At 65.5% G+C, this 57086-nt stretch carries 51 protein-coding genes (2 of these 51 only partly in view); 13 read left to right on the forward strand and 38 right to left on the reverse strand.

The window, feature by feature from the left end; all coding sequences use genetic code 11:
- Both F6X37_RS01970 and F6X37_RS01975 read left to right on the forward strand, forming a co-directional pair.
- Positions 1-449, forward strand: partial view of an ATP-binding protein gene (locus F6X37_RS01970; RefSeq protein WP_090804732.1) — the final stretch only. It extends 901 nt beyond the left edge of the window; only the last 449 of its 1350 coding nucleotides appear in the window; its start codon lies off the left edge, out of view; its stop codon occupies positions 447-449.
- 76 nt (positions 450-525) lie between these two features.
- Positions 526-1074 carry a peroxiredoxin gene (locus F6X37_RS01975; protein WP_090804730.1) on the forward strand — a complete coding sequence of 183 codons (549 nt, stop codon included), beginning with the start codon at positions 526-528 and terminating at the stop codon, positions 1072-1074.
- 34 nt (positions 1075-1108) lie between these two features.
- Here the strand turns inward: F6X37_RS01975 and ispF are convergent, their stop codons facing one another.
- Both ispF and ispD read right to left on the reverse strand, forming a co-directional pair.
- Complete coding sequence (gene ispF, locus F6X37_RS01980; protein WP_018432029.1) at positions 1109-1588, reverse strand: 2-C-methyl-D-erythritol 2,4-cyclodiphosphate synthase; 480 nt, start codon at positions 1586-1588, stop codon at positions 1109-1111.
- Positions 1589-1670: 82 nt separating this feature from the next.
- Positions 1671-2384, reverse strand: a complete 714-nt coding sequence (gene ispD, locus F6X37_RS01985) for a 2-C-methyl-D-erythritol 4-phosphate cytidylyltransferase (RefSeq protein ID WP_187610123.1) — start codon at positions 2382-2384, stop codon at positions 1671-1673.
- A gap of 121 nt (positions 2385-2505) precedes the next feature.
- On the opposite strand from ispD, the gene mfd reads away from it, so the two are divergent.
- The 4 genes from mfd (at position 2506) to mscL (ending at position 9059) form a co-directional block, all read left to right on the forward strand.
- A complete protein-coding gene (mfd, locus tag F6X37_RS01990; RefSeq protein ID WP_187610124.1) occupies positions 2506-5985 on the forward strand; it encodes a transcription-repair coupling factor in 3480 nt (1159 codons plus the stop codon).
- Between the two features lie 171 nt (positions 5986-6156).
- Positions 6157-7389: an acetylornithine deacetylase gene (gene argE, locus F6X37_RS01995; protein ID WP_187610125.1), complete on the forward strand. Its 1233-nt coding sequence runs from the start codon at positions 6157-6159 to the stop codon at positions 7387-7389.
- Between the two features lie 89 nt (positions 7390-7478).
- The gene (locus tag F6X37_RS02000) at positions 7479-8513 is read left to right on the forward strand and encodes a threonine/serine dehydratase (RefSeq protein ID WP_090804696.1); all 1035 of its coding nucleotides are present in this window, start codon (positions 7479-7481) and stop codon (positions 8511-8513) included.
- Positions 8514-8612: 99 nt separating this feature from the next.
- The gene (mscL, locus tag F6X37_RS02005) at positions 8613-9059 is read left to right on the forward strand and encodes a large conductance mechanosensitive channel protein MscL (protein ID WP_187610126.1); all 447 of its coding nucleotides are present in this window, start codon (positions 8613-8615) and stop codon (positions 9057-9059) included.
- A 123-nt stretch (positions 9060-9182) separates the two neighbouring features.
- Here mscL and F6X37_RS02010 read toward each other — a convergent pair whose 3' ends face one another.
- The 4 genes from F6X37_RS02010 to F6X37_RS02025 all read right to left on the reverse strand — a co-directional run bounded on the left by F6X37_RS02010 (position 9183) and on the right by F6X37_RS02025 (position 13715).
- Positions 9183-11156, reverse strand: coding sequence for a response regulator (locus F6X37_RS02010; RefSeq protein WP_187610127.1), 1974 nt, complete (start codon positions 11154-11156; stop codon positions 9183-9185).
- Positions 11157-11215: 59 nt separating this feature from the next.
- Positions 11216-11707, reverse strand: a complete 492-nt coding sequence (locus tag F6X37_RS02015; protein WP_187610128.1) for a response regulator — start codon at positions 11705-11707, stop codon at positions 11216-11218.
- A gap of 80 nt (positions 11708-11787) precedes the next feature.
- Positions 11788-13398: a sensor histidine kinase gene (locus tag F6X37_RS02020; RefSeq protein ID WP_187610129.1), complete on the reverse strand. Its 1611-nt coding sequence runs from the start codon at positions 13396-13398 to the stop codon at positions 11788-11790.
- Positions 13395-13715, reverse strand: a complete 321-nt coding sequence (locus F6X37_RS02025) for a hypothetical protein (protein ID WP_187610130.1) — start codon at positions 13713-13715, stop codon at positions 13395-13397. The genes F6X37_RS02020 and F6X37_RS02025 overlap by 4 nt, the downstream gene beginning before the upstream one ends.
- Before the next feature lie 68 nt (positions 13716-13783).
- Between F6X37_RS02025 and F6X37_RS02030 the strand changes: the two genes are divergently transcribed.
- Positions 13784-14275, forward strand: coding sequence for a hypothetical protein (locus F6X37_RS02030; protein ID WP_090804689.1), 492 nt, complete (start codon positions 13784-13786; stop codon positions 14273-14275).
- A gap of 149 nt (positions 14276-14424) precedes the next feature.
- Here F6X37_RS02030 and F6X37_RS02035 read toward each other — a convergent pair whose 3' ends face one another.
- Positions 14425-16908, reverse strand: coding sequence for an AsmA family protein (locus F6X37_RS02035; RefSeq protein ID WP_187610131.1), 2484 nt, complete (start codon positions 16906-16908; stop codon positions 14425-14427).
- Between the two features lie 170 nt (positions 16909-17078).
- On the opposite strand from F6X37_RS02035, the gene F6X37_RS02040 reads away from it, so the two are divergent.
- Positions 17079-17819, forward strand: a complete 741-nt coding sequence (locus F6X37_RS02040; RefSeq protein ID WP_187610132.1) for an ATP-binding cassette domain-containing protein — start codon at positions 17079-17081, stop codon at positions 17817-17819.
- Positions 17816-18622 (forward strand): ABC transporter permease, encoded by an 807-nt coding sequence (locus F6X37_RS02045; protein ID WP_187610133.1) that lies wholly within the window; start codon positions 17816-17818, stop codon positions 18620-18622. The genes F6X37_RS02040 and F6X37_RS02045 overlap by 4 nt, the downstream gene beginning before the upstream one ends.
- Positions 18623-18691: 69 nt before the next feature.
- On the opposite strand, the gene F6X37_RS02050 is transcribed toward F6X37_RS02045, so the two are convergent.
- Together F6X37_RS02050 and F6X37_RS02055 are read right to left on the reverse strand one after the other, a co-directional pair.
- Positions 18692-19240, reverse strand: coding sequence for a DUF6013 family protein (locus F6X37_RS02050; RefSeq protein WP_090804681.1), 549 nt, complete (start codon positions 19238-19240; stop codon positions 18692-18694).
- Between the two features lie 233 nt (positions 19241-19473).
- Positions 19474-20490 carry a zinc-binding alcohol dehydrogenase family protein gene (locus tag F6X37_RS02055; RefSeq protein WP_187610134.1) on the reverse strand — a complete coding sequence of 339 codons (1017 nt, stop codon included), beginning with the start codon at positions 20488-20490 and terminating at the stop codon, positions 19474-19476.
- A 111-nt stretch (positions 20491-20601) separates the two neighbouring features.
- Between F6X37_RS02055 and F6X37_RS02060 the strand changes: the two genes are divergently transcribed.
- Entirely contained in the window at positions 20602-21570 is a 969-nt protein-coding gene (locus F6X37_RS02060) for a LysR family transcriptional regulator (RefSeq protein WP_187610135.1), read from the forward strand.
- A gap of 22 nt (positions 21571-21592) precedes the next feature.
- Here F6X37_RS02060 and F6X37_RS02065 read toward each other — a convergent pair whose 3' ends face one another.
- From F6X37_RS02065 to F6X37_RS02080, 4 genes are all read right to left on the reverse strand, one after another.
- Positions 21593-21895, reverse strand: coding sequence for a hypothetical protein (locus F6X37_RS02065; RefSeq protein ID WP_187610136.1), 303 nt, complete (start codon positions 21893-21895; stop codon positions 21593-21595).
- An 87-nt stretch (positions 21896-21982) separates the two neighbouring features.
- Positions 21983-24799 (reverse strand): DNA ligase D, encoded by a 2817-nt coding sequence (ligD, locus tag F6X37_RS02070; RefSeq protein WP_187610137.1) that lies wholly within the window; start codon positions 24797-24799, stop codon positions 21983-21985.
- Between the two features lie 48 nt (positions 24800-24847).
- On the reverse strand, positions 24848-25858 hold the full coding sequence (locus F6X37_RS02075) for a Ku protein (RefSeq protein WP_187610138.1): 1011 nt from the start codon (positions 25856-25858) through the stop codon (positions 24848-24850).
- A gap of 201 nt (positions 25859-26059) precedes the next feature.
- Positions 26060-27295 (reverse strand): cytochrome P450, encoded by a 1236-nt coding sequence (locus tag F6X37_RS02080; protein ID WP_187610139.1) that lies wholly within the window; start codon positions 27293-27295, stop codon positions 26060-26062.
- Between the two features lie 217 nt (positions 27296-27512).
- Here F6X37_RS02080 and serB point away from each other — a divergent pair, with 217 nt between their 5' ends.
- Positions 27513-28352, forward strand: a complete 840-nt coding sequence (gene serB, locus F6X37_RS02085) for a phosphoserine phosphatase SerB (RefSeq protein WP_187610140.1) — start codon at positions 27513-27515, stop codon at positions 28350-28352.
- A gap of 78 nt (positions 28353-28430) precedes the next feature.
- Here the strand turns inward: serB and F6X37_RS36590 are convergent, their stop codons facing one another.
- From F6X37_RS36590 to F6X37_RS02150, 14 genes are all read right to left on the reverse strand, one after another.
- On the reverse strand, positions 28431-28562 hold the full coding sequence (locus F6X37_RS36590; protein ID WP_260321381.1) for a hypothetical protein: 132 nt from the start codon (positions 28560-28562) through the stop codon (positions 28431-28433).
- 51 nt (positions 28563-28613) lie between these two features.
- Complete coding sequence (locus F6X37_RS36595) at positions 28614-29063, reverse strand: hypothetical protein (protein ID WP_262419775.1); 450 nt, start codon at positions 29061-29063, stop codon at positions 28614-28616.
- Positions 29064-29245: 182 nt separating this feature from the next.
- A complete protein-coding gene (locus tag F6X37_RS02095) occupies positions 29246-30430 on the reverse strand; it encodes a cystathionine beta-lyase (RefSeq protein ID WP_187610141.1) in 1185 nt (394 codons plus the stop codon).
- An 84-nt stretch (positions 30431-30514) separates the two neighbouring features.
- Positions 30515-31192, reverse strand: a complete 678-nt coding sequence (locus F6X37_RS02100) for a hypothetical protein (RefSeq protein ID WP_187610142.1) — start codon at positions 31190-31192, stop codon at positions 30515-30517.
- A 63-nt stretch (positions 31193-31255) separates the two neighbouring features.
- Positions 31256-32440, reverse strand: a complete 1185-nt coding sequence (bktB, locus tag F6X37_RS02105; RefSeq protein WP_187610143.1) for a beta-ketothiolase BktB — start codon at positions 32438-32440, stop codon at positions 31256-31258.
- Positions 32441-32527: 87 nt separating this feature from the next.
- Entirely contained in the window at positions 32528-33478 is a 951-nt protein-coding gene (locus F6X37_RS02110; protein WP_090804664.1) for a sugar kinase, read from the reverse strand.
- Between the two features lie 3 nt (positions 33479-33481).
- Positions 33482-34876: a 30S ribosomal protein S12 methylthiotransferase RimO gene (gene rimO, locus F6X37_RS02115; RefSeq protein ID WP_187610144.1), complete on the reverse strand. Its 1395-nt coding sequence runs from the start codon at positions 34874-34876 to the stop codon at positions 33482-33484.
- 87 nt (positions 34877-34963) lie between these two features.
- On the reverse strand, positions 34964-36007 hold the full coding sequence (locus tag F6X37_RS02120; RefSeq protein WP_187610145.1) for a tRNA dihydrouridine synthase: 1044 nt from the start codon (positions 36005-36007) through the stop codon (positions 34964-34966).
- 273 nt (positions 36008-36280) lie between these two features.
- Positions 36281-36907 (reverse strand): polyhydroxyalkanoate synthesis repressor PhaR, encoded by a 627-nt coding sequence (gene phaR / locus F6X37_RS02125; RefSeq protein WP_187610146.1) that lies wholly within the window; start codon positions 36905-36907, stop codon positions 36281-36283.
- Positions 36908-37044: 137 nt separating this feature from the next.
- Positions 37045-37785 (reverse strand): 3-ketoacyl-ACP reductase, encoded by a 741-nt coding sequence (locus F6X37_RS02130; protein WP_184003457.1) that lies wholly within the window; start codon positions 37783-37785, stop codon positions 37045-37047.
- 225 nt (positions 37786-38010) lie between these two features.
- Positions 38011-39192, reverse strand: coding sequence for an acetyl-CoA C-acetyltransferase (locus F6X37_RS02135; RefSeq protein WP_184043870.1), 1182 nt, complete (start codon positions 39190-39192; stop codon positions 38011-38013).
- Between the two features lie 196 nt (positions 39193-39388).
- Entirely contained in the window at positions 39389-41203 is a 1815-nt protein-coding gene (gene phaC / locus F6X37_RS02140; protein ID WP_187610164.1) for a class I poly(R)-hydroxyalkanoic acid synthase, read from the reverse strand.
- A 606-nt stretch (positions 41204-41809) separates the two neighbouring features.
- Positions 41810-42673: a peptidoglycan editing factor PgeF gene (gene pgeF / locus F6X37_RS02145; protein WP_187610147.1), complete on the reverse strand. Its 864-nt coding sequence runs from the start codon at positions 42671-42673 to the stop codon at positions 41810-41812.
- The gene (locus tag F6X37_RS02150; protein ID WP_187610148.1) at positions 42670-43920 is read right to left on the reverse strand and encodes an RluA family pseudouridine synthase; all 1251 of its coding nucleotides are present in this window, start codon (positions 43918-43920) and stop codon (positions 42670-42672) included. Before F6X37_RS02150 ends, pgeF begins: the two co-directional genes overlap by 4 nt.
- A 38-nt stretch (positions 43921-43958) precedes the next feature.
- Here F6X37_RS02150 and F6X37_RS02155 point away from each other — a divergent pair, with 38 nt between their 5' ends.
- Entirely contained in the window at positions 43959-44819 is an 861-nt protein-coding gene (locus F6X37_RS02155; RefSeq protein ID WP_090804648.1) for an outer membrane protein assembly factor BamD, read from the forward strand.
- A gap of 93 nt (positions 44820-44912) precedes the next feature.
- On the opposite strand, the gene rlmD is transcribed toward F6X37_RS02155, so the two are convergent.
- The 6 genes from rlmD to surE all read right to left on the reverse strand — a co-directional run bounded on the left by rlmD (position 44913) and on the right by surE (position 51296).
- A complete protein-coding gene (gene rlmD, locus F6X37_RS02160) occupies positions 44913-46343 on the reverse strand; it encodes a 23S rRNA (uracil(1939)-C(5))-methyltransferase RlmD (protein WP_187610149.1) in 1431 nt (476 codons plus the stop codon).
- Between the two features lie 149 nt (positions 46344-46492).
- Positions 46493-47269, reverse strand: a complete 777-nt coding sequence (locus F6X37_RS02165; protein ID WP_187610150.1) for a 3'-5' exonuclease — start codon at positions 47267-47269, stop codon at positions 46493-46495.
- 4 nt (positions 47270-47273) lie between these two features.
- A complete protein-coding gene (gene rpoS, locus F6X37_RS02170) occupies positions 47274-48362 on the reverse strand; it encodes an RNA polymerase sigma factor RpoS (protein ID WP_187610151.1) in 1089 nt (362 codons plus the stop codon).
- Between the two features lie 11 nt (positions 48363-48373).
- Positions 48374-49324 (reverse strand): peptidoglycan DD-metalloendopeptidase family protein, encoded by a 951-nt coding sequence (locus tag F6X37_RS02175; RefSeq protein ID WP_090804640.1) that lies wholly within the window; start codon positions 49322-49324, stop codon positions 48374-48376.
- Positions 49325-49329: 5 nt separating this feature from the next.
- Positions 49330-50541 carry a protein-L-isoaspartate(D-aspartate) O-methyltransferase gene (locus F6X37_RS02180; RefSeq protein ID WP_187610152.1) on the reverse strand — a complete coding sequence of 404 codons (1212 nt, stop codon included), beginning with the start codon at positions 50539-50541 and terminating at the stop codon, positions 49330-49332.
- Positions 50538-51296, reverse strand: coding sequence for a 5'/3'-nucleotidase SurE (gene surE / locus F6X37_RS02185; protein ID WP_184063695.1), 759 nt, complete (start codon positions 51294-51296; stop codon positions 50538-50540). Before surE ends, F6X37_RS02180 begins: the two co-directional genes overlap by 4 nt.
- Positions 51297-51639: 343 nt before the next feature.
- Here surE and F6X37_RS02190 point away from each other — a divergent pair, with 343 nt between their 5' ends.
- The gene (locus tag F6X37_RS02190; protein WP_187610153.1) at positions 51640-52614 is read left to right on the forward strand and encodes an NADPH:quinone oxidoreductase family protein; all 975 of its coding nucleotides are present in this window, start codon (positions 51640-51642) and stop codon (positions 52612-52614) included.
- A gap of 78 nt (positions 52615-52692) precedes the next feature.
- Here F6X37_RS02190 and F6X37_RS02195 read toward each other — a convergent pair whose 3' ends face one another.
- The 5 genes from F6X37_RS02195 to recR all read right to left on the reverse strand — a co-directional run.
- Complete coding sequence (locus F6X37_RS02195) at positions 52693-53517, reverse strand: ABC transporter permease (protein WP_090804632.1); 825 nt, start codon at positions 53515-53517, stop codon at positions 52693-52695.
- 71 nt (positions 53518-53588) lie between these two features.
- Complete coding sequence (locus tag F6X37_RS02200) at positions 53589-54401, reverse strand: ABC transporter ATP-binding protein (RefSeq protein WP_184064908.1); 813 nt, start codon at positions 54399-54401, stop codon at positions 53589-53591.
- Between the two features lie 127 nt (positions 54402-54528).
- Positions 54529-55566 carry an ABC transporter substrate-binding protein gene (locus F6X37_RS02205; protein ID WP_018418133.1) on the reverse strand — a complete coding sequence of 346 codons (1038 nt, stop codon included), beginning with the start codon at positions 55564-55566 and terminating at the stop codon, positions 54529-54531.
- A 160-nt stretch (positions 55567-55726) separates the two neighbouring features.
- On the reverse strand, positions 55727-56968 hold the full coding sequence (locus F6X37_RS02210) for a CaiB/BaiF CoA transferase family protein (RefSeq protein ID WP_187610154.1): 1242 nt from the start codon (positions 56966-56968) through the stop codon (positions 55727-55729).
- 108 nt (positions 56969-57076) lie between these two features.
- Positions 57077-57086: the 3' portion of a recombination mediator RecR gene (gene recR, locus F6X37_RS02215; RefSeq protein ID WP_018418135.1), read on the reverse strand. The gene runs 587 nt beyond the window's last position; only the last 10 of its 597 coding nucleotides appear in the window; its start codon lies off the right edge, out of view; the stop codon is at positions 57077-57079.

Consider the following 57086-nt stretch of genomic DNA (forward strand, 5'->3'; position numbering starts at 1 on the left):
CGGTGATCGCGAGCGAACTCGCCGCACGCATGCAAAGCGAGGACAGCATGCGGCTGATCACGCGGCTCGCTCCGTCGGCGGTGATCGAGGCCGATGAAACCGACATGCGTCGCGTGGTCGGCAATCTGCTCGAGAACGCGCGCAAATATGGCCTCAGCGACGGCGACGGTGTGCCGCGCGTCATTCTCGAAACGCGCGTGTCGCACTCGCGCGTCGAACTCTCGGTGGTCGACGAAGGCCCCGGCATTCCCGAAGACCAGCTCGCGCTCGTCACGCGGCCGTTCTATCGTGTGAATTCGGCGCGCACCCAGGCCAACGGCACGGGCCTCGGCATGGCGATCGTGCAGCGGCTCGTCGCCCGTTATCGCGGCGCGCTACGGCTGCGCAACCGCTCGCCCGGACCCGGGCTTGAAGTGACGATCGAGTTTCCGCTCGCGAAAAGCGCGTGAGCCGACGACGCGCGGCACCGCGCGCCGTCGCCATTCGAAACACGCCGCTTGTTGCGACTTCCGAAGGAGCCTTTGCATGAAAACCGTTGGCGATAAACTCGAAGCGTTCACCGTCATTGCCGCCAAGCCGGGCTTCAACCATCACGAAGAACACGGCGTCTCGGCGTTCGAATACATCACCGAGCAGTCGTTTCCAGGCAAATGGAAAATCATTTACTTCTATCCGAAGGATTTTTCGTTGGTCTGCCCGACGGAAATCGTCGAATTCAGCAAGCTCGTCAAGGAGTTCGAGGACCGCGAGGCCGTCTTGCTCGGCGGCAGCGTCGACAATGAATACGTGAAGCTCGCATGGCGCCGCGAGTACAAGGAGCTCGACAGGCTCAACCACTACTCGTTCGGCGACGTGAAAGGCGAGCTGATCGACCAGCTCGGCGTGCGCGACAAGGAAGCGGGCGTCGCGCTGCGCGCGACCTATATCGTCGATCCGGACAACACGATCCAGCACGTGTCGGTCAACAATCTGTACGTGGGCCGTAACCCCGAAGAAGTGCTGCGCATCCTCGACGGCCTGCAAACGGACGAGCTGTGTCCGAGCAATCGGACGATCGGCGGCGCGACGCTGTAAGCGGCACCGCCCGTCACCCAAACAAAAATCCCGTTCAGCTCCTGACCAACAACACCGCGGCCTGCGCCTCGATGCCCTCGCCGCGGCCGAGATAACCGAGCTTCTCGTTCGTCTTCGCCTTGACGTTCACGCGCTCGATCGGCAGACCGAGGTCCGCCGCGATATTGGCGCGCATCCCTTCGATATGCGGTGCGAGCTTCGGCGCCTGCGCGATCACGCTGCTGTCGACGTTGCCGATCGCAAAGCCGGCCGCCTTCACGCGCGCCACGCATTCGCGCAGCAGCACGCGGCTGTCGGCGCCGGCGAACTTCGCGTCGGTATCGGAGAAGTGGCGGCCGATATCGCCCAACGCGGCCGCGCCAAACAGCGCGTCGGTGATCGCGTGCAGCAGCACATCCGCGTCCGAGTGACCGAGCAGCCCGCGCTCGTAGGGAATCGTTACGCCGCCGATGATCAACGCGCGTCCCGGCACCAGCGCATGCACGTCGTAGCCCTGCCCAATTCTGAAATCCATGTGCGTCACGTCCTCAAGTGCTGAAGCTTTTAAAACTTCTTTAAAGCCTTTCTAAATCTTGCCAATGTACCCAGGCGCGGTTTCACGAACCGGCGGGGCGGCTCAGAATCGCCTCGGCCAGATCGAAATCTTCCGGATACGTGACCTTGAAGTTCCGCAGACTGCCTTGCACGAGCTTCGGCGCGTGGCCCGACCATTCGATCGCGCTCGCCTCGTCGGTCAGATCGTGGCCGTCGGCCCGCGCGCGCAGGATCGCCTCGCGCAGCATGCCGATGCGGAACATCTGGGGCGTCTGCGCCTGCCACAAGCCGTCACGCGATTCGGTTTGGGCGATGCGGCCATCGGCCGACGCGCGGTCGATACGCTTCAAGGTATCGGCGACCGGCAACGCCATGATGCCGCCGACCGCATCGTCCTTGAGCGAACCGATCAGCGTACGGATCAGCGCCGCCGTGATGCCCGGCCGGGCCGCGTCGTGCACGAGCACCCAGTCGGCGTCGTGGGCGCCGAACTCGGCGAGCGCGTGCAGACCGTTGAGCACCGACGCCTGGCGCGACGCGCCGCCCATGCGACGCACCGCGAAGCGCAGATTGCCGAAGCGGCGGGCGTCGAAGTGCTGGTCGTCGGGCGCGATGACGACGAGCGTCTGCGTGAATTCGCTGCACGCGTCGAACGCGGCGAGCGAGTAATACAGCATGTCGCGGCCGGCGACAGTGCGGTATTGCTTGGGCATCGCGGCGCCGGAACGGCTGCCGGTGCCTGCGCACGGGATCAGGGCAAAGAGACGGGAAGTCACGAGTGCGGATGCCGCCAGGTCAAAGTAAAGGACGGATTTTATAATAGGTCCTTCGCATCCACGCCCGTACACGCGTAAACTTGGCCGTCGCGTGAGCCCCGAGCCGCCCTTTTTCTCCTTTATGCCAGACATCGCCGCATCCTCGCAGTCCTCCCCGCCCGTCGCGCTCGTCAAGGCCGGCCAGCGTTTCGCCTTCGACGGCACGCGCGGTTCGTCCGACGCGCTGCTGATCGCCCGCTACCATCTCGCGTATCGCGAGAAAGTGCCGCTGCTTGCGGTAGTCTGCGAAAGCGCGCTCGACGCGCAGCGGCTGTCGCAGGAAATCGGCTTCTTCGCGCCGGACGCGCGCGTGCGCCTCCTGCCCGACTGGGAGACGCTGCCTTACGACACGTTTTCGCCGCACCAGGACCTCGTCTCCGAGCGTCTCGCGACGCTGCACGACCTCGGCGAAGGCCGCTGCGACATCCTGCTCGTGCCGGCCACGACGGCCTTGTACCGGATGCCGCCCGCGTCGTTTCTGGCCGCCTACACGTTCTCGTTCTCGCAAGGCGAGCGGCTCGACGAAGCGAAGCTGAAGGCGCAGCTGACGCTCGCCGGCTACGAGCACGTGAGCCAGGTGGTGCGTCCCGGCGAATATTGCGTGCGCGGCTCGCTGCTCGATCTGTTTCCGATGGGCTCGCCGCTGCCCTACCGGATCGACCTGTTCGACGACCAGGTCGACTCGATCCGCGCGTTCGACCCCGACACGCAGCGCAGCCTCTATCCGGTCAAGGACGTGCGCCTGCTGCCGGGCCGCGAATTCCCGTTCGACGAGGCCGCGCGCACCGCATTCCGCAGCCGCTGGCGCGAGACTTTCGAGGGCGATCCGAGCCGCGCGTCGATCTATAAAGACATCGGCAACGGCGTGCCGTCGGCGGGTATCGAATACTATCTGCCGCTGTTCTTCGAGGAGACGGCCACCCTCTTCCATTACCTGCCCGACGGTTCGCAACTCGGGTTCGTCGGCGATCTGGACGCGGCGATCCGGCGCTTCACCAACGACACGAAGCAGCGCTTCAATTTCCTGTCGCACGACCGCGACCGGCCGATTCTCGAACCGCAGAAGCTGTTCCTGTCGGACGAGGATTTCTTCACGTTCGCGAAACCGTTCGCACGGCTCGTGCTGCCCACCAACGGCGACGGCGCCTGGTCGATCGCGCTGCCGAACCTCGCGATCGATCGTCACGCCGACGATCCCGTCTCGGCGCTGCGCGCGTATCTGAGCACGACGCCGAACCGGGTGCTGTTCGCCGCCGAATCGGCGGGCCGCCGCGAGACGCTGCTGCAACTGCTCGCCGACAACCAGCTGAAGCCCGCCTCGGCCGACAGCTTCGCCGACTGGCTCAAGAGCGACGCGCGTTTCTCGCTCGGCGTCGCGCCGCTCGCGAACGGCTTCGCGCTGCCGGGCGACGGCATCGCGATCATCACCGAAACCGAGCTGTACGGGCCGCTCGCGCGCCGCGCGGGACGCCGCCGCCAGGAACAGGCGAGCAACGTCGATTCGATGGTGCGCGATCTGTCCGAGCTGAAGCTCGGCGACCCGGTCGTGCATTCGCAGCACGGTATCGGCCGCTACATGGGTCTCGTGACGATGGATCTCGGCGAAGGCGAAACCGAGTTCCTGCATCTCGAATACGCGGGCGACAGCAAGCTCTACGTGCCGGTCGCGCAATTGCACGTAATCTCGCGCTATAGCGGCGCCGATCCGGAAAGCGCGCCGCTGCATTCGCTCGGCTCGGGCCAGTGGGAAAAGGCCAAGCGCAAGGCCGCGCAGCAGATCCGCGACACCGCCGCCGAGCTGCTCAACCTGTACGCCCGCCGTGCCGCCCGCGAGGGCCACGCGTTCGCGCTCGAACCGAAGGACTACGTGAAGTTCGCCGAGAGCTTCGGTTTCGAGGAAACGCCGGACCAGGCCGCCGCGATCGCGGCCGTGATCGGCGACATGACGAGCGGCAAGCCGATGGACCGGCTCGTATGCGGCGACGTCGGCTTCGGCAAGACCGAGGTCGCATTGCGCGCCGCGTTCATCGCGGTGATGGGCGGCAAGCAGGTCGCGCTGTTGGCGCCGACCACGCTGCTCGCCGAACAGCACACGCAAACCTTCAGCGACCGCTTCTCCGACTGGCCGGTGCGCATCGCCGAGCTATCGCGCTTCAAGTCGACCAAGGAAGTGAACGCGGCGATCCGGCAGATCAACGAAGGCTCGGTCGACATCGTGATCGGCACGCACAAGCTGCTGTCGTCCGATGTGCAGTTCAAGCGGCTCGGACTCGTGATCATCGACGAGGAGCATCGCTTCGGCGTGCGTCAGAAGGAGGCGCTGAAAGCGCTGCGCGCGGAAGTCGACGTGCTGACGCTGACCGCGACGCCGATTCCCCGTACGCTCGGCATGGCGCTCGAAGGCCTGCGCGATTTTTCGGTGATCGCAACGGCGCCGCAAAAGCGCCTCGCGATCAAGACCTTCGTGCGGCGCGAGGAAGACAGCGTGATTCGCGAAGCAATGCTGCGCGAGTTGAAGCGCGGCGGCCAGGTCTACTTCCTGCACAACGAAGTCGAGACGATCCAGAATCGCCGGCAGATGCTCGAAGAGCTGGTGCCCGAAGCGCGCATCGCGGTCGCGCATGGACAGATGCACGAGCGGGAACTGGAGCGGGTGATGCGCGACTTCGTCGCGCAACGCGCGAACGTGCTGCTGTGCACGACGATCATCGAAACCGGCATCGACGTGCCGAGCGCGAACACGATCCTGATCCACCGCTCCGACAAGTTCGGCCTCGCGCAATTGCATCAGCTGCGTGGCCGCGTCGGCCGCTCGCATCACCAGGCGTACTCGTATCTGCTCGTGCACGATCCGCAGGGGCTCACCAAGCAGGCGCAACGGCGGCTCGAAGCGATCCAGCAGATGGAGGAACTCGGCTCGGGCTTCTATCTCGCGATGCACGACCTCGAAATTCGCGGCACCGGCGAGGTGCTCGGTGACAAGCAGTCGGGCGAGATTCACGAGATCGGCTTCCAGCTTTATACCGACATGCTCAACGACGCAGTGAGGGCGCTCAAGAACGGCAAGGAGCCAGACCTCACCGCGCCGCTCGCCGCGACCACCGAGATCAACCTGCATTCGCCGGCGATCCTGCCGTCGGACTATTGCGGCGACGTGCAGGAACGTCTGTCGCTGTACAAGCGCCTCGCGAACTGCGAACACAACGATTCGATCGACGGCATCCAGGAAGAGCTGATCGACCGCTTCGGCAAGCTGCCGCCGCAGGCGCATGCGCTGGTGGAGACGCATCGACTGCGGCTCGCCGCGAAGCCGCTCGGCATTTCGAAGATCGATGCCGGTGAAGCGGTGATCGGCCTGCAGTTCATCCCCAATCCGCCCGTCGACGCGATGCGGATCATCGAGATGGTGCAGAAGCACAAGCACATCAAGCTCGCGGGTCAGGACAAGCTGCGAATCGAAACGCGCAGCCCGGATCTCGCGGTGCGCGTCGCGACCGTCAAGGAGACCTTGCGCGCGCTCGGTTCGCCGAGCCGCGGCACGGCGGCGGCGCCGGCTCGCTGAGCGCGGCACGCTGGGCGCACAGGCTCGTGAAAACCGCAAAAAACGGGGGGACGTCCCCCGTTTTTTGCATCGATGCTGCGCTGCGCCAACGCGAGCCCCGGCTTTTTGGACATCCTGACGAAAATGCAATTTGGGATATGATCGATAGACACAAAACGCTGGAGTCATGTCATGTCTCACGTCGCTGAAACAGCGCAATCGTTGCAGTCGTCCGCCTCCTCCACGTCCCCCGCTTCTCCGATATCTCTGCCTTGGGTCACCCGTCTCGTGTCGATGGACACGGTGAGCCGCAATCCAAACCTCGGCCTGATCGAAACCGTGCGCGACGAACTGCGCGCGGTCGGTATCGACGCGACGCTGACGCACGGCAAGGGCGGCAAATGGGCGAACCTGTTCGCGACGATTCCCGCGCACGACGGCGAAACGAACGGCGGCGTCGTACTGTCGGGCCACACCGATGTCGTGCCGGTGGACGGCCAGCAATGGGACAGCGATCCGTTCAAGCCGGAGATTCGCGGTGACAAGCTCTATGGCCGCGGCACCTGCGACATGAAGGGCTTCATCGGCGCGGCGCTCGCGCTCGTGCCGGACATGCTGCGCACGAAGCTCGCGAAGCCGATCCACTTCGCGCTGTCGTTCGACGAGGAAGTGGGCTGCGTGGGCGCGCCGCTTCTGATCGCCGATCTGATGAAGCGCCGCGTAAAGCCGGACGGCTGCATCGTCGGCGAGCCGACCAGCATGCGCCCGATCATCGCGCACAAGGGCATCAACGCGTATCAGTGCTGCGTACGCGGCCAGGCCGCGCATTCGTCGCTGACACCGAAGGGCTTGAACGCGATCGAGTACGCGGCTCGCCTGATCTGCTACATCCGCGACATGGCCGACCAGTTCCGCGCGCAAGGCCCCTTCGACGAACTGTACGACGTGCCGTTCAGCACCGCGCAGACCAGCACGATCACGGGCGGCAACGCAATCAACACGGTGCCGGCCGAATGCCAGTTCCAGTTCGAGTTCCGCAATCTGCCGACGCTCGATCCCGAGCAGATCTTCGCGCGCATCGACAGCTACGCGCGCGAAACGCTGCTGCCGAAAATGCTGCGCGAGCACCCGTCGGCCGCGATCGAGATCACGAAGATCGCCGCGGCGCCCGGACTCGATTCGTCCGAACAGGCCGCGATCACGCAGCTCGTCCGCGCGCTGACGGCCGACCAGGACAAGCGCAAGGTCGCATACGGCACCGAGGCCGGCCTGTTTTCGAACGCGGGGATTCCGAGCATCGTCTGCGGCCCCGGCGACATCCAGCAGGCGCATAAGGCGAACGAATTCGTCGAGCTCGCGCAGCTCGTCGCGTGCGAGCGCTTCTTGCGCAAGTTCATCCACAGCATGTCGGTCGAGGCCGCTTAGCCCGTTTCGTTGCAGCGGCGCGCAGCCGCAGTGAACCTGCGCGCCGAGCCACGGGCCTCAGCGACATCGACGACTCCGGAGCGACCGCCATGTCCAGCGCCATGCCGCAGCACACGGATCACACGATCGACGGTGAGCCGATCCCCACGCTCGACGACATCGCCGCGCAGCACTTCGCGTTGACGCCCTGGGTCGCGCGCACGCCGGTGTTCGACCGGCTCGACTTCTCGTCGCTGCGCGGCACCGTCGTCAATTTCAAGTTCGAGCTGCTGCAGGCGGGCGGCAGCTTCAAGGCACGCGGCGCCTTCACGAACCTGCTCGCGCTCGACGACGCGCAAAAGAGCGCGGGTGTCACCTGCGTGTCGGGCGGCAATCACGCGGTGGCGGTCGCCTATGCGGCGATGCGGCTCGGCGTCAGCGCCAAGGTCGTGCTGTTCAGCGCGGCGAATCCGGCCCGCGTCGCGTTGTGCCGCGAGTACGGCGCCGACATCGTCTATGCGGAAGATCTCGCCGAAGCGTTCGAACTGGTGCGCCGCGTCGAGGCCGAGGAAGGCCGCTATTTCGTGCATCCGTTCAACGGCTATCGCACGGTGCTCGGCTCGGCGACGCTCGGCTACGAATGGGCCACGCAAACGCCCGACCTCGAAGCGGTGATCGTGCCGATCGGCGGCGGCGGACTCGCGGCCGGGGTCTCCACCGCGCTGCGGCTCGCGAATCCGAACGTGCACGTGTACGGCGTCGAACCCGAAGGCTCGGACGTGATGAGCAAGAGTTTTGCCGCCAACCATACGGTCAGAATGGGCCACATGCACAGCATCGCCGATTCGCTGATGTCGCCGCATACCGAGCAATACAGCTACGAGCTGTGCCGCCGCCATGTCGATCGGATCGTCACCGTGTCCGACGACCAGTTGCGCGAGGCGATGCTGATCCTGTTCAATCAGCTGAAGCTCGCGGTCGAGCCGGCTTGCGCGGCCGCCACGGCCGGATTGCTCGGACCGCTGCGCGAACAGTTGCAGGGCAAACGCGTGGGCGTGCTGCTGTGCGGCGCCAATATCGACCCGGTCAGTTTTGCCGCGCATCTGGAGCGCGCGCGCCATAGCGAGTCACAGTTTCCTCATTAGCGACGCGCAGCAGATGCGCTTGTTGCCTTGCGGCTAAAGCACTAGCCTATCCGCTTCAGGTTGGTATGATTCGGCTATTCACATCAGGGAGGTGTAGGTATGAGCATGGTCCAGGAATTTAAAGAATTTGCCCTCAAAGGCAACGTGATGGATCTGGCGGTCGGTGTGATTATCGGCGGCGCGTTTTCCACCATTGTCAATTCCGTGGTTAAAGACCTGATCATGCCGGTTGTCGGGGTCGCTACCGGCGGCCTCGATTTCTCCAATCTGTTCGTTCGCCTGGGCCATATTCCGGCCACTTACAAAGGCAACCCCGAATCGTATAAAGACCTGCAAACGGGTGGCGTGGCGGTGTTCGGTTACGGTTCGTTCATTACCGCGACGATCAACTTCATCATTCTCGCGTTCATCATCTTTCTGATGGTCAAGTTCATCAACAAACTGCGCAAGGAGCCGCAAGCCGCGCCGGCGGAGCCGCCGCCGCCGCCGGAAGACGTGCTGCTGCTGCGCGAGATCCGCGATTCGCTGAACAACCAGCAGCGTTAATCGTCGAATCAAGCTCGGGTTGGACGGCCTGAGCCAGTGAAATCAAAAGGCCTGTTGCGATCGGCGTCGCGACAGGCCTTTGTGTTTTCACGCTGCCTTCAGCGCGCTGCGCTTTATCGAGCCTTACCCTTCCTTTTGCGCCTTCAATTGCGCCGCGCTTTCGATCATCGCTTCGAGCTGGCCGAAATTGACAGGCTTCGTCAGATGCGATGTAAAGCCCGCGCTCAAACAGCGGCGCACGTCCTCGTCGGTGCCGAAGCCGGTCAGCGCGACGGCTGGCACGTCGGAATGTTCGCGAAACGCCTTGACGAAATCGAGACCGGTGCCATCGGGCAATCCGACATCGCTGACAACCAGATCGAACCTGTGCAACTGCGTCGCGGCAAGCGCATCGTCGACGCGCCCGACCACTGTCACCTGATGACCCAAGCCGCGCATCAATTGGGCCATCACGTCGGCGGTGTCGGCATGGTCCTCGATCAGCAGCACGGACAGCGAACTCGCCGGCTGCACGTTGCTCGGCACGATGACCGGCGGCGCGGTGGCCGGCGCGGCGGCGGTCGGCAGCGTGATCGTGAAGGTCGCGCCGCAATGCGGACCGGGACTCTGCGCGGTCACAGTGCCGCCGTGCACGTCCGTCAAAGCCTTCGTGATCGCGAGACCGAGACCCAGGCCGCCGAACTGCCGCGTCATGCTCTGGTCGCCCTGCTCGAACGCATTGAACAGCTTGCCGATCTGCTCCGGCTCGATGCCGATGCCGGTGTCTTCGACCGATATCCGCACCTGCATGCGTTCGTCGCGTGTGCGCACATAGATATGGCCGCCGTCCGGCGTGAACTTCGCGGCATTGCGAATCAGGTTCCACAGCATCTGTTGCAGCCGCGCGCGATCGGCAAGCACGTAGTGATGCGTCGCGTGCTTCTCAACATGCACGTCCTGCTGCTTGACCTGGATTTCGCTGCGAAAGAGTTCGAGCACGCTGTCGATCACCTCGTGTACGTCGACGGTCTCCAGCGACAGCCGCAGCTTGCCGTTCGCGACGCGCGTCAGATCGAGCAGATCGTCGATCAGCCGCGCCTCCAGTTCGACGTTGCGGCGGATCATGCGCACGCTCGCACGCGCCTGCTCCGGTAGTTCCGGGATCATCTCGAGTACGCTCGCGCCCGCGAGCACCGGCGTGAGCGGTGTGCGCAATTCGTGCGACAGCATCGCGAGAAAACGGTCCTTCGCGCGATTCGCTTCTTCGGCGGCCTGGCGCGCGGCCTGCTCGGACTCGAGCAGTCGCTCGCGCTCCTCGATCGCCTCGCGCTGCGAGTGGATGTCGGTGCAGCTACCGAACCATTTGCTGACGTTGCCATCGGCATCGCGCATCGCGACCACGCGCACGTCGAACCAGCGGTACTCGCCGTCGTGGCGGCGAATCCGCATCTCGTGCCGATAGTCGCCGCTGCGGCTCGCGACGGCCTTCAGCCAGCTTTGCCGGATCTGCTCGCAATCGTCGCGATGCACGGCCTCTAGCCACGCGAGACCATGCGAGCCATGTTCGGGCAAACCGGTGTAGTCGTACCACTGCTTCGACAGGAAGTCGCAATCGCCGGCCGCGTCGCAGGTCAGCACGAGATGCGGCAAGGTCTCCGACAGCGTGCGGTAATGCAGCTCGCGATCGCGCAGCAGTAGCGCTTCGTCGGACGCGCGTTGCAGCCGCACCTGCGACAACACGCGCTCCACGGCCTCTGGCAGATAGTCGAGATAGTCGCCGGACTTCGGCACCACGTCGGACACGCCCGCGCGCAGCGCTTCGATCACGCGCGACTCGTCGGTGAAGCCGGTCACGAGGATCGCCGGAATGCGCACGCCCTCCGCGCGCAGACGCCGGAAGAAATCGAGCCCGGTCTCCGGTCCGCTCAGCTGATAATCGAGCACGAGCAGATCGGGGGCGCGGCTCGCGAGCCGCTCGCGGGCCGCCTCGACGCCGGCGCAGATCGTCACCCGGCAGCCGGCGCGTTCGAGCGACTTGCGCGCGAGCCGCAAGATGCCCTCGTCGTCATCGACGACGAGCACATAGGCGGCGTGCGGCGTGGACACTTCTTCGATCATGCAGGTGCTCTCCGGCTCGGTACGGTGCTCATCTTGTCATGAACGGCTTTCGGACAGCTTCAAGGCGGCGCGAGCCGCTGCCCCGGCGGCAGTTTGACCACTTGCAGGAAAAAGCCGAGCCGACGCACGGCCTCGATGAACGCATCGTATTCGACCGGCTTGCAGAGATAGACGTTGCAACCGAGTTCGTAGCAGCGCGCGATTTCGCGCGGATCGTCGGTCGTGGTCAGCACGATCACGGGCACGGCGGCGGTCTCGGAGGCTTCCTTCAGACGCCGCAACACCTCGAAGCCGTCGACGCGCGGCATCTTCAGATCGAGCAGCACGACGAAATTCGCCAGATTCTCGCGCGGCGGATAGGGATGGCCGTCGGCGTCGGTCAACGGCTCAGCGGCCGCGGGGCCGAAGAAGTAATCGAGCGCCTGCTGGCCGTCGCGAAAGCGCACGAAGCCGTTCGACATGCCGGCGCGGCGCAGATTCCTCTCGACGAGCGTCGCGTGGCCGTCGTCGTCTTCGATCAGAACGATGCTGACCGCTTGCGCGTGATTCATAGGCTCTCCGTGCCAACGATTCGTCATCCATGCCGCCGGGAGAATGGCAGCGGCAGTGCCCGCGCCGGCGTGCGCCGCGCTCAGAGGCGCGCCGGCTGCTCGGGCAGCACCACGAAAAAGGTCGATCCGGCGCCTTCGGCCGATTCGACCCAGACGCGCCCGCCGTGCCGCTCGACCGCGCGCCGCACCACCGCGAGGCCGATCCCCTCGCCGCTTGCAACGTCCCCGTGCAGACGCTGGAACGCGCGAAACACCTTCGACAGATACACGGCCGGAATGCCGAGCCCATTATCGCGGACGTAATAGGTGCGCATACGGACCACGCGCGGCTCGCTTTCGTCGACGGGTTCGGGCGCGAGCGCGCCGACCTCGATGCGCCCGCGGCGCGCCGGATCGAGGAAAGTCAGCGCATTGCCGATCAGGTTGCCGAAGATCTGCTCGACCGCCGCCGGATCGCCCCATGCGGGCGGCAGCTCGCGCAGCGTGACGCTCGCGGCGCGCTGCTCGATCGTGCCTTGCAGCCCATCGACGACTCGCGCCACCGCGCGCTCGACGCTGACCCGCTGCCACTGATATTCGAGCCGTCCCGCGCGCGAGATGCGCAACAGCGCGTCGATGATCGCTGCCGCGCGCGCGACCGCGGTGCGCAAATAGTGCAACGACTCGCGCACGTCGCCATCGAGGATCTGCGTCATGCGCCGTGCTTCGTTCTCCGGCAGACGAGCCTGTCCGACGAGCACGTCGAGTTCGTCGCACGACACGTGCAGCTCTTTCGAAAACCCCTGCAGATTGACGAGCGGCGAGCGCAGATCGTGCGACACGCTGTAGATGAACATCTCGTTGTCCTGCGTTTCCTGGCGCAATTCCTCATTGACGGCCGCCAGTTCGCGCGCGCGTGCTTCGAGCTCCGTCTTCAGCGCCTCCTGCCCGGCTTCCGCCTCGCGCAGACGCGCATCGGTCTGATGTAGCACCGTGTCGAGCGCGGCGATTTCGTCGCTGCCCGACAACGGCGCCGCGAGCGGCCGGCCGCTGCCGAGCCGCTCGGCGTTATCGGTCAGCACTTCGAGGCGTTGGCCGATGCCGCGCGCGAACCCGAAGGCGGTGACCGCCCAGATCAGCATCGAGCCGAACACCGCGGCGATCAGCGCGCGCTGCTGAAGCTCGCGCCGCTCGCCGAGCGCGCTCGAGCGCTCGACGTCGAGCTCCGACGCCGCCGCGCCGAACTGGGCCAACTCGTCGCGGAACACGGCGATCTGCTCCGGCAACTCGCCGGTTTCGAGCGCGATATAGGGGCGTAGACTGCGCCCCTCGTGCAATGCCTGCGAGATCGCGACACTCTGTTCGCGATACGCGTCGATCGCGTGCCGCATGCTGCGCACGCGCTCGGCTTGGGCCGGCGTTTCGGCGACGAGCGCATCGAGCTTCGCGAGCCGGTCATTCAGGTCGACCCACACCGCATGGCGGTCGATCAGCGAGGCGCTGCCCGTCACCATCGCCGTGCGCACGCGCGCGGCCTGACGCAGCAGCGGATCGACGATGGCCGACGACTCGTAGAGGATCTGCTTGCTGTTGTCGACCCATCGCGCGGCCTGCGCGGTCCGCTCCTGGGTATCGAAGACGACCCCGAGCAGCGCGAGTTCGACCACGCTCGGTATCGCGATCAGCAGCAGACCTTTGGTGAATAGTTTCATGGTTCCGTCAGGGCGTTCAGGCTGTGGTTCAGGCTGTCACTCGAACGGCGGGGCTCGCGCGCACCCGTCGCGCCCTGCAAGGCGGGCGCCGCGCGGCTGGACGGGCCATTATCGACGTGAATCGGAGATATTTCAACGACGCGCCAGCAGGCGCTCGACCACACAAAAATGACTTTTTTATTGGGATGGGATGTTTTTTCCGCGCCGCCTGCGTCTATGATGGAGACAAGGTGTGCTGGGATGCGAATGCGCGCGGCGAGGCGGTTCGGCATGATTCGTGCGGGAGGCGGTGGGGCGATGCGGTAGCGTCGAATCATCGTGAATCCGGCCTTGTCGTATGCTATAAAACATCGACGTGCGGCGCGCGAAAGCCGGGAGTGGTCGCATGAAGACGCAGCGATTCTTGCAATTCTTTTTCAGGCGAATTTTTATGTCCTTCCCGAAAAAGCGTAGGCGCGCGAAGGTGGACGGCGACGAGTCGTTCCTCGCGGTTCTGCGGCATTTCAAGCCGTTCGGTCAACTCGACACCAAGATTGCGCGGGCTCGCGCGCAGGACGAACCGGTGCTCTATGCACACGTGCTGCCCGGACTCGACGTGCTTCTATGCAGTGTGCGCGGCGCACAGCCGCCCTACCCCGCACCAGCCGAATTGCGGCGGCGCTGCCTCGAATCCATTACCAACGCGCTGGAGCAGCCGCTCGATGGTCTCGAGAACGGCGGCTACTGGTACGAGGCCGACGGCTTCGGCTTCCTCGTGTTCGCGAGCCGTGCGCGCGGCAAGATTCTGACGGAGTTCGGCGCGACACGAATCGGTACCCGGCGCGGCGTGCGTCGCCAGGATGCGTCGGGCGATGCAACACCACGCTCGCTCAGATAGGCCAATCGGGCACCCTGAAGTTCAGGGCTGCTGACAGGTCGTTCTCTTCGCTTCATCGAAACCCTGGCTCGACGGCAACCGCGCGCAGTTCCTCACGCGGCATCATGCCGTTGATTCGGCGATCGCATCATCGACGCGCTCGCCGCGCATCAGTTGCCCTTGTATTCGGCCGCGCTCGCCGGCGACTGCGTCGCGGGCTTACGATCCACCGCGGCTGGCGACGACGCGCCGCCCGAAGACTTGTTGACCGGCGCGCCCTCGAGCGATATCGGCGCCTTCGGCTGTTGCTTGACGCCCGGCGGCGGCGCCTTCGGCATCTGCCGCGCTTGCGCGAGCAATTGCGCGCACGGCAGCGGCTTGTTGTTGCTCGGCGCGAGCAGCGGGATCAGCGCCGCGAACGGATTGATCAGCCCGAGCCCGACCGCCGCGCCGCCGCGCAACGCGAGCGCGGCCGCATTGACGCCGACGTGCGGATCCTTGAAGGTGCCCTTCACGTACAGCGGCGAGCGCAACGAAAGGACCCGGAAGCCCTTCGTATGCGGATGCACGCCGAGGTCCATCGTCTCGTCGCGCAGATTCACGTGACCGTCGATGTTGATCACCGCGTCGCCGGTATCGAGCGCGAACACGCGCGCTTCGAGCACGCCCTCGGTCGCGACGAAATCGGCGGCCGCGCAGTTGATCTTCACGTCGCGCGTGCCGAACAGCTTTTCATAGACGACGTTCGCGACGTTCAGCCCCGCCGCCTCCATCAGCAGACGGCTCACGGTGCCGTCGGTCACGAGCGCCTTCAACTCGCCGTTCGAAGTCGCCGCGAGCGCCGCCGGCGAATTGCCGGTCGCGGACAGCGACGCATCGCCGTTGATCTCGCCGAGCGCGTTCTGCATCGTCTTGAAGCTCGGGAACAATTGCTTCAACTTCAGATGCCGCGCCGACATCGCGAAGCGCCCCTTCAGCGGCGCCGCGCTGCCATCGAGATGAATGTCCGACGCGAGCGAGCCGCCCGCGACGCCGAACTTCAGCGGCACGAGCGACAGCACGCCGTCGGTCATCACGACGTGCGTGTACAGATCCGTGATCGGCAGGTTCGCGTTCTTGATGATGCGCCGGCCGGTGAACTTGACGTCGGCGTCGATCGCCTTCCAGCGCTCGGTGCGGAACTCCTCGACCGGCAGTGCGCGGTTGCTCGGCTGCGCGGCCGCGTCGCCGCGCCTCGCCTTGCTCGCATTCGAATCGGCGCCGATCACCGGCGCGAGATCCGAGAACTGCAACAGATGCGACTCGAGTTCGCCCTGCAGCAGCGGACGTGGCTCGCGCCCGGTATAGGTCAACGAACCGTTCAGATCGCTGCCGCCGACCCGGCCTGTAAAGTTTTCATACGTGAACACGTTGCCGCTCGCTTTGAACTGACCGATCAGACGACCCTCGGTCGCGTACGGCGGGGTCTCGGGCAAGGTCACGCCGGTCAGCGAATACAGGCGCGCCATGCTGTTGCCCTGCAGCCAGAGACGCAGATCGAGCGCCCCGAGACGCGCCGGATCGGTGAGCGTGCCGACGAAGGCGATATGCAGATCGCCGGCTTTGACATCGGCCTGCACCGGGAACGGCCGGTTCGCGTCCTGCAGCGCGAGCACGCCGCCGAGCTTGCCGCTGCCCGACACCGGCGTGCGGTTGTAGGTGCCCTTGACGGTCCAGCCGATCGCATAAAGCGGCGTCGCGCGCCTGGCGCCAGGTGCGGTGCCGCTCGCCCCCGAGACAGCCGCGGCCGGGCTGGCGCTCCCGCTGGTGGTTTCGGCCGGTGCGGCGGCGCCGCTCGTCGCGAGCGCGCCGGAACTCGCGGCCACGCCCGACGTTGCGGATGCGCCCGATGCGCCCGACGCCTGCGCCGCCGCTTCATAAGCCGCCGCTGCGGAAGCCGCCTTCGCCTCCGAGGCCGCCTGTGCCTCGGCCTGCGCGGCGAGTTGGCGCGCGCCCGCCCGGCCGACGGCCTGAGCCGACGCGCTGCGCGAGGCCTCTTCCTGCTGCTTCAGCGCGTCGCCGATCGGGATCGGCTGCCCGAGCGTATCGACGACCATCTGCACCTCGACCTTCTTCTGCTGATCCGACAGCGCGATGTTGCCCTTCGCGAACGCGATATCGTGCAGATCGAGCTTCCACTCGGTGGGTCTGCTCGACGACGGCAGCTTGAAGGTCCAGTTATTGCGCCCGTCGACAAGACGTTCCAGATCGACCGTCGGATTCACGAGGTTGATCGCCGGAATCTCGATGTCGTGCGCGAGCAGCGGCAGCACCTCGACCTCGAAGTCGATTTCGTCGAGCGTCGCGAACTGCGGCTGTTTGGTCCAGTCGGGATTGCCGATCGTGATGTTGGCCGCCGAAAAGCGCGGCCAGGGCACCCAGCCGCGCCAGCCGGTCTCGCCGACCGCATGACGCCAGCCCACCTTCAGGTCGCCGTTGATCGCAAACGGCCGGCCGATCGCCTGGCTGACCTTGTCGTCGATGTAAGGCCGCGCGCGGTTCCAGTCGAAGCTCAGGATGAAGATGACGAGCGCGACGATCAGGATCACGAGCGCCGCCAGCAGCCATGCAAAGATTTTTCCGACCCGTCGTCCGGTGCCGCTCGACCCTGCCATTGAAAAGCTCCGCGTGTTGTTCCACGTCGTGCACCGTGCAGCAGTTATCGTACCTGGCGCGCGAGCATGAATCGCCGCGTCGGTCGTGCGCTGTTGCGCCTCGTCGCTTTATCATGGCGCACGCTTTACCGACAGCCCCACCGGCACACCCTCCCCACGGCGTTCCAACCATGACCGATGTTCCCTTCGTCCTCGCCGACGGCATCGTACGGCGCGATGCGCAGCGCGGCCAGACGCTGTTGCAGCCGACCACCTTCGCCCTGCGCGCCGGCGAGCGGGTCGCGATTACCGGACCGTCCGGCTCCGGCAAGAGCGTGCTTCTGCGCGCGCTCGCGCTGCTCGATCCGGTCGATGCGGGGCGCATCCTGTGGCATGGCGCGCCGCTCGAGCGTGCGCGGATTCCGCGCTACCGGCGCGCAATCGCGTATATCCGGCAGCGGCCCGCGCTGATCGACGGCAGCGTCGAAGACAATCTGCGCTATCCGTTTGAGCTGCGGGCATATCGCGACGCGCGCTTCGATCGCGCGTGCGCGGCCAGGCTTGCGATGCAGGCCGGCCGCGGCGAGGACTTTCTCGGCAAGCGCGCAAGCGAATTATCGGGTGGCGAAGCGCAGATCGCCGCGCTGATCCGCGTGCTGCAACTCGCGCCCGAAGTGCTGTTGCTCGACGAGCCGACCGCATCGCTCGATCCGGCGTCGTCGCGCGCGATCGAAGCGCTCGTGCAGGCGTGGTTCGATGCCGCGCCGGGCGCTCACGCATCGATGTGGGTGTCGCACGATGTCGAGCAGGCGGCACGCATGAGCGAACGGCATCTGACGATGCGCGCCGGCGTACTGGCCGAACACACTTGCGTGCGGCGCGATGCGGACCAACGCGCTCCCGCCGACCAGCGTCGGGAGCCCCGCCAATGAGCCTGCAGAATCTGAGCTTATGGGACGTCGCGATCGCGACGCTGCTGATCGTCGTGAATGGCGCGGTGTCGGTCGCGCTGAAGCTCGATCTCGAGCGCAAGCTCGCATGGGCGGCGCTGCGCACCGTGGTCCAGTTGCTCGCGATCGGCTATGTGCTCGGCTGGGTGTTCAGTTTCGCTCGCTGGTACGTGGTGCTGCCGCTGATGATCGTGATGACGCTGATCGCCGGTTTCGCCGGCGCGCAGCGCGGCAGCCACACCTATGCCGGACAACGCGCCGACAGCGTGCTGTCGATCTGGCTCAGCTCGTGGCTCGTGGCCGCGGTGGGACTGTTCGTCGTGATCCGCATCCATCCGTGGTACGCGCCGCAATATGCGATTCCGATTCTCGGCATGATCCTCGGCAACACGCTGACCGGTGTATCGCTCGGCATCGAGCGGATGACCGAGGAGCTGACCGCGCGGCGCGACCGCGTCGACATGGCGCTCGCGCTCGGCGCGACACGCTGGGAAGCCGCGCAGGCGCCGGCGCGCCAGGCGGTGCGCGCGGGCATGATGCCGACGTTGAACCAGATGGCGGTGGTCGGCGTTGTCAGTTTGCCGGGCATGATGACCGGTCAGGTGCTGGCCGGGCAGTCGCCATTGCAGGCGGTGCGCTATCAGATCGTCATCATGTTTCTGATCGCGGCGGCGTCGGCGCTGGGGACCGTGGGCGCGGTGCTGCTCACGTACCGGCGGCTCTTTTCGGCCGAGCATCAGTTCTTGCCGGCGCGGCTCGTCGAGCGTGAGGCACGCAAAGAATGACGCATAAGGATGACGCGCTAGCGCGTGCTACGCTCGCGCACGCGGCCATCACGCCGCACGCTCGAACCTTCACCGCTTCGCGGTGACGGCGATCTCCGTGCCGTCGGTCAGCGTCAGCGTTTTCGTCGTGCCGTTGACCGGCATCGTGAAACGCACGATCTGACTCACGCTCACATCGTTCGGACACTTGAGCGTCTTGCCGCCGCTCGTCACGGTTTTCACGCCATGCGGCGTCTGCGCCTGGAAGTTCAGTTGGACGGCCGCGGTGCCGTCGCTCGACACCACCGGCGAGAAGCGGATCTGCGTCTGGCGGATCATCGCGCCATTCTCGTCGACCGGCAGCGACGCATAGTCCGGGCATGCGTCCGTCGCGGCCACCGGACCGCCGGGCGGCACGGTCTTCCACGTGAAGTCGTCCGATTCGCCCGAGCGGATCGTGCGGGTCTCCTGGGAATTGCCGAACTGTTTCGACGTGACGCGAACGGTGTAGCGGATCGGACCGTCGAGCGGGGCCTTGTTGGTCACCGTGATCGGCGTGGCTGCGCGAGCAGCCGGCACGAGCGCGCAGGCGAGAGAAGCGACAACGGAAACGGCGGAGAGTTTGAAGCTGAAGCTCATACTGTCACCTCGTTGTTGTGCCGCTGCGCGCTCGCGTCGACGCGACTGCCTGTGCACTGTTCACGCACTGCCGAGGGCCGGCCGGTTCATACCGGCTGGCCTCGCCGCAAGACACGCAACCGTTTTGGCATGCTGCGTCGTCAGTCTAACGCCAAGCGCGCTGCCGCGCGTGTCGTGTCGGCCCGGGTGTTAACCCGCTTGCGGCGACGCGCTTTCTGCGCGTCGATTTCATCTCAGAAGCCGGTCAGCACCAGCTTGCCGATCGCGCGTCCTGCTTCGAGCAACCCATGCGCGCGACGCAGATTCTCCGCGTTGATGCGGCCGAGGTCCTGGCCGAGCGTCGTGCGCAACGTGCCGGCATCGACGAGCCGCGCGACCTCGGTCAGCAGCTTGTGCTGCTCGATCATGTCGGTCGTGCCGAACATCGAGCGGGTGAACATGAACTCCCAGTGAAACGCGGCGCTCTTCGCCTTCAGCAATTCGACGGGCACGGCGGCGCTGTTCTCGACGATCGTGCAGATGCCGCCTTGCGGCTTGATCAGTTGCGCGGCGGCCGGGAAATTGCGGTCGGTGTCGTTGAAGATCAGCACGTAGTCGACCTGCTCGATGCCGATCTCCTTCATCTGCGCGGGCAGATCGCCGAAATGATCGACGATGTGATCCGCGCCGAGCTCCCGTGCCCATTTCGCCGATTCGGGCCGCGACGCGGTCGCGATCACCTGCAGCTTGCCGAGCTGCTTCGCGAGCTGGATACCGATCGAGCCGACCCCGCCCGCCCCGCCGAAAATCAGCACCGTACGGCCTGCGTCGGCGCCCTGCGGCGATACGCCGAGGCGATCGAACAATGCTTCCCACGCAGTGATCGCGGTCAGCGGCAATGCGGCCGCGTGCGTGAAATCGAGCGACGCCGGCTTGTGTCCGACGATCCGTTCGTCCACCAGATGAAACTCGCTGTTGGCCCCCGGCCGCGTAATGCTGCCCGCATAGAACACCGGATCGCCGACCTTGAACAGCGTGACCTCGGGCCCGGCCGCGACGACGGTGCCGGCCGCATCCCAGCCGAGCACGCGCGGCGTCTTCTCGAGCGTGTCTTTCGGCGCGCGCACCTTGGTGTCGACCGGGTTCACGGAAATGGCTTCGACCTTGACCAGCAGATCGCGGCCGGTCGCTTCGGGTTTCGGGATCTCGACGTCGACGAGCGCTTCGGCGTGATCGATGGGCAGATAACGGTAGAGTCCGACGGCTTTCATGGGTGCTCCTTGTGGGTTCGGTTGATGTGACGCATGACTCGTATCGTAGGATGGTTCTTATTCTGATAAAACAGCCATAATCACTGAATCATTTTTTGGTTTTTCAGAATAATGGACGATTCAAGCCCGGCCGGCCGGTCCGTGCCCAGCGAACGCGAACGGCTCGATCTGCTCGACGTCGCGTTGTTCGTGCGTGCCGCGCTGCTCGCCAACGTGTCGGCGGCCGGGCGCGAGTTCGGTTTCTCGGCGGCGGTCGCGAGCGCGCGGATCGCACAACTCGAAAAGATCCTCGGCGCGCGTTTGTTGCATCGGACCACGCGCCGCATCAGCCTCACCCAGGACGGTGAAGTGTTCATGACGCGCGCCGAGGCGCTGCTCGACGCGGCCGCCGCAGCGCGCGCATCGGTCGGCCGCGCGCAGGCCGAGCCGCAGGGACGGCTGCGCGTGTCGATGCCGTCGTCGTTCGGGCGTCAGCATGTGTCGCCGGTGATCAGCGAGTTTCTACGCCGCTATCCGGGGGTCAGCGTCGATCTGCGCCTGACCGATCAGGTGGTCGATCTGGTCGACCCGGGAATCGATGTCGCGCTTCGCGTCGGCGTGCTGAAGGATTCGTCGCTGGTCGCCCGGCGGCTCGCGGTCAACCGCCGCGTGCTGTGCGCGGCCCCCGCCTATCTGGCCGCGCGCGGCACGCCGCATCATCCGTCGGATCTCGCGGGGCACGAGTGCATCATCCTGTCGGCGCAGCGCGACTGGCGCTTCGTGACGCCCGCCGGCCCGCTCGACGTGCGCGTGAGCGGACGCCTCGTCACCGACAACGGCGAGGTGATTCGCGACGCGCTGCTCGCGGGCTTCGGCATCGCGCTGAAATCGACATGGGACGTGGCGCCCTATCTGCGCAGCGGCAAACTCGTCAGCGTGCTCGACAGCTATCCTCTCGCGGACGACGTCGCGATCTGGGCCGTGTATCCAAGCCGCGCGTTCGTGCCGCCGAAGACGCTCGCCTTCATCGACTTCGTCGCCACGCATTTCGGCGATCCGCCGTACTGGGATCGCGAGCCGGTTGGCCTGGCGGGCGCGTAGGCGCGATGCCCGCTACGCCGCGTCAGCGCTTGCCGACCTTTGCGCCGCCCTGCTTGCGATCCGAGTTCACATCGGCATGCGCGTCGTTCTGCGTGCGTTGCTGATACTCGCCGCCGCCGCGGCGGTCGGTATCCTGCTGCCCATGCTCGATGTCGTCATGCGCCTGCTTGCCGACATGGCGCGGCTCGTCCTCGTGCTGCGACTCGGGATGCTGGTCGGCTTCATGCGGCAGCGGCGCCGCGGCTTCCTGCAACGACTTCGGATCCTTGTTCGCGTGCGGGTCGGCTTGCGCGTCGCCATCGGTCGATTGCGGCAGGGTCTTCATTGCATTGCTCCTTCGCGAAGCGCGTTCGCGCGCCAAGTACGCACGGCGCATTCGCGGGTTGGATTCAGCCACCCGGACGCGCGCTCATCACGCGACGCCCAGACGTTTTTTCATCGCCGCGGTGATGCGCTGACGCGTCTTTGCGTAGCCGGCCCACGGGTCGTTTCCGAGGCCGTCCACGCGCTCGTGGACGTTGCGGATGCCCCATTGATCGCCGCTCGTCGTGCTCTCCAGTTCGTCCCACGCGAGCGGCACCGACACCCCGAGCCCCGGCCGCGCGCGCGCCGAGAATGCGGCCACCGTGCTCGAGCCACGGTTGTTGCGCAGATAGTCGATGAAAATCTTTTTCTTGCGATTCTGCGCGCCCATCCTGGCGCTGAAGTGCTGCGGCAGCGTCGTCGCCATGTGCTGCGCGACCGCCTGCGAGAAATCCTTCACTTCGTCCCAGCCGGCCTGCTTCGCGAGCGGCACGACCACGTGCAAGCCCTTGCCGCCGCTCGTCTTGCAGAACGACTTCAGGCCCAGTTCGTCGAGCAGCGAGCGGGTCAGTTGCGCGGCCTCGACCATGCGTTCCCAGCCGAGCGACGGGTCCGGGTCGAGATCGAACACCATGCGATCGGGCTTTTCGATATTCGACGCGACCGCATTCCACGTATGAAACTCGACGGTGCCCATCTGCGCGGCGCCGACCAGCGCGGCGAGCGTGTCGATCGTGATCAGCGGAGGATGGCCCGGATCGAGTCCCTCGTGCTGCGTGACGTGCGGAATCGACAGCTTCTGGCTGTGCTTCTGGAAGAACAGCTCACCGCCGATATCCTCGGGCGCGCGCACCAGCGCGACGGGCCGCTCGCGCAGATGCGGCAGCATCCATTCGGCGATTGATTCGTAGTACTGCACCAGTTCGAGCTTGCTTGCGCCGCTGCTCTTGTCGATCACGCGATCGGGATGCGAGATGCGCACGCCGGCGATTTCGCTCTGTGCACGCGAGCGTGTTGCCGTGGTTCGGGCGGGCGCGCTTTCCTTGGCGGCGGGCCTGGCGGCACCGGCGGTCTTGCTGGTTGCGCGCTTTTTCGGCGCGCCTGTTTGCGGCGTATCGGTGGTGGCGGTTTCGGTTTGCTGTTGCACGTCGGCTCCTTGTCGGGCGGTTTCCCTGACGATCTGGCGCGCCGGCTTGTCGTCGCGCAGGCTGACGAACGACGCCTGGCGCACGATGCCGTCGCCCGTCCATTCGGCGAAGTTGCATTCGGCAACGAGCACCGGCTCGACCCAATGCACGGGGGTGCGGCTGCGCTCGCGCGGTGTGCTCGCGAACGGCATGCGCTTGCTCGCGTGCGCGTCGAGCGCCTGTTTGACCGAGCGCAACAGCGCCGCGTCGAAGCCGGTGCCGACGCGGCCCGCGTACTGCACCCGGCCATCGGCGTCGTAGACGCCGAGCAGCAGCGCGCCGAACGCCGCGCGGCTGCCGCCCGGCTCCGAATAGCCGCCGATCACGAACTCCTGGCGGCGCCGGCACTTCAGCTTGATCCACGACGGCGAGCGGCCCGACACATAGCTGCCGTCACGCCGCTTGCCGATGATGCCTTCGAGCGCCATATCGCACGCGCTCCTGAGCAACTCGTCGGCGCTGAACGCGAAGTCGTTCGAAAAGCGCAGCCCGCGATCGTCGACGCCTTCGAGCAGCGCCCGCAAAATCGCGCGGCGCTGTTCGAGCGGCACGTCGCGCAGGTCGTAGCCGTTCAGAAACGGCAGATCGAACAGATAGATCACGATGTCCTGCGGGCGATGCGCATCGAACGCGTTTTGCAGCAACTGGAAGTTGGGCACGTCGCGTTCATCGAGCACGACCGCTTCGCCGTCGAGCCACGCGCTTTGCACATCGAGTGCCGCGAGAGCCTCGATCTGCTTGCTGAACTTTGCGGTCCAATCGTTGCCGTTGCGCGTGAAAACGCTGACGGCACCGCCCTTCGCTTTCGACGCGTGGTCGATGCGCGCGAGCACGCGGTAGCCGTCGAACTTGATTTCGTAGAGCCAGTCATCGCCTGGCGGCGCGCTGTCGACGAGCGTCGCCAGCTCCGGCTTCAGGCTCGCGGGCAAGGCCGCTGCGACCGCGCCTTCGATCGATGGCGATGCGGCGAGTTCGCGTAGCGACTGCGCGCTGCGCGTCGCGACGATGTCGGGGCGTTTGGGATCGGCTGCGCGGCGCGAGGATGCGGATTTCGCCGGCTTGCCCGCGCTCGTGGCCTTGCCGTCGCGCGAGGTTTTCGTCTGCGCTGTCGATTGCTTCGTTTTCCTGCCTTTCGAAGCCCCGTCGGCCAGCACGCTGCCCGGCAGCTTCTTCAGCACGTCGTAGTCGCTTTCGTCGCGCGCTTCCTCGTCGCGCTCCTTGATCAGCAGCCATTGCTCCTTGTCGCCGCTGCCGCGCATGTGGCTCCGTACGAGCGTCCAGCCGCCATGCAGCTTCTCGCCGTGCAAATGAAACTTGAGCTTGCCGGCCGCATACGACCGCGCGGCTTCGGCCGCGCCGCCCGCCGGCTCCCACGTGCCGCGATCCCACACGATCACGGTACCCGCGCCGTAGTTGCCGGGCGGAATCTCGCCCTCGAAGGTACCGTATTCGACCGGATGGTCCTCGACGTGCACCGCGAGCCGCTTGACCGACGGGTCGAGGCTCGGCCCCTTCGGAACCGCCCACGACAGCAGCGCGCCGTTCAGTTCGAGCCGGAAGTCGTAGTGCAGACGCCGCGCGTCGTGCTCCTGGATCACGTAGGAGAGCGTATCGGGCGCGGCACGCGTCGCGCGCTTGCCGGTCTTGCTCGCGGCGCGCTCGCGGGTCGTCGCGCCGGCCGGCTCCGGCGTGTCCTCGAAGCGGCGCTTGCGATGATAGTGCTCGAGCCGGTCGTTCATGGCGATGACTCCGGTGCGTTTGGTGCCATAGACGGCTCGGCCGCGCGCTCAGGCCGCCGCGCGCCGTTTGCGGGACGTTGCGGTGGTTTTCGACGTCGCGCGCCCGCTGCCGCCGCTGCCGCTGCGACTGCGCGCCGTGCTTGCCGCGCGCGGTTTTTTGCGCGCGGGCGCGGCCGCCTCTTCATCGGACTCGGCCTCGCTATCGCTCTGATCCTCGTCCTCGTCGGCGGCGCGCTTGCGGCCCGTGGTGGCCTGCTTGCCCTTGCCGCGGCCAAGACTGCGGCGCAGCAGATCGGACAGGTCGAGAATGTCGGCGGACTTGCGCGACTCGTGCGGCGTTTCGACCTCGACGACCTCCTCGGTCTTGCCCGCCTGGATCTTGCGCTCGACGAGCGCCATGATGTCGTCGCGAAACGTATCGTGATACTGCATCGGGTCCCACGTCTCGCTCATGTCGTCGATCAGCTTTTTCGCCATGTCGAGTTCTTTCGCCGACACGCCGGCGGCCTTCATGCCTTCGGGCGGCACGTTGAATTCGTCGAAATTGCGCACCTCGTCGGCCCAGCGCAGTGTGTTCAGCGCGAGCATCGGACCGAGCGGAATCAGCGCCGCCAGATGCTGCTTGTTGTGCAGCACGACACTCGCGACGCCGATTTTGCCCGACGCCGTCATCGCCTCGCGCAACAGCGCATAGACTTTTTCACCCTTGCGGTCGGGCGTCAGGAAATACGGCGTATCGAGATAGAGAAACGAGATGTCGGGGGCGTCGACGAACGCGAGGATGTCGACCGTCTGCGTCGACTCGGGGTTCGCCGAACGGATTTCGTCGTCCGACAGCACGACGTAGTGATCCTTCTCGTACTCGAAGCCGCGCACGATGTTGTCGCGGGTCACGTCCTTGCCGGTCCGCTTGTTGAACTGCTTGTAGCCGATCGGATCGATCGTGCGCTTGTCGAGCAGATTGAAGCCGACCTTCTCCGACTGCGTCGCCGGATAAAGCTGCACCGGTACGTGGACGAGCCCGAAACTGATTGCGCCCTTCCAGATCATGTGTGCCATCGCGCGCTCCCCTGTCCCATGGCCCTGAGATATCAGGCGAAGCAGCAAGCGTGCCCGCGTTTCGGCGCGCTCGACGCTGCTGCCACGCGTAAAGCAGGAGCGGGTCGGCTCGGCGGTGTGCCGTCATGGGGTTGTAAGTCTTGCGACGAGGCGGCAAAACCTACGGTTTTCCTGGTGCGCGCGGTCTATGCGGCGCCCGCATCAAGGCTCGAGCAGGACCGGTACCGACGCAAACCCGCGAAACCGCACGCGAGCGCCCCGCGTCGGCTCACCATCGACGCGATACGCCGGGAAGCGCTGCACGAAGCGCCCGATCGCAATCCGCGCCTCCAGCCGCGCCAGCGACAGACCCGCGCACTGATGAATCCCGAACCCGAACGCGAGATGCCGGTTCGGGTCGCGGCGGATATCGAAGCGGTCCGGCTCGGCAAACTGCTCGGGATCGCGATTGGCCGCGCCGATGCACAGCGTGACCGGCGTGCCGCGCGCGAGCGCGACGCCGCCGATCTCGGTATCGACGGTGGCCATGCGATTGCCGAGCTGGTTCGAACTCTCGAAGCGCAAGCACTCCTCGACCGCGGTGCCGATCAACTCCGGCTCGCGCAGCAGCGCGGCACGCTCGTCAGGCCACTCGCTCAGCGTGACGAGCCCGTTGCCGATCAGGTTGGTGGTCGTTTCATGCCCGGCGTTCAGGATGAAAATGCAGTTCTGCAGCAGTTCGGCTTCAGATAGCTGCTCGTCCGGCCCCTCCCCCTGGATCAGCCGCGTCAGCACGTCGTGCTGCGGATCGCCCGGCTCGCGGCGGCGTCGTGCGACGAGGCCGCGCAGATAGTCGACGAATTCGCTGACCGCGCGATTGCCGCACTCGAACTGCGCGTCGGTCAGCGACGGCTCGAGCGCGCCCAGTATCGCGAGCGACCAGTCCCGCAGCGGCGCGCGTTCATCGTGCGGCACGTCGAGCAGATTGCCGATGACCTCGACCGGAATCGCCGCCGCGAATTCGCCGATCAGATCGATACGTCCGCGCCGCGCGGCCGCATTGAGCAGGCCGTCGACGAGCCGGATCAGCGCGGGCTCCATCGCCGCGATCGCGCGCGCGGTCAGCGCGCCGGCGATCAGCTTGCGCACCCGCGTATGGCGCGGTGGATCGTTGAACACGAGACTCGTGGTGTGATGCGCGTAGAGGAGAGAGTCGCCGTATTTCGGGCGGAACTCGACGGTCTTGTCGGAGCTGAAGGTCTTGGGGTCGCGGTAGACCGCCTGCACGTCGCGAAAGCGCGTCAGGAACAGCGAGCCGTCGGGCATGCGCCGGATTGGCTCATAGCTGCGCAGTGCGTGATAGACCGGATAGGGATCGGCGTAGAACGCCGGGCTCAGATGACGCAGATCGAAGTCGCGGGCAAGGGAGGATGCCTCGCTGGCGGTTGCCGGGGTCATGCGTTGTCTCCGTGGGGCGTCTTGTTGCGCCAGGGTGGGGTGGTGGGTTCGTGTGAGCGTATTCGTTCGGCCTGCTCCGTTACGGCGATGCGCCGAACGCCCGCTTCAGCCAACGCGACGACCAGCCGCCTGCGACGGGCCAACGCACAGAACCGATACAATAGCGGGATTTTCCGCGCGCCACGCGCCTCTTTTCTTCCCGCGTCACCGGTCGTCCATGAACCTCGTCATTCAAAGCGTCGCCCCCCTTTCCACCGACCACCACAAAACGCTCGTCGCGCTCGCACGCGGCTCGCACGCCGCCGTCATCGACGAGCACGCGATTCGCATCGCCGACGCGAACCTCGCGCAACGCGCCGACGTCGAAGCGTATTGCTATGCGCATCGACTCGACTACGCGTTTGTCGAAACCGGCCGCCAGTTGAGCGACTTCGGCCTCGTCGCGATGGACATGGATTCGACGCTGATCACGATCGAGTGCATCGACGAAATCGCCGATTTCTGCGGACTCAAAGCCGAAGTCGCGGCGATCACCGAGGCTGCGATGCGCGGTGAGATCAAGGACTTCAACGAGAGCCTGATTCGTCGGGTCGCGCTGCTGAAAGGGCTCGACGCCAGCGCGCTCGAGCGCGTGTACGAGGAGCGGCTGCGGTTGTCGCCGGGCGCCGAACGCATGCTGGCCGGCGCGAAACAGGCGGGCCTGAAAACGCTGCTCGTGTCGGGCGGCTTCACGTTCTTCACCGCGAAGCTGAAGACGCGCCTTGGGCTCGATTTCATGCGCGCGAACACGCTTGAAATTATCGACGGCAAGCTGACCGGCAATGTGATGGGCGAGATCGTCAATGCCGAGGTGAAAGCGCGCACGCTGCGCGAAACCTGCGCGACGCTCGGCCTCGAACCGTCGCGCGCAATTGCGATGGGCGACGGCTCGAACGATCTGAAAATGATGGCCGAAGCGGGACTCTCCGTTGCATTCCGGGCGAAGCCGGTGGTGCGGGAAGCAGCCAGCGTGTCGTTCAATTTCGTTGGACTGGACGGTTTGTTGCGGTTGGTTTGAGGCTGGCGCTCGAGGGATCCGTTATCGCTCGCGTCGGCACAACGACCGACGCGCTAGCGAGCCGCGCGAACCGTTGCGTTATCTGTTGAAAATGGCCGGCAGGAACAGCGCGAACATGCCGATGGAAATCAGGATGCTGAAGATCAATACGCCCTTCATGATGCGATCGTGATTTTTGCCTATTTCCAATGACAGGATAAATTGTTTCATAAGCTCCTCCACAAGACAGAACAAGTATAAGAGCTGCACTATCCAATAAAACTAATTGAGGTAAATGTGCAGGGCCGCGGATAGAAGCGCCGCCAGGCAGGTCATGAAAATTGACGTGCCTATCGCCCCACGTGATAGCGCGCCAACCACGGACTCGGTCTGCCGGTGATCGATAACGATGGCGAAGCCGTCCCGCCGCACCTTGAGTAAGCACGCCATCACGGCTATGGAACAGGCGAACGCCAACCCGCAGAACCCAACGATCCCCAACGCAAGCATCGACGTCTCCCCGCTGCCCTGCTCCAAGGCCATCACCGCCTCATAAATCGCGGCGGCGCAAAGTCCGATCGCACACCAGAACAGTTGCCCGTCCTTGACCGACGCCGCAATCATCGTCCTGGCAACGCGCCAGCCATACGCGGGCGCGACGAGCGCGAGCGTAAAGATCGGCCCGGCAATCGGCACCGCAAGGTTCAGCAACAGCCAGAAGAAAAGATTCATCCAAGCCCCTCCCCCGAGCGCCGCAACGTTATCCGTCAAGCACACGATCGTAGCGTCGCGCCGCGGCATCGAACATTCGGCCGAACGGTCGGGTCTGCCTGATACTCAGGGCAACAAAAAGCCCGCCGGGAAGACATCCCGGCGGGCTTCTCGAACAACGTGTCGAACAGGGCTAACGCGTGTTAAGCCAGCTTGGCCAGGCTCTGCTCGATATCCGCACGCAGGTCCGCCTCGTCTTCCAGACCGATATAGAAGCGCACCAACGTGCCGCGACGCGGCCACTGCGCCGCAGTGCGCATCGACGCGATGTCGTACGGCATCGCGAGGCTATGCGCGCCGCCCCAGCTCCAGCCGAGCGAAAACAGTTCGAGCGACTCGCAAAACGTGTCGATCCGCGCCGCGCTGTACCGTTCGTCGAACACCACCGAGAACAGTCCGCCCGCGCCGCTGAAATCGCGCTTGTACACTTCGTGCCCCGGACAGTCACCGAGCGCCGGATGCAGCACCGCGACGATTTCCGGCCGGCTCTTCAACCACGTCGCGAGCGACAGCGCCACGCGATCGTGCTGCGCGAAACGCAACTGCATGCTCGGCAGGCTGCGCAGGATCAGCGAGCAGTCGTCCGAGGACACGCCGATGCCCATGCGCATGCGCGCCGCCTTCAGCTTCACATGCACGTCGCGCTCGACCGTGATCGTCGCGCCCATCAGCACGTCGCCGCCGCCCGACTGGTATTTGGTCAGCGCCTGCACCGAGATGTCGACGCCGTGGTCGAACGGCCGGAACGCGAGGCCCGCGGACCACGTGTTGTCGATCGCGGTGACGATCTTGCGCGCGCGCGCCGCCGCCGTGATGGCCGGTACGTCGGGCACTTCCATCGTCACCGAGCCGGGCGCCTCGATCCAGATCAGGCGTGTGTTCGGCTGGATCAGACTGGCGATGCCCGCGCCGATCAGCGGATCGTAGTAGCGCGCCGTGATACCGAAATCGCGCGCGAGCCAGTCGCCGTGGTCGCGGTTCGGCGAGTACACGTTATCGGGAATCAGCACGTCGTCGCCGGCCTTCACAAGGCCGAAGTAGACGTTCGAAATCGACGACAGCCCCGACGGCTGCAGCAGCGCATGATTGCCGCCCTCGATCGCGGCGAGGCGCTGAGCGAGCGCGATCTGCGTCGGCGTCGCATGCAGGCCGTAGCGCCATTGCGCGTCGTTTTTCCAGTCGAGCGCGCGCATCGCGGCGAGGTCGGGAAACACCACCGTCGACGCGCGCGTGACGGGCGTCGAGAACGATTCGAAGCCCGGCGTGATCTGGTCCTCGGCACGCACGATGCGGGTCTGCAGGCCATGTTTGAATGTGGATTCAGTCATGTGAAGCTCGGTGAAAAACATAGTCAAGCGAGCCTGAAGCAACGGCCGCGCTGCGCGATTCCGGATGCCCGGCGCGCGTGCGCATCAGTAGCCCGTTTGCAGGTTGCTGACGCCGCCCACTGGGTGCCCGCCGGCAGCGGGTGCCGGCGCGGGAGCCGCCGCGCCGTTGGCCCCGGCCGGTTGCGGTGAGGGGGCTGCAGGCCTCGTCGCCGCACCGCCGGCCGAACCGGCCAGCGGCACCGCCTGCCCTGCCGCCAGCGGCTTCAGGTTGAATTCCTGAGGGTTCGAATCGTCGACGTTCATGCGGTCGCCTTCGAGCGAGCCGTCCGCCGCGAACTTGCCGACCCAGTTGCCGGTGATATGCGTGCCGTCGTTCGATTCCTCGACTTCGAGCGTATCGCCGTCGCGATCGCCGGCGATCAGAATCACCTCGCCGCTATCGGTGTACTGATACTCGCCGTGCACGCCAGATGGATCGTCGGTCTTGGGCCCGAGCCGCAGCACGATCGGCCGCGCGCCGAGCGTGCCCACGTAGCGCGGAAACTTCGCGAACTCGGGGCTCGGTTTCAGCGGCAGCTGGATCGGCGGCGGCGCGGCCAGTGCCTTGACCGCATCGCTTTCCGCCCACGCCTGCGACGGCATCCACAGCACCATGCCCGTGCACAACAGCGCGGCGGCACTCACCACCACGCCGGCGCGCCGGCGCAAGGCGCGCGTTGCCGTGCGGATTGCCGAACCCTTCGTCACTTTCGCTTCCTGCATCCCGTCGATCCTTGTTGCTGGTTCCTGCTTGCTACCTATGTCGCGCCGGCCTGCCGTGCGCGGTCACAGACGCTCGAAAACCGCCGCGATCCCCTGCCCGCCGCCGATGCACATCGTGACGAGTGCATAGCGCCCGCCGATGCGCTGCAGCTCGTACAGCGCCTTCACGGTGATCAGCGCGCCGGTCGCGCCGATCGGATGGCCGAGCGAAATGCCCGAGCCGTTCGGATTGACCTTGGCCGGATCGAAGCCGAGCTCCTTGCTGACCGCGCAGGCCTGCGCGGCGAATGCCTCGTTGGCCTCGATCACGTCGAGATCGGCGACCGTGAGACCCGCCCGCTCGAGCGCCTTGCGACTCGCCGGCACCGGGCCGATGCCCATGTACGCGGGATCGACGCCCGCATGCGCGTACGACACGAGTCGCGCCAACGGCTTCACGCCGCGCCGCTCGGCGACGCCGCGCTCCATCAGCACGACGGCCGCGGCCGCGTCGTTGATGCCCGAGGCGTTGCCCGCCGTCACCGTGCCGTTGTCCTTTACGAACACCGGCTTCAGCTTCGAGAAGTCTTCCGCGGTTGCGTTCAGCCGCGCGTGCTCGTCGGTGTCGAACACGACGTCGCCCTTCTTCGACGCAACCGTGATCGGCAGAATCTGTTCCTTGAAGTAGCCGCTCGTGATCGCGTGGGCCGCGCGACGATGCGACTCGAGCGCGAGCGCGTCCTGCGCGTCGCGCGAGATCTCGTACTTGCGCGCGACGTTCTCGGCGGTCACGCCCATGTGGATCGACTGGAAAGGATCGTTGAGCGCGCCGACCATCATGTCGACGAGACGCGCGTCGCCCATGCGCTGTCCGAAGCGCGCGGCCGGCATCGAGTAAGGCGCGCGGCTCATGTTTTCAGCGCCGCCGCCGATCGCGATATCGGCATCGCCGAGCAGCACGCTTTGCGCGGCCGACACGATGGCCTGCAAGCCCGAGCCGCACAGCCGGTTCACGGTCAGCGCGGGCGTATGCTGCGCGACCCCGCCGTTGATCGCCGCGACGCGCGCGAGATACATGTCTTTCGGCTCGGTGTGCACGACGTTGCCGAACACGACGTGTTCGACTTCGTCGCCCGACACGCTCGCGCGCTCGAGCACTTCGCGCACCACGCGCGCGCCGAGGTCGGTCGGCGCGAAATCCTTCAGGCTGCCGCCGAACGTGCCGATTGCCGTGCGCACACCACTTACCACCACTACGTCCCGTTGCATCGCTTGTCCCTCCTGTTGTCTCTCCAGTCTGCCTGGATGATTGCACCAGCGCGGGCCATGCTGCGCCGCGCGCGGCTTACGTAAAACCTAGTTCGCCAACCGCCGCTCGACTGTCTCGCGCGACGGAATCGGCGCGACCGCGCCATAACCTTGCGTGGACAGCGCGGCGGCAACGTTCGCGTAGCGCGCGGCGGCAAATGGATCGTCGCCCGCGACGATGCGCGCGATGAAGGCGCCGCCGAAGCAGTCGCCGGCGCCGGTCGCATCGACCGCGTCGACGACATGGCCCGGCACGACGCGCCGCTCGTTCGGCGTCGCGATATACGAGCCGTCCTTGCCGAGCTTCAGCGCGACCACGCCCGGCCCATGCGACAGCAGAAAATCGACGATCTCGTCACGGCCGGTCAGCCCCGTCAGTTCGGTCACATCGTCCCAGCTCGGCAGGCAGATGTCAGTCTGGCGGATCGCCTCGAGCATCACCGCGCGCGCCCGCGCGAGCGGCCACAGCTTAAGACGCAGATTGGTGTCGAAGCTCACGCGCGCGCCATTCGCGCGCGCATGCGCGATCGCTTCGAGCGCGGCGTCGCAGGCGCTGACGCTGATCGCGAGACTGATGCCGGACAGATGGACAACCTTCGCCGCCGCGAGCGCGTCGCGCGGCAGATCGGCGGGTGCATAGCGGCTCGCCGCCGAGCCCGCGCGCAGATAGTCGAACGCGTGGCCGTTGGGGCCGTGAGACACGAAATAGACGCCGGTCGACGCTTGCGCATCGATGCGCACGAACGACGTGTCGACCTGCTCGCGCTCCCACAGATCGACCAGCAGGCGTCCGAAATGATCGGCGCCGACCGCCGACACGAAACCGGTCCTCGCACCCTGGCGCGCGGCCGCGATGCAGAAGTTCGACGTGTCGCCGCCGAAGCCTTGCAGGTAGTTCGGTTGATCCTTCGCCGACTGGTTGAATTCGATCATCGCCTCGCCGAGCGCGAGGATGTCCGGTGTGTGAGCTTCAGGCTGTGCGGCCGCGCTGTGCGTCATCGCCTAGACCTCGCCCCACAAATCGTGGCCGTCCGCGCCGGTGATCTTCACCGATACGAAATCGCCGACCTTGTAGCGCTTCGACGCCTTGGCGGACGGCGCGATATAGACGACGCCGTCGATCTCCGGCGCATCCGCCGCGGTGCGGCCGATGCCGCCGTCCGCGTTGATTTCGTCGACGAGCACCTTCAGCGTCTTGCCGACCTTCCTCGCGATGCGCTTGGCCGACACCTGCTCGGCCACTTCCATGAAGCGCGCGCGACGTTCCTCACGCACTTCATCGGGCAGCGCGCCGTCGAGTTCATTCGCGCTCGCGCCTTCGACCGGCGAATACGCGAAACAGCCGACGCGATCGAGCTCCGCCTCGCGGACGAAATCGAGCAGCGTCTCGAACTGCTCTTCGGTCTCGCCCGGAAAGCCGGCGATGAACGTGCTGCGGATCGTCAGATCGGGGCAGATCTCGCGCCAGGCCTTGACGCGCTCCATCACCTTCCCGGCGTTGGCCGGGCGCTTCATGCGCTTCAGCACTTCCGGATGTGCGTGCTGGAACGGCACGTCGAGATACGGCAGCACGTGGCCCTTGTACGCACCCTCGGCCATCATCGGAATCACTTCGTCGACGCTCGGATACGGATACACGTAATGCAGACGCACCCACGCACCGTATTGCGCGGCGAGTTCGCCGAGCGCGGCGACCAGATCCGTCATGCGCGTCTTGATCGGCTTACCGTTCCAGAAACCGGTGCGGTATTTGACGTCGACGCCATATGCGCTCGTGTCCTGCGAGATCACGAGCAGTTCCTTCACGCCGGACTTGAACAGGTTCTCCGCTTCGAGCATCACTTCCGCGACCGGGCGCGACACCAGATCGCCGCGCATCGACGGGATGATGCAGAACGTGCAGCGGTGATTGCAGCCTTCGGAAATCTTCAGGTACGCGTAGTGGCGTGGCGTGAGCTTGACGCCCGCGGCGGGCACCAGATCGACGAACGGATCGTGCGGCTTCGGCAAATGGCTGTGCACCGCCTGCATCACCTCGCCGAGCGCGTGCGGGCCGGTCACGGCGAGCACCTTCGGATGCACTTCCTCGATCAGCCCCGAACCGCTCGCGCTCTTCTTCGCGCCGAGGCAACCGGTGACGATCACCTTGCCGTTTTCGTTGAGCGCTTCGCCGATCGCGTCGAGGCTTTCCTGCACGGCTTCGTCGATGAAGCCGCAGGTGTTGACGACCACGAGGTCCGCGCCGTCATAGGTGCCGGAGATTTCGTAGCCTTCGGCGCGCAACTGGGTGATGATCTGCTCGGAATCGACGAGGGCCTTGGGGCAGCCGAGAGAGACGAAACCGACTTTCGGCGTGGCGCCCGGCACGGCCGGAGCGTTCGAGGGGGTGGAAGACATGGGGAACCGCTTGAAGACGTTAAACCCTGAATTGTAGCGGTTCGCCACCGCCACCGCCACCGCTCGTAAGTCTTTGAATTCTAGTCTTCAAACGGGGATGGGTTCGGCAGGACCAGGTTGATTCAGCTCGCTATTTTCGTCGCTGGAAAGGTGCTCACGCGTCGGCGCCGACGCGGCTCCGGCCGCCAGCGCCTGGCCGATTACCGTAAGAATTTCGTCAGAGTCCTGCACTCGCCGGATCGCCGCATGCAGTTCGGCGGCTTGCGGCCAGGTCCGCTGCAGGTAGCTGAGCCACTTCTTGACGCGGCCGTGCTCATGGGTCAGCGTGCCATGCGCCCGCAGCTTGTTCATGTAGCCGACGATCGAACCCAGCACCTGCTGCCATTCGTCGGCAGATGGACACGGGTCGAGGAGCCCGCGGATTCGCTGCGCGAGGAACGGATCCGACACGGCGCCGCGCCCGATCATCACGTCCGCGCAGCCGCTGACCGAGCGGCAACGCTGCCAGTCCGCCACCGTCCAGACTTCGCCGTTCGCGATGACGGGCACGTCGACGGCGTCGTCGATGCGCGCGATCCACTCCCAGTGCGCAGGCGGCCGATAGCGGTCGTCGCGCGTGCGCGCATGCACGACGAGCGAGGCCGCACCGCCGTCCGCGAGCGCCTGCGCGCATTCGATCGCCTGCGACGTGTCGGACACGCCGAGGCGCATTTTTGCCGTCACCGCGATATCGGCAGGCACCGCGGCGCGCACGGCCGAGACGATCTGGTTCAGCAACTTCGGGTTCGCGAGCAGCATCGCGCCGCCGCCGTGCTGATTGACGACTTTGGCGGGACAGCCGAAGTTCAGGTCGATACCGTAGGGCGACAGCATGGCCGCGTACGCGGCATTGCGTGCCATCCACTCGGGATCGCTGCCGAGCAGCTGGATCACCATCGGCGTGCCGCTGGCGGTCACGCTCGCGTGCAGGATTTCGGGCGCCTCGCGCTCGTAGACGCGGGTTGGCAGCAGCGAGCCTGTGATGCGGACGAACTCGGACACGCAGCCGTCGAAAGCGCCCGCGCTCGTCAGCACGTCGCGCAGCACATAGTCAGCGAGCCCTTCCATTGGGGCGAGAAACAGCCGGCTCATGAGCGGTGTGGGTGAACGGGGAGTCAGAGCAGAATGAGCCGCGCGGCCTTCGCAACGGAAGACGCTGACGCGATCAGGGAGACGGTCTGAAACATAGGACGGGCCCAGCGGAAGAAACGGTAACGGCGCAAGCAGCGGTGTGCCGGCAGTGGACGCAACGGACATCGAGCCGCGGCCGGAATCCGGTTCCGACGGAAAAGCGTCCCCACGCGCGGGCCGCCATTGTAGCGCGTCGGCGGCTGCACTCCCGCGAGCTCGCCGCCATTCACTCCTTCACTTCTTCTCCGTCTCCGGATTGGCCTGCGGCGTGGCCGGCGCATTGCTCACATTGCTCGCATTGCTCGCAGTGACCGCGCCGCCCGGCGTAAACGGGAACGTGGCGAACATGGTCTTCGCCTGATTCTGCATCTGCTCCTGCATCTGCACGAACATGTTCTTCGATTGCTCGATGTAGCTGGTCATCATGCCCTGCATCATCGGCGCCTGCATGTTCATGAACTGCGACCAGACTTCGGGGTTCATCGCCTTGCCTTCATAGAGATTCTTCGACTGGTCGGCAAGCTTCGCCTGAATGTCGATGAAGGCCTGGATGTTCTTTTCCAGATACGTGCCCATCATGCCTTGCATCGCATGACCGTAGAACCGGATGATCTGCGACAGCATCGACGACGAGAACATCGGCAGGCCGCCGCTCTCTTCTTCGAGAATGATCTGCAGCAGGATCGAGCGCGTCAGGTCCTCGTTGCTTTTGGCATCGATCACCTTGAAATCTTCCTGATCGAGCACGAGTTGCTTCACATCAGTCAGCGTGATGTAGGTACTCGTCTCGGTGTCGTAGAGCCGACGATTCGGATATTTCTTGATCAGTCGTTCGGCCGTTTTCTTTGTAGTAGTAGTCATGTAACGCCTTTAAGCTCGAGTTAAGCAAACGCGGAAACGGCGTCCGGGCTGTGCAACGGGATCCATTGCGCAGCCGGGACGCCGGCGAAACCATCTGAGCCGAAGCGCGCCGCCTTCCGGTCCGGCGCGCCGATGGCTCAGCCCATATGCAAGCCGCCGTTCAGCGAAAAATCGGCGCCCGTGGCGAAGCCCGATTCTTCCGACGCAAGCCACGCGACGATCGAGCCGATTTCGCCCGGCTGACCGAGGCGGCGCACCGGAATCGTCGCGACGATTTTTTCCAGCACGTCCGGGCGGATCGCCTTGACCATGTCGGTGCCGATGTAGCCCGGCGACACGGTGTTGACCGTCACGCCCTTGGTCGCCACTTCCTGCGCGAGTGACATCGTAAAGCCATGAATGCCGGCCTTCGCGGTCGAATAATTGGTCTGGCCGAACTGGCCCTTCTGGCCGTTCACCGACGAAATGTTGATCACCCGGCCAAAGCCACGCTCGACCATGCCGTCGATCACCTGCTTGGTGACGTTGAACAGGCTGGTCAGATTGGTGTCGATCACCGCCGTCCAGTCTTCGTGCGTCATCTTGCGGAACACGACGTCGCGCGTGATGCCGGCATTGTTGACCAGCACGTCGATCTCGCCGACTTCGGCCTTGACCTTGTCGAATGCGTCCTTGGTCGATTGCCAGTCACCGACGTTACCCTCGGAGGCGACGAAGTCGTAGCCGAGTACCTTCTGCTCGTCGAGCCACTTCGCACGGCGCGGCGAATTCGGGCCGCAGCCGGCGATCACCCTGAAGCCTTCCTTGTGCAGACGCTGGCAGATGCTGGTGCCGATGCCGCCCATGCCGCCCGTTACGTACGCAATTCGCTGTGTCATAAACCACACTCCGTTATCGTTGTCGAGGCGCCTGCCGGCGGCCTCGTGCCTCACCTGATGCTGGTTCGCGTTGCCGCCGGGCGACCGTCTGGCAACGCGCACTGCACACGAGTCACCTGTTGCAGCGCGCCGCACCGCCAGTTGGCGTGCCGCGCGGCCAGATGCCTGTGCCGGCGAAGACCGCGCGCGACCGGTCGCGAGTGCGCGCGGCGTACCCAGCGTACTTTAAACGCGCTCGACCGCGAGCGCGACACCCATGCCGCCGCCGATACACAGCGACGCCAGACCCTTCTTCGCATCGCGCTTCTGCATTTCGTGCAGCAGCGTGACGAGAATCCGGCAACCGGACGCGCCGATCGGGTGGCCGATCGCGATCGCGCCGCCGTTCACGTTGATCTTCGACGTGTCCCAGCCCATCTGCTTGTGCACGGCGAGCGCCTGCGCGGCAAACGCTTCGTTGATTTCCATCAGGTCGAGATCGGCCGGCGTCCAGCCCGCGCGCTCGAGGCAACGGCGCGAAGCCGGTACCGGGCCCATACCCATCACCTTCGGATCGACACCCGCGTTCGCGTATGCCTTGATGCGCGCGAGCGGCGTGAGGCCGAGCGCTTCCGCTTTTTTCAGCGACATCACGAGCACCGCGGCTGCGCCGTCGTTCAGACCCGATGCGTTGGCCGCCGTGACCGTGCCTTCCTTCGAGAACGCCGGCTTCAGGCTCGCGAGTGATTCGGCCGTCACGCCATGACGCACGAATTCGTCGGTGGTGAAGCGCAGCGGCTCGCCCTTGCGTTGCGGAATCTCGACCGGCACGATTTCGTCGTTGAAGCGCCCCGCCTTCTGCGCGGCTTCCGCCTTGTTCTGCGACAGCGCCGCGAACGCGTCCTGCTGTTCGCGCGTGATGCCGTGCTCCTTCGCGACGTTCTCCGCCGTCACGCCCATGTGGTACTGGTTGTAGACGTCCCACAGGCCGTCGACGATCATCGAGTCGATCAGCTTCGCGTCGCCCATGCGGAAACCGTCGCGCGAACCCGGCAGCACGTGCGGCGCGGCGCTCATGTTTTCCTGGCCGCCTGCCACGACGATGTCCGCGTCACCGGCGATGATCGCGTTGGCCGCGAGCATCACGGCCTTCAGACCTGAGCCGCAGACCTTGTTGATCGTCATGCCCGGCACGGCCGCCGGCAAACCCGCCTTGATCAGCGCCTGACGCGCGGGGTTCTGACCGGAGCCCGCCGTCAGCACCTGGCCCAGAATAACTTCGCTCACCTGTTCCGGCTTCACGCCTGCCCGTTCGAGCACGGCGCGCACCGCGAGCGCGCCGAGTTCAGGTGCGGCAATCTTCGCCAGCGACCCACCAAACTTGCCCACTGCAGTACGAGCGGCCGATACGATCACAACATCAGTCATTTCCATATCCTCCGGGCATCCCGGCCAACTGCGCCACAGCCCGTTACGTTAAAAATTGCGTTGCAACTTGCGTTGCTCTCACGCCTTCATCAACCAGACGCTCATTCACCTGCCAAACACCTATGCACCGGCCGACTGCGCACTATGCCGACGTCGACAGCAATGTCGTACGCGCGCGTCGAGCCTGTGCGTGAACCTACTCCCGTTGCCGCACGTAGCGGCCCGGCGCCGGCTCGATGACCGGGAATTCGTCGGAGCCCAAATTGGCGCGCGGCTTCACTTTCTTACCGCCGTACTGATCGAGCCAGTCGGTCCATTCCGGCCACCAGCTGCCGGGCACTTCGGTCGCCGCATCGAACCATTCGTCCGCGCTTTCGGGCAGCGTGTTCGCGTCGGTATCGAGCTTCCAGAAGCTGCGCTTTTTCTTCGCGGGCGGATTGATCACGCCGGCGATATGGCCCGACGCGCCGAGCACGAACTTTAGCGGCCCGGTGAGCAGCGGCGCCGACGCATACGCGGTTTGCCACGGCACGATATGGTCTTCGCGCGAACCGTAGATGAAGGTCGGCACGTCGATCTTCGACAGATCGATCGGCTCGCCGCAGGTGGTCAGCGCACCGGGCTCGCGCAGCTTGTTCTCGAGATACGTGTTGCGCAGATACCAGACGTACATCGGCCCAGGCAGACTGGTCGAGTCGCTGTTCCAGTACAGCAGGTCGAACGGTACCGGCGTGCGGCCCTTCAGGTAACTGTCGACGACGTAGTTCCACACAAGGTCGTTCGGGCGCAGGAACGAGAACGTGTTCGCGAACTCGACGCCGCGCATCAGTCCCGGCGGCGCGCCGTTCTTGCCGCCGATGCTCTGCTCGCGCATCTGCACGTGCGCCTCGTCGACGAACACGTCGAGCACGCCCGTGTCGGAGAAGTCGAGCATCGCGGTGAGCAGCGTCATCGACGCGGCCGGATGTTCGCCGCGCGCCGCAGCCACCGCGAGCGCGGTGGCGAGCATCGTGCCGCCGACGCAAAAGCCGAGCGTATTGATCTGCTCGCGACCGCTGATCTTGCGCACGGTGTCGATCGAGGTGAGCACACCCTCGCCGATGTAGTCGTCCCACGTCTTGTGCGCGATGGACTGATCCGCGTTGCGCCACGAAATCAGGAACACCTGATGGCCCGAATCAAGCCCGTGCGCGACGAGCGAGTTTTCGGGTTGCAGGTCGAGAATGTAGTACTTGTTGATGCACGGCGGCACGATCAGGAGCGGCCGCTCGCGCACGGTCGCCGTGCGCGGCTTGTACTGGATCAGCTGCAGCAGATCGTTCTCGAACACGACCGAGCCTTCGGTGTTCGCGAGGTTCTCGCCGACCGCGAAACGCGATTCGTCGGTTTGGGAAATCTTGCCGCGCTGCATATCGGTGAGCAGGTTCATCACGCCCTGGCGCAAGCTCTCGCCTTTGCTGTCGAGCAGCGTTTTCTGCGCTTCGGGATTCAGCGCGAAGAAGTTGCTCGGCGAGGCCGCCGCTGTCCACTGCTGGACCGCGAAGCGAATGCGCTCGCGGGTTTTCGGCTGGGTGTCGAGCGCGTCGACCATCTGCTGCAGATAGCGCGCGTTCAGCAGATACCACGCGGCGGTGAACGCGTAGGCGGGCGCCGCGCTCCAGGCGTCCGCGCTAAAGCGCCGGTCCTTGAGCTCGGGCGCCTTGATCGCCGACGTGGTGGCCTGCTGGATCAGCTCCATCGCCTCGCGCGAATAGTCGGTCTGCAGCTTCTGCAAACGCTCGGGCGGAATCGCGGCGGTGGGAATGCTCAGCCCCGGCAACGACGGCAACGCACCGGCGGCCAGCTTGCTGAAGTCGGGCATGCCGGGAAACGCCGGTATTTGCGGGAAGCCCGCCGTCATCTGCGCGAGGTCCGGTATCTGCGGCATTGAGGGCATCTGAAATGCCGTGCCATTGGGCTGCGCGCCGAACGAACGCCAGGCGTTCATCCAGGCGTCGAGAAATTGCTGCATGCCTGCGGCTGACGATGCACCACTCGTACCGGCCTGCTGCGTCTGCTCCTTCGAGGAGTCGGTGCTGGGGGAAGCTGAGGAATGAGATGCTGCCATACCTGCTTTTGACCGGTAAGTCCTTGCGGACGGGTTGAGAGGCAGGTCCGTGCGCACGTGGCGATTGCTCGCGACTTCGTCACGCCCTGTCCCATGAACGACGAAGAGCTTAGAACGAACATTCTTGCTCCCCATCACAAGGCATGTCAATGCTTGCTCCCGATTTTGCCGCAGTGCGATAGTTTTTTAATTATCGTTTTCCCTGTATGGCAAATCGCGCTTTAACGAATCAAATGATGCCTGCCGCGGGTAAATCCGAAAAACTCATAGGGCGCATGGCACTTAAGCATATTTATTCGTTCGGTCGCCCACACAGCCGGCGGGCGATTCGCGCTATCGGCGGGCCTTCCGGCGGCGCAACAAAAAATGCGTGTGAAGGCCGCGGAACGGGCCGTCAGCGACGGGTCGGCAGTGGGATTCGCGAATAACGACCCGGTGCGCATTCACGCGGAATAAAACCACGGCTCGATTTTAAAAGTATGACAAGATGCGCCCGCGCGCCATCCCGAATTAATCGGCAATTGATTGCGCCTGTTCGTCGATCCAGATCAACGCGGCCATGCGACCGGTCTCGCGATCACGGCGATACGAATAAAAACGCTCGCGCAACGTGACCGTGCACAGATCGCCGCCGCTGATGCGCGTAAGGCCGAGCCGCTGCAGGCGCAGGCGCGCCAGCGCCGGCAGATCGGCGAGATATTTGCCGGCATTCGCGGGATGCGCGACGAACGCCTGCGCGGTCGCGTCGCGTTGTGCATCGTCGGCACCGGTCATGAAGGCGTCACGCACGTCTGCGCCGACTTCGAATGCGGTGGGCCCGATCGACGGCCCGAGGTACGCGTGCAGCTCGCTCGCCCGCACACCCGCCAGCGCCGCGACCCGCGCGGCGGTCTGCTCGACGATGCCCGCCGCGAGTCCGCGCCACCCGGCATGCGCGGCGCCGACTGCGCGCCCCGCTTCGTCGCACAACAGCACCGGCATGCAATCGGCGACCATGACGACGCACGCGATGCCCGCGGCATCGGTGACGCTCGCGTCGGCGCGCGCCGGCGCACCATGGTCGCGCGCGTGAGCGATCGCATCCTCGGCGCGGACGACGCCGGCGCCATGGATCTGTTCGAGCCACGCGGCCTCGCGAACTCCGGCAAGCGCGACGAGCCGTGCGCGATTGCTCGCGACCGCGGCGGGATCGTCGCCGGTCTTCATGCCCAGATTCAGCCCGCCGGGCTGGTCGGCGCCGTCGCGCCAGCGGCCGAACGGCGCGTTGCTGACGCCGCCGTCGCGGGTGGTCACGAGCGCGCGCACGCGCGGCGACACGTTCCATGCGGGTTGCACGACATCGGCAAAACCCAGCTCCGGGAGATTGGTGCTCATGCGTGATCGTCCTCGTCGTGGTCGCTGCCTTCATCGTACGCGCCGTCGTCGACCGATGCATCGTAGTCCTCATCCTCGCCATACGCATCGTCGAACTCGCCCGCGTCGTCGCGACCCAGACCGAGCGCGGCCGACAACGCCCCGATGTCGGCCGGCACGTCGGCGCGCCATTGCATCGAGCGGCCGGTCTTCGGATGAATCAGGCCGAGCCGCCACGCGTGCAGCGCCTGGCGCGCGAAGCCGTCTGGCAGCGGCGCGACCGAGCGCTTGCCGCGCGCGCGTCCGTACACGGGATCGCCGAGCAACGGATGACCGATGTGCGCGCAATGCACGCGAATCTGATGCGTGCGCCCCGTCTCCAGATCGCAGTGAATCGCCGTGACCGGCTGACGCTGCCAGATCGCCGAGGCCACGCGCCGGAAATGCGTGCGCGCCGGCTTGCCGGCCGCGCCCGTCACCACGGCCATGCGCGTGCGCTCGCGCGGATCGCGGCCGATCGGCGCGTCGATCGTGCCTTCGTCGGGCAGGTTGCCCCACACGAGCGCGAGGTAGCGGCGCTTGACCGTGCGCGCCTGCAACTGGCGCACGAGGTCGGTCTGCGCCTCGAGCGTGCGCGCGACCACCATCAGCCCCGAGGTCTCCTTGTCGAGCCGATGCACGATGCCCGCGCGCGGCAGACCCGCCGCGGACTCGCCATAGCGGTAGAGCAGCCCGTTCAGCACGGTGCCGCTCCAGTTGCCAGCCGCCGGATGCACGACCATGCCGGCCGGCTTGTTGATCACGACGAGCGTGTCGTCCTCGTAGACGATGTCGAGCGGCACCGGCTCGGGCGTGAAGGCGAGCTGCTCGGGCAGCAGATCGGGCACGAGCTCGATCGTTGCGCCAAGCGGCACCGGCTGGCGGATCTTCGCCGCCTTGCCGTCGACGCGCACCCGCTGCGCCTCGATCCAGCTTTGCAGACGGCTGCGCGAGAACTCCGGGAATACTTTGGCGAGCACCTTGTCGAGGCGCTCGCCGGCCAGTTCGTCGGGTACCACGACGCTGCGCGGCGCTTCGTCGGCCGCGCGCACGGGCACGGGTGCCGCCGCGGCCGCAGAGCCTTGCGGGCTGCTTGCGGCGAGCGCGTCGCCGGAGAAATCGTCGTCGAGGGAATCGACGCCCAACGCGTCGGCCGGGTCGGCGCTTACGCTATAATCTTCGTTGCTATTCCCGGCGCCTGCGGCGCCTGGAGTATTTGAGCGGGTCATTGAATCTGGGTCACCTGGACGTAAAGCTAGACTGGAAAATGCGAGCCTTGAACACCATCACTGAAGCGGCGATCAATTTGGCGGCCATCAAGAAGGCGGCCCGGAAAGTGGCCGGATACATTGCGTGCGCCGCGGCCGTCGTCGCTGTTGCGGCTTGCCACGGCCTGCCGGAGAAGACCGACGAAACGGCAGCGTGGAACAACAACAAATTATATACGGAGGCGAACGACGCACTGACCGGTGGTGACTGGGGCAAGTGCGCGAAGTATTTCGAGCTGCTCGAGGGCCGCGACCCGTTCGGCCACTTCGCCCAGCAGGCGCAGATCAACGTCGCGTACTGCAACTGGAAAGACAACGAAAACGCCGCCGCCGACCAGGCCATCGACCGCTTCATCCAGCTGCACCCGGATCATCCGGACATCGCCTACGCGTATTACCTGAAGGGCATGATCCACTTCAACGACGACCTCGGTCTGTTCGGCCGCTTCTCGGGCCAGGATATGAGCGAGCGCGATCCGAAGTCGCTGCGCGAGTCGTATGACGCGTTCAAGGTCGTGGTGGACCGCTTCCCGAACAGCAAGTACGCGGCGGACGCCGCGCAGCGCATGCGCTACATCGTGAATGCGCTCGCATCGCACGAAGTCCACGCCGCGGACTACTACTATCGCCGCGGCGCCTATGTCGCCGCCATCAACCGTGCGCAGCTCGCATTGCGCGAGTACAAGAACGCGCCGGCCATCGAAGACGCGCTGCACATCATGATCCTGTCGTACGAGAAGCTGAACAACCAGCAACTCGCCGACGACACTCGTCGCGTGCTGGCCGGCACCTTCCCCGACAGCCCGTACGTGACCGGCCACGCACGGCCCGGCACGGCGAAGTCGTGGTGGCAGTTCTGAGCCCTCACGCGCCGACGGCACACTGACCTTCGTCTGAAAACGAAAACGCCACGACCTCGGTCGTGGCGTTTTCGTTTATGCGCGCCGCGAGACTCAATCGCGCTCGAACAGCGCAATCGATTCCACGTGCGACGTATGCGGGAACATATTGACGACGCCCGCGCCCACCAGCCGATAGCCGGCCTCATGCACGAGCAGCCCGGCATCGCGCGCGAGCGTGGCTGGCGCGCACGACACATAGACGATGCGCGTCGGCAGCGGCCCGTTGCCGCTCTGCGCGATCTCCGCGAGCGCCTTCGCGATCGCGAGCGCGCCTTCGCGCGGCGGATCGACGAGGAACTTGTCGAACTGGCCGAGGGCGCGCAAGTCGTCGGCGGTGACTTCGAACAGGTTGCGGCACGCGAACGACGTATGCCCGGCGACGCCATTCAGCTCCGCATTCGCGAGCGCGCGCTGGGTCAGCACTTCGCTACCCTCGATGCCGACCACTTCCCGCGAGATTCGCGCGAGCGGCAGCGTGAAGTTGCCGATCCCGCAGAACAGGTCGAGCACACGGTCGGTGCGTGCCGGCGCCAGCAGGCGCAGCGCGCGGCTCACCAGCACGCGGTTGATCGCGTGATTGACCTGGGTGAAATCAGTTGGCTTGAACGGCATACGGATGCCGTATTCGGGCAGCGTGTAGTCGAGCTGCACGTCGAGAGGATAAAGCGGCGTGACCGTGTCGGGACCGCCCGGCTGGATCCAGAACTGCACCTTGTGCTCGTCCGCGAACTCGCGCAGCACCTGCTCGTCCCCGGCCGTCAGCGGTTCGAGGTTGCGCACGACGAGCGCCGTGACCGACGAGCCGACCGCGAGCTCGAGCTGCGGCATGCGGTCGTAGATAGACAGCTTGCGGACCATGAAACGCAGCGGCATCAGCATCGCCGACACATGCGGCGGCAGCACCTCGCAGGTCTTCATGTCGGCGATATAGCTGCTCTTCTTCTCGTGAAAGCCGATGCGCATGCCGCCGCGCTCCGGCAGATAGCACACCGCGAGCCGCGCGCGATAGCGATAACCCCAGGACGGCCCGTGAATCGGCCGGAACACCGTTTCGGGGCGCAGCTTCGCCAGATGCTGCAGGCTGTCCTCGAGCACGCGCTGCTTGACCGCCACCTGCGCGCGCATGTCGAGATGCTGCATCGAGCAGCCGCCGCAGATGTTGAAGTACGTGCATTTCGGCGTCGTGCGGATCACGCTTTCGCGGAACACCTGAACGACTTCGGCCTGCTCGAATTTCGGCTTGCTGCGATGCGTCGAATAACTGACGAGTTCACCCGGCAGCGCGCCTTCGACGAACACGACCTTGCCTGGCGTGCCGTCTTCGCTCGTGGTGCGGCCCACGCCGCGCGCTTCCATATCGAGCGAAACGATTTCGATGAGCGGTTCGTTGCCGGTAATGACGGGCGCCGGCGCCGGGGCGTGCGCCCTGGCATGCTTCGATGAGCGCCGCGGCGAGCGACGTTGGGGGGCAGTTCGGGACACCTGCGGACTTCCTGACAAACTATGGGGGAAAGGCGAGATTGTAGACGAAGCGCCGGGCTTGCCTGCGATGCGGTGCGGACCACACGCGGAGCGAGTGCGGATCGCGGCCCGGATCGCGGCTCCCCGGCGGAGGCTCTGCTCGCGCGCGCTTACTGCTCGAACGCCGCCAGATACTCGGCCCACTGCGGCGCGCTTTCCAGCGCGAGCGCGTTCTTCACGAGGCTGATCTCGTCAGCATACTCCGACGGCGAAAAGCCACCGCGCATCAGTTGGAAGCGGCAATACAGCAGGTACGTATTGACGACGTCGGTCTCGCAGTAGTTGCGGATTTCCTCGATACGCCCTTGCTGGAACGCCTGCCACACCTGACTGCCGTCCATGCCCATCTTGCCCGGAAAGCCGCACATCTTCGCGAGCGCGTCGAGCGGCGCGTTCGCGCGCGCCTGGTACATCGCGAGCACGTCCATCAGATCGGTGTGTCGCGCGTGGTAGCGGCTGATGTAGTTGTTCCACTTGAAGTCGCGGTCGTCCTCGCCGAGATCCCAGAACCGGTAGGCGGGGATGCCGTTGACGAGCGCGCGGTAGTTGAGCACCGGCAGATCGAAACCGCCGCCGTTCCACGACACGAGTTGCGGCGTGTACTTTTCGATCACGCGATAGAACGACTGCACGAGCGTCGCCTCGCCGTCCTCGGGCGTACCGAGCGAGCGCACGCGAAAACCGTTGTTGTCACGGAACACGCAGGAAATCGCCGCGACCCGCTGGAGGTGATGCGGCAGAAAATCGCTGCCAGTTTTTTCGCGGCGTGCGGCAAACGCGTGCTCGGCGACGTCGGCGTCGCTCATCGACGCGGGCAAATCTTCAAGCCGGCGGATGCCGGCGACATCGGGAATCGTCTCGATGTCGAAAACAAGAATCGGTGTCATCAGGTCAGAGAACGGCGTCTTTGCGGACACCGTTTGAGGCAAAGAAGCGCTTCAGTCGCACCAGCGCTTCCTGTTGGATCTGGCGCACACGCTCGCGCGTGAGGCCCATTTCGTCGGCCAGCTCCTCGAGCGTGGCGGGCTCGATGTGATTCAGACCGAAGCGCCGCTCGATCACATGGCGGTGCTTGTCCGACAAACGCGCGAGCCATGCGCGTGTCAGTGTTTCGAGTTCGCGATGCTGCACTTCGGCGTCTGGCGACTGGCTCTGGTCGTCCGACAGCAGATCGAGCAGGCTGCTCGCCGGATCGAGATCGAGCGGCGCATCGAGCGAGGCGGTGTGCTCGTTCAGCGCGAGGATGTCGGTGACTTCGTCGGTGGTCTTGCCGGTCAGATAAGCGATGTCGTCGATGCTCGCGTCGCGGCGCTCGGCCGCCTCCCCCGAATTCATCGAGTTCTTTTCCAGATGGCGCTTCGCGCGCAACACCTGGTTGAGCTCACGAATCACATGCACGGGCAATCGCACCGTACGCGCCTGGTTCATGATCGCGCGCTCGATGCTCTGGCGGATCCACCACGTCGCGTAGGTCGAGAAACGGAAGCCGCGCGTCGGATCGAATTTTTCGATTGCGTGCATGAGGCCGAGGTTGCCCTCCTCGATCAGATCGAGCAGCGGCACGCCGCGATTCAGATAACCCTTGGCAATGCTGACGACCAGCCGCAGATTGCGCTCGATCATCACCTGCCGCGCTTCGAACTCGCCGGCCTTGGCAAGGCGCGAATATTTCTGCTCTTCCTCGACGGTGAGCAACGGCTTCACGCTGATGCGATTCAGATAATGCTGGATCGTGTCGGCCGTGAGTTCGGCCTGCAGCAGTGCGCGGAAATCGTCGGCGTCGGGCGGCGCCTCGCCGGTGGTTTCGCGCGCGTCAGCGCTCTCACTTTCGTCGAGGCCGCTCTGGCGTTCGTCGAGATCGCGCTCCTCCGCGACCTCTTCTTCCACTTCCGAAGCGCCGCTTTCGTCCACTGCGGCAGACGTGACTTCGCTGATCGTCTCAGACTCGGCTTGCGGCGGGCGGCGCTTCGATTTCGGCATGGTCGTATCGCTTATTGCGGCGGCAAATACTTCAGTGGGTCGACTGGTTTACCCTGTCGGCGAACTTCGAAATGCAACATCACACGGTCGGAATCGCTATTGCCCATCTCTGCGATCTTCTGCCCCTTCGTAACCGCGTCCCCCTCTTTTACCATCAAAGCGCGGTTGTGTGCATACGCGGTGAGATAAGTTGCATCATGCTTGATGATAATGAGATTGCCGTAACCACGCAGCCCATTTCCGGCATAGACGACGCGACCATCGGCTGACGCTTTAACCGGCTCGCCCGCCGAGCCGCCGATATTGACGCCCTTGTTGGTCGAGTCGTTGAACGTGTTGAGCAGCGGACCGCGCACCGGCCATGCAAATGCTACGTTGCCTGCCGCGGCGCTGCCGACGTCGGCGCTCGCCGCAGAGGGATTGGCCGGAGGCGCAGCTACCGCACCATTCGCGGGCGTACCGTTCGTCGCGCCGCCGTAGAGCGGCGGCATCGCGGCGCCGACCACGGCCGGCGCGTTGTTGTTCAGCGGTGCGCTTTGCACCGCGCCCGTGCTGCCGATCGGCGCGGTCGACACGCCCGGCGTCATGGCCGCGGTATTCGCGCCCGGCGGCACGACGCGCAGCAGCTGGTCGACTTCGATCTGATTCGGGTTGGTCAGGTTGTTCCACGTCGAGATGTCGCGGTAATTCTGGCCGTTTTCGAGCGCAATGCGGTACAGCGTATCGCCCGGCTTCACGCGATAGTAGCCGGGCGGCGGCGGGCCGAGCGGCACCGCCGGTTGCGCCGCGCCCTGCGCGGTGGCGAGCGTGCCGCCGCCGGAGCGGTCGACGACGGGCGCCTGGTCGAGCCGGGATGCACAGGCCGTCATCAACAGGGACAAGGCGAGCACGCACACGCTGCGCTGGGTTACGGTCAGGGGGGTATTCGGGGTGGTTCTCTGCATCGCGCGCAACATACTCATCGGTGTCAAATCACTCCGGATTTTAAGGGTACAAAGAAAACGCGATCAAGCCGCGACTCGCGCCATTGCGCGGGGCCGAGGCGCTCGATCAGCGTCAGCACCTGGCTCTGTCCTTCCTGCGAGCCGACCGGCGCAACCAGACGTCCGCCGATCGCAAGCTGCTCGAGCAACGCCTGCGGCACGTCGAGCCCGGCCGCCGCGATCACGATCGCGTCGAACGGGGCCGCCGACGGCAAACCGAGCCGCCCGTCGCCGTAATGCAGCCGGATATTCGGAATGCGCAGCGGACGCAGATTCGTCTTCGCGCGCTCGGACAGCGGCTTGATGCGTTCGATCGAATAAACCTCGCGCGCGACCTGGCTCAGCACCGCCGCCTGATAGCCGCAACCGGTGCCGATTTCGAGCACCGTGTTCAGCGCGCGCCCGGCCGCCGCGAGTTCGATCATTCGCGCAACCACCGACGGCTTCGAGATAGTCTGGTGATGACCGATCGGCAGCGCGGCATCTTCGTACGCCTGGGCCGCAAGACCCGGATCGACGAACATGTGGCGCGGCACCGCCGCCATCGCGTTCAGCACACGCTGATCGCTTACGCCATTGGCTCGCACGCGTTCGACCATGCGTTCGCGAACCCGTTCCGAGGTCAGCGCCAAGGCGTTGTTCATCGCGCCGCTGGTCGCGCCGCCGAATGCGCCGCTCATTGCACCGGCCAACGCGGCGTTCGGCGCGGGTTTCGCGCTTTGCTGCAGTTGCGACTGGAGTGGCGATGGCGTCGCGCGTGCGCTGTGGCCAGACGCATGCGTCGAGTTTTTGCCTGGCTTGACCGACGACTTTGGTGCTCGCTTGACAGGCTGCCCCGCCAATGCACCAGCCAACGAGTTCGCCGTTGTCTTTGCGACTGGCGCGGCCTGCGGCTTTGGCGGCATTGCACCGGTCGCCGCCGTTGACGTACCAAACGAAGCGCTTTGCGTCTTCGCCTGGGGAATCACCTGGGGTCGCGTCGCCGGCGTAGATTGCGCAGCAGCTGAGGTCCTCGCTTGCGCCCGTGCGGCCGCGCCGCCCTGCGTCGGTTTCGCCGACTGCTGCCGTGCGTTCAACGCCGCGCTCGCCGCGAGCGCCGCCGCGCGCATCTCACCCGGACGTCCCTCGGGCCGGCGCGGTTCGCGCACCAGGTCCTCGAGACCTAACGGAAAGCGCTTCGCGCGCTCGCCGGTCATGAACTGCCGCTCCCGGCGCGCAGCCAGTCGCGCGCCGCAGGCAGCATTTGCGTGTAGGTCAGATCGAGCTGCAGCGGCGTGATCGACACCGCGCCGTTGGCCACCGCATGGAAGTCCGTGCCTTCGCTCGCGTCGCGCGCCTGGCCCGAGGCGCCGATCCAATAGATTGGTTCGCCGCGCGGATTGGTCTGGCGGATCACCGGCTGCGACGGATGACGTTTGCCGAGTCGCGTGATCTGCCAGCCGCGCAGTTCGTCATACGGCAGGTTAGGGATATTGACGTTCAGCAGCGGATGTCCCGGCAACGGCCGCGCGAGATAATGCGCGACGATTTCGGCGGCAACGCGGGCCGCGTCTTCGAGATGCGCCCAGTCCTTGTCGACGAGCGAGAACGCGATGGCCGGCACCCCGAACATGATGCCTTCGGTGGCGGCTGCGACGGTGCCGGAATACAGCGTGTCGTCGCCCATGTTCTGGCCGTTGTTGATACCCGACACGACGAGGTCCGGTGTATGGTCGAGCATGCCGGTCAGTGCGATGTGCACCGAGTCGGTCGGCGTGCCGTTCACGTAGTAGAAACCGTTCGCCGAACGCAGAACCGACAGCGGCCGCCACAGCGTCAGGGAATTCGACGCGGCGCTGCAGTTCTGTTCGGGAGCCATCACGGTGACGTTGGCGATCGGCTTCAGCGCTTCGTAAAGCGCGGCGAGGCCCGGCGCCAGATAACCGTCGTCGTTGCTGAGTAGGATTCGCATGCGCCGATTGTAACCGAGGAAAGATGGCACGCGAACGACATGGACGGCGTGTCTGCGTGGCGTGCACAAGCGTCGTGCGAGCCAGTATTTTCCAGGTGCGCGAATGCTTGTATCGAACGCAAAGATGCTGCTTCGCACTCAACGCGCGGCCGTGCGCGCTCGTCGATGAAATCGGATCCTGTGCGTGCTTCGCGCTGTGCAATGCAATACGGCTTGCGCGAGAAGCCGCGCGACGCATCGACAGCGCGCTGCAAGTTGTAACCCGCAGCGCAATGAATCGCACGGTCGTGCGCTTTGTTTTACACTCGAAAACAGTGCCAACCCTGAACGATACGGAGACACGATGCGCGCGATTCGCTGCAAGCAGTACGGGCCGCCCGAGAGCCTGGTCGTCGACAACCTGGCGGATCTCGAAGCGCCGCCTGGCCACGTCGTGATCGACGTGAAGGCCGCGGCCGTCAATTTTCCCGACGTGCTGATCATCGAGAACAAATACCAGTTCAAGCCGCCGCTGCCGTTCACGCCCGGTTCGGAAGCCGCGGGCATCGTGCGCGCGGTGGGCGAAGGCGTCACGCAGTTCAAGCCTGGTTCGCGCGTGGCCGCGTTCACCGGCTCCGGCGGTTTTGCCGAACAGGCGCTTGCGCCCGCCGCGGCCTGCGTGCCGCTCGACGATGACGTGTCGTTCGAACTCGCGGCCGCGTTCACGCTCGCGTATGGCACCTCGCATCACGCGGTGGTCGATCGCGGCGCGCTGCAGTCGGGCGAGACGATGCTCGTGCTCGGCGCGGCCGGCGGAGTCGGGCTGGCGGCGGTCGAAATCGGCAAGGCGCTCGGCGCGCGCGTGATCGCGGCGGCATCGAGCGACGAAAAGCTCGCGACCTGCGTGAAGCACGGCGCGGACGCGACGATCAACTACAACACCGAGGATCTGCGCGAGCGCATCAAGGCGCTCACCGACGGCAAAGGTCCGGACGTGATCTACGACCCGGTCGGCGGCGTGTATGCGGAGCCGGCGTTTCGCAGCATCGGCTGGAGGGGGCGTTATCTGGTGGTCGGCTTTGCGAATGGCGAGATTCCAAGGCTGCCGCTGAACCTGATGTTGCTCAAGGGCGCAAGCGTGGTCGGCGTGTTCTGGGGCGACTTCGCAAAGCGTGAGCCGCAGCGCAATCGCGCGGCATTCGAGCAGATGACCGGCTGGATTCGTGAAGGCAAGCTCAAGCCCTACGTGTCGGCCCGCTACTCGCTCGACGACACCGGCCGCGCGTTGCGCGACATGGCCGAGCGCCGCGTGATCGGCAAGGTGGTCATCACGCCGTAGCACAACCCATAAAGCAGCATCAAAAACGGCGCGGCGGCCGACTGCGATTTCGGCCGCCGCGCCGCTTGCGATCCACGTTCACAACTTCTCGGTATCCCCGGTGCGCGGCTGCCACTTCATCAAACGCCGCTCCGCGGTCCCGACGATCGCATCGAGAATCAGCGCGAACGCGGTCAACACCAGAATCCCCGCGAACACCGTGTTGATATCGAAGGTGCCCTCGGCCTGCAGGATCAGATAGCCGACGCCGCGCGCCGAGCCCAGATACTCGCCCACCACCGAGCCGACGAACGCAAGCCCCACCGACGTATGCAGGCTCGAAAACACCCAGCTCATCGCGCTCGGCAGATAGACGAAACGCAGCAGCTGTTTGCGGTTCGCGCCGAGCATGCGCGCGTTCGCGAGCACGACCGGGCTCACTTCCTTCACGCCCTGGTAGACGTTGAAGAACACGATGAAGAACACCAGCGTGACGCCGAGCGCGACCTTCGACCAGATGCCGAGGCCGAACCACACGCCGAAGATCGGCGCGAGAATCACGCGCGGCATCGAGTTCGCGGCCTTCACGTACGGATCGAACAGCGCGCTCGCGGTCGGCGCGAGCGCGAGCCACAGGCCGACGCCGAGCCCGATCGTGGTGCCAAAGACGAACGCGAGCACGGTCTCGACGAGCGTGATCCACAGATGCAGATAGATCTCGCCGCCCGTGAACCATTCCCAGATCCGCTGCAGTACTTTCTGCGGCTCGCCAAAGAAAAACGCCGCCTTGTTCGGATCGTCGAAATAGAACGGCGGTATCAGCGTCGGGCTCGTCAGCACGTACCACAGCACGAAGCACAGCACGAGCAGCAGCCACTGCCAGATCACCAGATTCGCCCGGCTCGGGCGCAACGTCTTCCACATGACTTGGTTTGCCTTGGACGATTATTGAACACGTCTTCTTTTCGATGCGCAGGCGGGGATGCGCGGCACATTTAAACAGCGGTCAGTTGCTGCTGATAGCCCTTGAGCACCTCATCGCGCAGCACACCCCAGAGCTGCGCATGCAACTCGACGAAGCGCGGATGCGAACGGATTTCGGCGACATCGCGCGGCCGCGGCAGATCGATCCGGAACTCGCCGATCGGATGCGTCGCAGGCCCGGCCGACAGTACCACCACGCGGTCCGACATCGCGATCGCTTCGTCGAGATCGTGCGTAATGAACAGCACGGCCTTGCGCTTCGCGGCCCAGAGATCGAGCAGCTCGTTTTCCATCAGCTGCCGCGTTTGAATATCCAGCGCGGAAAACGGCTCGTCCATGAGGATGATGTCGGGGTCGAGGATCAGCGTCTGCGCCATCGCGACGCGCTTGCGCATGCCGCCCGACAGCTGATGCGGATAGCGGTCGCCGAAGCCGCCGAGACCGACACGCTTCAACCACTCTTCGGCCTTCGCGCGCGCTTCCGAGGCCGGCACGCGGTGAAACGACAGGCCGGCCATCACGTTGTCGAGCGCCGAGCGCCACGGCATCAGCGCATCTGCCTGGAACATATAGCCCGCTCGGCGATTCAGGCCGCTGAGCTGTTCGCCGAACACGCTGACGCCGCCCGCCGACGGCTGGAGCAGCCCCGCGCCGATGTTCAGCAGCGTGGACTTGCCGCAGCCAGTCGGCCCGACGACCGACACGAACTCGCCGGGCTCGATACGCAGCGTCGTGTCCTTAACTGCTGTGTAGCGCTGTGCGCGGTTGTCACGCGCGGCGAACGTGCAGGTGATGTTTTCGAGCGCCAGGGCAGCAACGGTCATCGTACGGCTCGCTTCGGAAATCGGGTTTGCGGGGAGTTGTCGCGGCGACGCTGGGGCGACGGCTGTGGACGCGGCGAATCGCCCTGTCCACGTCCCATTCGATGCGCCTGTGTGCGCGCCGCGTCGTTTATGCCTTGACGGTCGCGAGCGCCTTCTTCACGAAGTCGTTGGTCCACGTCTTCGACAGATCGATCTGCGCGTTCTGGATCACCGGATCGAACGCTTTCAGTGTCTTCAGCGACGTCGCGGGACCGTCGGCGGGCATCAGGCCGTCGGGCGACATCGCTTCGCGCACGTGCTGCCACGCGTCGAGATAGAGCGCGCGGTCGCCGAGCAGATAGCTCTCCGGCACCGTGTTGATCAGTTCGCTGCCGCTCGCGTTCTGCAGCCACTTGAGCGCGCGCACCATCGCATTGGTCAGCGCCTGCGTGGTGTTCGGGTTCTTCGTGATGAACGACTGCGATGCGTACAGGCAGCCCGCCGGCATGTCGCCGCCGAACACGATGTGCGTATCGGTGAGCGTGCGGGTATCCGACACGACGCGCACGTCGCCGGCGCGCTCGAGGCGCGTGACGACCGGATCGAGATTGGCGATCGCGTCGATCTGCCCGGACTGCAGCGCGGCGATCGCGCCGGCACCGGCGCCCACGCCGATGAACGCGACGTCCTTCGGACTGAGCCCTGCTTTCGCGAGGACGAAGCTCGCCATGATCGACGTCGACGAACCCGGCGCGGTCACGCCGATCTTCTTGCCCTTCAGATCGGCGATCGACTTGTAGTTCGGCATCGTCTTCTTCGACACTGCCAGCACGATCTGCGGCGCGCGGCCCTGCAGGACGAATTCGCGGAACATCTGCTTTTGCGCCTGCAACAGCAGCGTGTGTTCGAACGCGCCGGAGACCACGTCGGCGCTTCCGCCGACTGCCGCCTTCAACGCCTGCGAGCCGCCCGCGAAGTCGGAAATCTCGACTTCGAGCCCCTCGTCCTTGAAGTAGTTGCGGCGCTCTGCGATCGTCAGCGGCAGGTAGTAGAACAGGTTCTTGCCGCCGACCGCGATGGCGACCTTGGTGGTCTCGGGCTTGCCCTGCGCGAAAGCGAACGGCGTGGCAGCGAGCGAGGCGCCCGCGAGCGCCGCACCGCCGGCGAGGAAGGTTCTGCGTTGCATGGTCCGTTGTCTCCAGATTTTTTGTCGTCCGGCTTTTTGACCGCCCGTGCGCGCGTGGCGCAAGCGCTTGGCCACGGTGTGGGGCTGCCGGTCGCAAGGCGCGAATCGTGCGTCAGCGCCGCGCTTTACGCGCCTTTCTCTATGCGTTGCGCTGTGCGCATCAGACGATCTGTTGCGCCCGCAACCGCGCGATGCCGTCAGCATCATAACCTAGCGATTGCAGGACTTCATCGGTATGTTCACCCAGTTCTGGCCCCAGCCAGCGCGTCTCACCGGGCGTCGCCGACAGCTTCGGCGTAACCGCGGGCAGCGTGATTTCCTTGCCGTCCTGCCACTTGAACCGCTGGATCATCTGCCGCGCGATGAACTGCGGATCGGTGAACATCTCGGCGACGCTGTAGATGCGGCCCACCGGCACGTCGGCCGCGTTCAGCACCGCGAGCGCTTCGTCGATCGTGCGCGTGGACAGCCACGCGCCGATCGCGGCGTCGATTTCCTGCGTGCGCAGCACGCGGCCATCGTTATGCGCGAGCGCCGGATCGTTGGCGAGATCGTCGCGTTCGATCGCGATCATCAGGCGCCTGAAGATCGGATCGCTATTGCCGCCGATCACGATGCTGCCGTCGCGGCACGGATACGTATTCGACGGCACGATGCCCGGCAGAGACGCGCCGGTACGCTCGCGCACCATGCCGTAGACGCCGTATTCGGGCACCACGCTTTCCATCATGTTGAAGACGGCCTCGTACAGCGCGACGTCGACCACCTGCCCCTTGCCGCCGTTCACCTGCTTGTGATGCAGCGCCATCAGCGCGCCGATCACACCGTGCAGCGCGGCGATCGAATCGCCGATCGAAATGCCGATGCGCGGCGGCGGCAGATCCGGATAGCCGGTGATATGGCGCAGACCGCCCATCGACTCGGCGATCGCGCCGAAGCCGGGCCGGTCGCGATACGGGCCCGTCTGGCCGTAGCCCGACAGACGCACCATCACGAGGCCGGGGTTCTCGGCGGACAGCACGTCGTAGCCGAGCCCGAGCTTTTCGAGCAGACCGGGCCGGAAATTCTCGACGACGATATCGGCCTCTTTCGCGAGGCGCCGCACGATCTCCTTGCCCTCTTCGGCTTTCAGGTTGATCGTGACGGACTTCTTGTTGCGCGCCTGCACGGCCCACCACAGCGACGTACCGCCGACTTCCGGGTACAGCTTGCGCCATTTGCGCAGCGGGTCGCCGCCTTTGGGGTCTTCGATCTTGACGACGTCGGCGCCGAACTCGCCGAGAAAACGCGCGGCGAACGGCCCGGCAATCAGCGTGCCGAGTTCCAGCACCTTGACGCCGGCGAGCGGACCGCACGCGTCATGCGGCGCAGCGCTCGCGCCTGATTCGGGGGTGGCGCTCATGAGTCTCCTTGGTTCTGCATCGTTGTGTACCCGGTCTGTCTGGTTTGCAACGACTTGCGACGATGCGTGCCTGGACGGATATGGCGGCGGCCAACGAAAGCCGCGTGGCTACATCGAA

Origin of the sequence: Paraburkholderia sp. 31.1, from assembly GCF_014397645.1 — a bacterium.
Lineage (GTDB): Bacteria > Pseudomonadota > Gammaproteobacteria > Burkholderiales > Burkholderiaceae > Paraburkholderia > Paraburkholderia tuberum.

Bases quoted from the DNA above. Each gene is read 5' to 3' on its own strand.
- F6X37_RS02010 (WP_187610127.1), bottom strand. From the start codon at position 11,156: ATGATCGAAGAAGTGTCCACGCCGCACGCCGCCTATGTGCTCGTCGTC.
- F6X37_RS02000 (WP_090804696.1), top strand. From the start codon at position 7,479: ATGTCCAGCGCCATGCCGCAGCACACGGATCACACGATCGACGGTGAG.
- F6X37_RS02080 (WP_187610139.1), bottom strand. From the start codon at position 27,295: ATGACCCCGGCAACCGCCAGCGAGGCATCCTCCCTTGCCCGCGACTTC.
- F6X37_RS02210 (WP_187610154.1), bottom strand. From the start codon at position 56,968: ATGAGCGCCACCCCCGAATCAGGCGCGAGCGCTGCGCCGCATGACGCG.
- F6X37_RS02055 (WP_187610134.1), bottom strand. From the start codon at position 20,490: ATGAAAGCCGTCGGACTCTACCGTTATCTGCCCATCGATCACGCCGAA.
- rpoS (WP_187610151.1), bottom strand. From the start codon at position 48,362: ATGCCGAAATCGAAGCGCCGCCCGCCGCAAGCCGAGTCTGAGACGATC.
- surE (WP_184063695.1), bottom strand. From the start codon at position 51,296: ATGCGAATCCTACTCAGCAACGACGACGGTTATCTGGCGCCGGGCCTC.
- F6X37_RS02175 (WP_090804640.1), bottom strand. From the start codon at position 49,324: ATGAGTATGTTGCGCGCGATGCAGAGAACCACCCCGAATACCCCCCTG.
- mfd (WP_187610124.1), top strand. From the start codon at position 2,506: ATGCCAGACATCGCCGCATCCTCGCAGTCCTCCCCGCCCGTCGCGCTC.
- F6X37_RS02065 (WP_187610136.1), bottom strand. From the start codon at position 21,895: ATGAAGACCCTGCCGCAATCGACCGATGGCGACGCGCAAGCCGACCCG.
- F6X37_RS02205 (WP_018418133.1), bottom strand. From the start codon at position 55,566: ATGCAACGCAGAACCTTCCTCGCCGGCGGTGCGGCGCTCGCGGGCGCC.
- bktB (WP_187610143.1), bottom strand. From the start codon at position 32,440: ATGCAACGGGACGTAGTGGTGGTAAGTGGTGTGCGCACGGCAATCGGC.
- rimO (WP_187610144.1), bottom strand. From the start codon at position 34,876: ATGTCTTCCACCCCCTCGAACGCTCCGGCCGTGCCGGGCGCCACGCCG.
- F6X37_RS02155 (WP_090804648.1), top strand. From the start codon at position 43,959: ATGCGAGCCTTGAACACCATCACTGAAGCGGCGATCAATTTGGCGGCC.
- F6X37_RS01975 (WP_090804730.1), top strand. From the start codon at position 526: ATGAAAACCGTTGGCGATAAACTCGAAGCGTTCACCGTCATTGCCGCC.
- F6X37_RS02060 (WP_187610135.1), top strand. From the start codon at position 20,602: ATGGACGATTCAAGCCCGGCCGGCCGGTCCGTGCCCAGCGAACGCGAA.
- F6X37_RS02015 (WP_187610128.1), bottom strand. From the start codon at position 11,707: ATGAATCACGCGCAAGCGGTCAGCATCGTTCTGATCGAAGACGACGAC.
- pgeF (WP_187610147.1), bottom strand. From the start codon at position 42,673: ATGAGCACCAATCTCCCGGAGCTGGGTTTTGCCGATGTCGTGCAACCC.
- F6X37_RS02130 (WP_184003457.1), bottom strand. From the start codon at position 37,785: ATGACACAGCGAATTGCGTACGTAACGGGCGGCATGGGCGGCATCGGC.
- F6X37_RS02095 (WP_187610141.1), bottom strand. From the start codon at position 30,430: ATGACTGAATCCACATTCAAACATGGCCTGCAGACCCGCATCGTGCGT.
- F6X37_RS02180 (WP_187610152.1), bottom strand. From the start codon at position 50,541: ATGACCGGCGAGCGCGCGAAGCGCTTTCCGTTAGGTCTCGAGGACCTG.
- F6X37_RS02040 (WP_187610132.1), top strand. From the start codon at position 17,079: ATGACCGATGTTCCCTTCGTCCTCGCCGACGGCATCGTACGGCGCGAT.
- ispF (WP_018432029.1), bottom strand. From the start codon at position 1,588: ATGGATTTCAGAATTGGGCAGGGCTACGACGTGCATGCGCTGGTGCCG.
- phaR (WP_187610146.1), bottom strand. From the start codon at position 36,907: ATGACTACTACTACAAAGAAAACGGCCGAACGACTGATCAAGAAATAT.
- F6X37_RS02190 (WP_187610153.1), top strand. From the start codon at position 51,640: ATGCGCGCGATTCGCTGCAAGCAGTACGGGCCGCCCGAGAGCCTGGTC.
- F6X37_RS02100 (WP_187610142.1), bottom strand. From the start codon at position 31,192: ATGCAGGAAGCGAAAGTGACGAAGGGTTCGGCAATCCGCACGGCAACG.
- F6X37_RS02120 (WP_187610145.1), bottom strand. From the start codon at position 36,007: ATGAGCCGGCTGTTTCTCGCCCCAATGGAAGGGCTCGCTGACTATGTG.
- F6X37_RS02200 (WP_184064908.1), bottom strand. From the start codon at position 54,401: ATGACCGTTGCTGCCCTGGCGCTCGAAAACATCACCTGCACGTTCGCC.
- serB (WP_187610140.1), top strand. From the start codon at position 27,513: ATGAACCTCGTCATTCAAAGCGTCGCCCCCCTTTCCACCGACCACCAC.
- F6X37_RS02075 (WP_187610138.1), bottom strand. From the start codon at position 25,858: ATGGCACACATGATCTGGAAGGGCGCAATCAGTTTCGGGCTCGTCCAC.
- F6X37_RS02030 (WP_090804689.1), top strand. From the start codon at position 13,784: ATGAAGACGCAGCGATTCTTGCAATTCTTTTTCAGGCGAATTTTTATG.
- F6X37_RS02025 (WP_187610130.1), bottom strand. From the start codon at position 13,715: ATGATTCGACGCTACCGCATCGCCCCACCGCCTCCCGCACGAATCATG.
- F6X37_RS36590 (WP_260321381.1), bottom strand. From the start codon at position 28,562: ATGAAACAATTTATCCTGTCATTGGAAATAGGCAAAAATCACGATCGC.
- F6X37_RS02165 (WP_187610150.1), bottom strand. From the start codon at position 47,269: ATGACACCGATTCTTGTTTTCGACATCGAGACGATTCCCGATGTCGCC.
- F6X37_RS02035 (WP_187610131.1), bottom strand. From the start codon at position 16,908: ATGGCAGGGTCGAGCGGCACCGGACGACGGGTCGGAAAAATCTTTGCA.
- F6X37_RS02195 (WP_090804632.1), bottom strand. From the start codon at position 53,517: ATGTGGAAGACGTTGCGCCCGAGCCGGGCGAATCTGGTGATCTGGCAG.
- argE (WP_187610125.1), top strand. From the start codon at position 6,157: ATGTCTCACGTCGCTGAAACAGCGCAATCGTTGCAGTCGTCCGCCTCC.
- F6X37_RS02045 (WP_187610133.1), top strand. From the start codon at position 17,816: ATGAGCCTGCAGAATCTGAGCTTATGGGACGTCGCGATCGCGACGCTG.
- F6X37_RS36595 (WP_262419775.1), bottom strand. From the start codon at position 29,063: ATGAATCTTTTCTTCTGGCTGTTGCTGAACCTTGCGGTGCCGATTGCC.
- F6X37_RS02050 (WP_090804681.1), bottom strand. From the start codon at position 19,240: ATGAGCTTCAGCTTCAAACTCTCCGCCGTTTCCGTTGTCGCTTCTCTC.
- mscL (WP_187610126.1), top strand. From the start codon at position 8,613: ATGAGCATGGTCCAGGAATTTAAAGAATTTGCCCTCAAAGGCAACGTG.
- F6X37_RS02110 (WP_090804664.1), bottom strand. From the start codon at position 33,478: ATGACGCACAGCGCGGCCGCACAGCCTGAAGCTCACACACCGGACATC.
- F6X37_RS02020 (WP_187610129.1), bottom strand. From the start codon at position 13,398: ATGAAACTATTCACCAAAGGTCTGCTGCTGATCGCGATACCGAGCGTG.
- F6X37_RS02150 (WP_187610148.1), bottom strand. From the start codon at position 43,920: ATGACCCGCTCAAATACTCCAGGCGCCGCAGGCGCCGGGAATAGCAAC.
- F6X37_RS02135 (WP_184043870.1), bottom strand. From the start codon at position 39,192: ATGACTGATGTTGTGATCGTATCGGCCGCTCGTACTGCAGTGGGCAAG.
- ligD (WP_187610137.1), bottom strand. From the start codon at position 24,799: ATGAACGACCGGCTCGAGCACTATCATCGCAAGCGCCGCTTCGAGGAC.
- phaC (WP_187610164.1), bottom strand. From the start codon at position 41,203: ATGCAGCAATTTCTCGACGCCTGGATGAACGCCTGGCGTTCGTTCGGC.